This window comes from Hydrogenophaga sp. 5NK40-0174 (assembly GCF_040372165.1).
Lineage (GTDB): Bacteria > Pseudomonadota > Gammaproteobacteria > Burkholderiales > Burkholderiaceae_C > Hydrogenophaga.
The window spans coordinates 347,591-403,247 of the sequence record NZ_BAABWG010000002.1; the positions used below are offsets into that span (position 1 = coordinate 347,591).

At 60.9% G+C, this 55,657-nt stretch carries 57 protein-coding genes (2 of these 57 cut by a window edge); 39 read left to right on the forward strand and 18 right to left on the reverse strand.

The annotated features are described in order from the left end of the window. From ABWV89_RS07275 to ABWV89_RS07285, 3 genes are all read left to right on the forward strand, one after another. Positions 1-280, forward strand: partial view of a LytR/AlgR family response regulator transcription factor gene (locus ABWV89_RS07275; RefSeq protein ID WP_353395550.1) — the 3' end only. It extends 461 nt beyond the left edge of the window; only the last 280 of its 741 coding nucleotides appear in the window; its start codon lies off the left edge, out of view; the stop codon is at positions 278-280. Positions 281-284: 4 nt separating this feature from the next. Further along, complete coding sequence (locus tag ABWV89_RS07280) at positions 285-1,115, forward strand: AraC family transcriptional regulator (RefSeq protein WP_353395551.1); 831 nt, start codon at positions 285-287, stop codon at positions 1,113-1,115. Between the two features lie 92 nt (positions 1,116-1,207). Beyond that, a complete protein-coding gene (locus tag ABWV89_RS07285) occupies positions 1,208-1,834 on the forward strand; it encodes a YbhB/YbcL family Raf kinase inhibitor-like protein (RefSeq protein ID WP_353395552.1) in 627 nt (208 codons plus the stop codon). Positions 1,835-1,876: 42 nt separating this feature from the next. On the opposite strand, the gene recJ is transcribed toward ABWV89_RS07285, so the two are convergent. Then, positions 1,877-3,619 (reverse strand): single-stranded-DNA-specific exonuclease RecJ, encoded by a 1,743-nt coding sequence (gene recJ / locus ABWV89_RS07290; protein WP_353395553.1) that lies wholly within the window; start codon positions 3,617-3,619, stop codon positions 1,877-1,879. Continuing rightward, positions 3,616-4,644 carry a phosphoglycerate mutase gene (locus ABWV89_RS07295; RefSeq protein ID WP_353395554.1) on the reverse strand — a complete coding sequence of 343 codons (1,029 nt, stop codon included), beginning with the start codon at positions 4,642-4,644 and terminating at the stop codon, positions 3,616-3,618. The genes recJ and ABWV89_RS07295 overlap by 4 nt, the downstream gene beginning before the upstream one ends. A 46-nt stretch (positions 4,645-4,690) precedes the next feature. Between ABWV89_RS07295 and ABWV89_RS07300 the strand changes: the two genes are divergently transcribed. Together ABWV89_RS07300 and lolD are read left to right on the forward strand one after the other, a co-directional pair. Continuing rightward, positions 4,691-5,947, forward strand: a complete 1,257-nt coding sequence (locus tag ABWV89_RS07300) for a lipoprotein-releasing ABC transporter permease subunit (RefSeq protein WP_353395555.1) — start codon at positions 4,691-4,693, stop codon at positions 5,945-5,947. Then, positions 5,940-6,614, forward strand: a complete 675-nt coding sequence (gene lolD, locus ABWV89_RS07305; RefSeq protein ID WP_353395556.1) for a lipoprotein-releasing ABC transporter ATP-binding protein LolD — start codon at positions 5,940-5,942, stop codon at positions 6,612-6,614. The genes ABWV89_RS07300 and lolD overlap by 8 nt, the downstream gene beginning before the upstream one ends. A 15-nt stretch (positions 6,615-6,629) precedes the next feature. Here lolD and ABWV89_RS07310 read toward each other — a convergent pair whose 3' ends face one another. Continuing rightward, the gene (locus ABWV89_RS07310; RefSeq protein ID WP_353395557.1) at positions 6,630-7,124 is read right to left on the reverse strand and encodes a CZB domain-containing protein; all 495 of its coding nucleotides are present in this window, start codon (positions 7,122-7,124) and stop codon (positions 6,630-6,632) included. A gap of 54 nt (positions 7,125-7,178) precedes the next feature. Beyond that, the gene (locus ABWV89_RS07315) at positions 7,179-7,628 is read right to left on the reverse strand and encodes an META domain-containing protein (protein ID WP_353395558.1); all 450 of its coding nucleotides are present in this window, start codon (positions 7,626-7,628) and stop codon (positions 7,179-7,181) included. Between the two features lie 217 nt (positions 7,629-7,845). On the opposite strand from ABWV89_RS07315, the gene ABWV89_RS07320 reads away from it, so the two are divergent. The 9 genes from ABWV89_RS07320 to ABWV89_RS07360 all read left to right on the forward strand — a co-directional run bounded on the left by ABWV89_RS07320 (position 7,846) and on the right by ABWV89_RS07360 (position 16,725). Continuing rightward, complete coding sequence (locus ABWV89_RS07320; RefSeq protein WP_353395559.1) at positions 7,846-8,727, forward strand: TatD family hydrolase; 882 nt, start codon at positions 7,846-7,848, stop codon at positions 8,725-8,727. Further along, on the forward strand, positions 8,724-9,233 hold the full coding sequence (locus ABWV89_RS07325) for a DNA-deoxyinosine glycosylase (protein ID WP_353395560.1): 510 nt from the start codon (positions 8,724-8,726) through the stop codon (positions 9,231-9,233). Before ABWV89_RS07320 ends, ABWV89_RS07325 begins: the two co-directional genes overlap by 4 nt. A gap of 154 nt (positions 9,234-9,387) precedes the next feature. After that, positions 9,388-10,203 (forward strand): class I SAM-dependent methyltransferase, encoded by an 816-nt coding sequence (locus tag ABWV89_RS07330; protein WP_353395561.1) that lies wholly within the window; start codon positions 9,388-9,390, stop codon positions 10,201-10,203. After that, positions 10,200-12,017 (forward strand): type IV pilus assembly ATPase TfpB, encoded by a 1,818-nt coding sequence (gene tfpB / locus ABWV89_RS07335; protein ID WP_353395562.1) that lies wholly within the window; start codon positions 10,200-10,202, stop codon positions 12,015-12,017. The genes ABWV89_RS07330 and tfpB overlap by 4 nt, the downstream gene beginning before the upstream one ends. 122 nt (positions 12,018-12,139) lie before the next feature. Next, complete coding sequence (locus ABWV89_RS07340; protein ID WP_353395564.1) at positions 12,140-12,850, forward strand: Crp/Fnr family transcriptional regulator; 711 nt, start codon at positions 12,140-12,142, stop codon at positions 12,848-12,850. A gap of 116 nt (positions 12,851-12,966) precedes the next feature. Next, on the forward strand, positions 12,967-13,857 hold the full coding sequence (locus tag ABWV89_RS07345) for a DMT family transporter (RefSeq protein WP_502903168.1): 891 nt from the start codon (positions 12,967-12,969) through the stop codon (positions 13,855-13,857). Positions 13,858-14,266: 409 nt separating this feature from the next. Further along, a complete protein-coding gene (locus ABWV89_RS07350) occupies positions 14,267-15,229 on the forward strand; it encodes a hypothetical protein (RefSeq protein ID WP_353395566.1) in 963 nt (320 codons plus the stop codon). 74 nt (positions 15,230-15,303) lie between these two features. Continuing rightward, complete coding sequence (locus tag ABWV89_RS07355) at positions 15,304-16,104, forward strand: SDR family oxidoreductase (RefSeq protein WP_353395567.1); 801 nt, start codon at positions 15,304-15,306, stop codon at positions 16,102-16,104. A 78-nt stretch (positions 16,105-16,182) separates the two neighbouring features. Further along, positions 16,183-16,725, forward strand: coding sequence for a hypothetical protein (locus tag ABWV89_RS07360; protein ID WP_353395568.1), 543 nt, complete (start codon positions 16,183-16,185; stop codon positions 16,723-16,725). 68 nt (positions 16,726-16,793) lie between these two features. On the opposite strand, the gene ABWV89_RS07365 is transcribed toward ABWV89_RS07360, so the two are convergent. Continuing rightward, a complete protein-coding gene (locus tag ABWV89_RS07365; protein WP_353395569.1) occupies positions 16,794-17,480 on the reverse strand; it encodes a siderophore-interacting protein in 687 nt (228 codons plus the stop codon). A gap of 942 nt (positions 17,481-18,422) precedes the next feature. Between ABWV89_RS07365 and ABWV89_RS07370 the strand changes: the two genes are divergently transcribed. Continuing rightward, on the forward strand, positions 18,423-19,265 hold the full coding sequence (locus ABWV89_RS07370) for a S1 family peptidase (protein WP_353395570.1): 843 nt from the start codon (positions 18,423-18,425) through the stop codon (positions 19,263-19,265). A gap of 29 nt (positions 19,266-19,294) precedes the next feature. On the opposite strand, the gene ABWV89_RS07375 is transcribed toward ABWV89_RS07370, so the two are convergent. Then, on the reverse strand, positions 19,295-20,077 hold the full coding sequence (locus ABWV89_RS07375) for a siderophore-interacting protein (protein WP_353395571.1): 783 nt from the start codon (positions 20,075-20,077) through the stop codon (positions 19,295-19,297). Positions 20,078-20,147: 70 nt separating this feature from the next. Between ABWV89_RS07375 and ABWV89_RS07380 the strand changes: the two genes are divergently transcribed. Next, on the forward strand, positions 20,148-20,594 hold the full coding sequence (locus tag ABWV89_RS07380) for a MarR family winged helix-turn-helix transcriptional regulator (protein ID WP_353395572.1): 447 nt from the start codon (positions 20,148-20,150) through the stop codon (positions 20,592-20,594). Positions 20,595-20,629: 35 nt separating this feature from the next. Here ABWV89_RS07380 and ABWV89_RS07385 read toward each other — a convergent pair whose 3' ends face one another. Further along, positions 20,630-21,583, reverse strand: coding sequence for a DMT family transporter (locus ABWV89_RS07385; protein ID WP_353395573.1), 954 nt, complete (start codon positions 21,581-21,583; stop codon positions 20,630-20,632). 138 nt (positions 21,584-21,721) lie between these two features. On the opposite strand from ABWV89_RS07385, the gene ABWV89_RS07390 reads away from it, so the two are divergent. Continuing rightward, positions 21,722-22,723, forward strand: a complete 1,002-nt coding sequence (locus tag ABWV89_RS07390; RefSeq protein WP_353395574.1) for a quinone oxidoreductase family protein — start codon at positions 21,722-21,724, stop codon at positions 22,721-22,723. Between the two features lie 98 nt (positions 22,724-22,821). On the opposite strand, the gene ABWV89_RS07395 is transcribed toward ABWV89_RS07390, so the two are convergent. The 5 genes from ABWV89_RS07395 to ABWV89_RS07415 all read right to left on the reverse strand — a co-directional run bounded on the left by ABWV89_RS07395 (position 22,822) and on the right by ABWV89_RS07415 (position 29,414). Then, the gene (locus ABWV89_RS07395) at positions 22,822-23,214 is read right to left on the reverse strand and encodes a hypothetical protein (RefSeq protein WP_353395575.1); all 393 of its coding nucleotides are present in this window, start codon (positions 23,212-23,214) and stop codon (positions 22,822-22,824) included. Positions 23,215-23,399: 185 nt separating this feature from the next. Next, positions 23,400-24,551 (reverse strand): aminotransferase class V-fold PLP-dependent enzyme, encoded by a 1,152-nt coding sequence (locus ABWV89_RS07400; protein ID WP_353395576.1) that lies wholly within the window; start codon positions 24,549-24,551, stop codon positions 23,400-23,402. A gap of 182 nt (positions 24,552-24,733) precedes the next feature. Next, positions 24,734-25,249, reverse strand: coding sequence for a signal peptidase II (gene lspA / locus ABWV89_RS07405; RefSeq protein ID WP_353395577.1), 516 nt, complete (start codon positions 25,247-25,249; stop codon positions 24,734-24,736). Positions 25,250-25,277: 28 nt separating this feature from the next. After that, positions 25,278-28,100: an isoleucine--tRNA ligase gene (gene ileS, locus ABWV89_RS07410; protein ID WP_353396059.1), complete on the reverse strand. Its 2,823-nt coding sequence runs from the start codon at positions 28,098-28,100 to the stop codon at positions 25,278-25,280. A 237-nt stretch (positions 28,101-28,337) separates the two neighbouring features. Further along, positions 28,338-29,414, reverse strand: a complete 1,077-nt coding sequence (locus tag ABWV89_RS07415) for a bifunctional riboflavin kinase/FAD synthetase (RefSeq protein ID WP_353395578.1) — start codon at positions 29,412-29,414, stop codon at positions 28,338-28,340. A 212-nt stretch (positions 29,415-29,626) separates the two neighbouring features. On the opposite strand from ABWV89_RS07415, the gene ABWV89_RS07420 reads away from it, so the two are divergent. Both ABWV89_RS07420 and ABWV89_RS07425 read left to right on the forward strand, forming a co-directional pair. Next, entirely contained in the window at positions 29,627-30,184 is a 558-nt protein-coding gene (locus ABWV89_RS07420) for an HNH endonuclease (protein ID WP_353395579.1), read from the forward strand. Between the two features lie 3 nt (positions 30,185-30,187). Next, a complete protein-coding gene (locus tag ABWV89_RS07425; RefSeq protein WP_353395580.1) occupies positions 30,188-31,021 on the forward strand; it encodes a DUF6882 domain-containing protein in 834 nt (277 codons plus the stop codon). A gap of 95 nt (positions 31,022-31,116) precedes the next feature. On the opposite strand, the gene ABWV89_RS07430 is transcribed toward ABWV89_RS07425, so the two are convergent. From ABWV89_RS07430 to ABWV89_RS07440, 3 genes are all read right to left on the reverse strand, one after another. Beyond that, a complete protein-coding gene (locus ABWV89_RS07430; RefSeq protein ID WP_353395581.1) occupies positions 31,117-32,232 on the reverse strand; it encodes an acyl-CoA dehydrogenase family protein in 1,116 nt (371 codons plus the stop codon). Between the two features lie 24 nt (positions 32,233-32,256). Continuing rightward, the gene (locus ABWV89_RS07435) at positions 32,257-33,438 is read right to left on the reverse strand and encodes an acyl-CoA dehydrogenase family protein (protein ID WP_353395584.1); all 1,182 of its coding nucleotides are present in this window, start codon (positions 33,436-33,438) and stop codon (positions 32,257-32,259) included. 100 nt (positions 33,439-33,538) lie between these two features. Beyond that, entirely contained in the window at positions 33,539-34,225 is a 687-nt protein-coding gene (locus ABWV89_RS07440; RefSeq protein WP_353395585.1) for a YceH family protein, read from the reverse strand. 15 nt (positions 34,226-34,240) lie between these two features. On the opposite strand from ABWV89_RS07440, the gene purN reads away from it, so the two are divergent. Beyond that, positions 34,241-34,840, forward strand: a complete 600-nt coding sequence (gene purN, locus ABWV89_RS07445) for a phosphoribosylglycinamide formyltransferase (protein WP_353395586.1) — start codon at positions 34,241-34,243, stop codon at positions 34,838-34,840. Here purN and ABWV89_RS07450 read toward each other — a convergent pair whose 3' ends face one another. Both ABWV89_RS07450 and ABWV89_RS07455 read right to left on the reverse strand, forming a co-directional pair. Continuing rightward, a complete protein-coding gene (locus ABWV89_RS07450; protein WP_353395588.1) occupies positions 34,841-35,443 on the reverse strand; it encodes a YqaA family protein in 603 nt (200 codons plus the stop codon). 33 nt (positions 35,444-35,476) lie between these two features. Continuing rightward, positions 35,477-37,096: a peptide chain release factor 3 gene (locus ABWV89_RS07455; protein ID WP_353395589.1), complete on the reverse strand. Its 1,620-nt coding sequence runs from the start codon at positions 37,094-37,096 to the stop codon at positions 35,477-35,479. Between the two features lie 55 nt (positions 37,097-37,151). On the opposite strand from ABWV89_RS07455, the gene ABWV89_RS07460 reads away from it, so the two are divergent. The 10 genes from ABWV89_RS07460 (at position 37,152) to ABWV89_RS07505 (ending at position 45,565) form a co-directional block, all read left to right on the forward strand. Further along, positions 37,152-38,471, forward strand: a complete 1,320-nt coding sequence (locus ABWV89_RS07460; RefSeq protein WP_353395591.1) for an RsmB/NOP family class I SAM-dependent RNA methyltransferase — start codon at positions 37,152-37,154, stop codon at positions 38,469-38,471. Between the two features lie 247 nt (positions 38,472-38,718). Next, a complete protein-coding gene (locus tag ABWV89_RS07465) occupies positions 38,719-39,939 on the forward strand; it encodes a DesA family fatty acid desaturase (protein WP_353395592.1) in 1,221 nt (406 codons plus the stop codon). Positions 39,940-40,400: 461 nt separating this feature from the next. After that, a complete protein-coding gene (locus ABWV89_RS07470; protein WP_353395594.1) occupies positions 40,401-41,138 on the forward strand; it encodes a DUF4145 domain-containing protein in 738 nt (245 codons plus the stop codon). A 76-nt stretch (positions 41,139-41,214) separates the two neighbouring features. After that, positions 41,215-41,964 carry a hypothetical protein gene (locus tag ABWV89_RS07475; RefSeq protein WP_353395595.1) on the forward strand — a complete coding sequence of 250 codons (750 nt, stop codon included), beginning with the start codon at positions 41,215-41,217 and terminating at the stop codon, positions 41,962-41,964. 263 nt (positions 41,965-42,227) lie between these two features. Then, positions 42,228-42,911, forward strand: a complete 684-nt coding sequence (locus ABWV89_RS07480) for a nucleotidyltransferase domain-containing protein (protein WP_353395597.1) — start codon at positions 42,228-42,230, stop codon at positions 42,909-42,911. Then, positions 42,886-43,236: a hypothetical protein gene (locus ABWV89_RS07485; protein WP_353395598.1), complete on the forward strand. Its 351-nt coding sequence runs from the start codon at positions 42,886-42,888 to the stop codon at positions 43,234-43,236. The genes ABWV89_RS07480 and ABWV89_RS07485 overlap by 26 nt, the downstream gene beginning before the upstream one ends. Before the next feature lie 381 nt (positions 43,237-43,617). Beyond that, the gene (locus tag ABWV89_RS07490) at positions 43,618-43,848 is read left to right on the forward strand and encodes a hypothetical protein (protein WP_353395599.1); all 231 of its coding nucleotides are present in this window, start codon (positions 43,618-43,620) and stop codon (positions 43,846-43,848) included. A gap of 6 nt (positions 43,849-43,854) precedes the next feature. After that, positions 43,855-44,235 carry a type II toxin-antitoxin system death-on-curing family toxin gene (locus ABWV89_RS07495; RefSeq protein ID WP_353395600.1) on the forward strand — a complete coding sequence of 127 codons (381 nt, stop codon included), beginning with the start codon at positions 43,855-43,857 and terminating at the stop codon, positions 44,233-44,235. A gap of 82 nt (positions 44,236-44,317) precedes the next feature. Then, on the forward strand, positions 44,318-44,575 hold the full coding sequence (locus ABWV89_RS07500) for a hypothetical protein (RefSeq protein WP_353395601.1): 258 nt from the start codon (positions 44,318-44,320) through the stop codon (positions 44,573-44,575). A 474-nt stretch (positions 44,576-45,049) separates the two neighbouring features. Continuing rightward, positions 45,050-45,565 (forward strand): DUF4124 domain-containing protein, encoded by a 516-nt coding sequence (locus ABWV89_RS07505; RefSeq protein WP_353395602.1) that lies wholly within the window; start codon positions 45,050-45,052, stop codon positions 45,563-45,565. 51 nt (positions 45,566-45,616) lie between these two features. On the opposite strand, the gene ABWV89_RS07510 is transcribed toward ABWV89_RS07505, so the two are convergent. Then, positions 45,617-46,561, reverse strand: a complete 945-nt coding sequence (locus tag ABWV89_RS07510) for an AraC family transcriptional regulator (protein WP_353395604.1) — start codon at positions 46,559-46,561, stop codon at positions 45,617-45,619. Positions 46,562-46,683: 122 nt separating this feature from the next. Between ABWV89_RS07510 and ABWV89_RS07515 the strand changes: the two genes are divergently transcribed. From ABWV89_RS07515 to ABWV89_RS07555, 9 genes are all read left to right on the forward strand, one after another. Next, positions 46,684-47,349 (forward strand): protoglobin domain-containing protein, encoded by a 666-nt coding sequence (locus tag ABWV89_RS07515; protein ID WP_353395605.1) that lies wholly within the window; start codon positions 46,684-46,686, stop codon positions 47,347-47,349. Positions 47,350-47,564: 215 nt separating this feature from the next. Continuing rightward, positions 47,565-48,110, forward strand: a complete 546-nt coding sequence (locus ABWV89_RS07520; RefSeq protein ID WP_353395606.1) for a carboxymuconolactone decarboxylase family protein — start codon at positions 47,565-47,567, stop codon at positions 48,108-48,110. A gap of 1,504 nt (positions 48,111-49,614) precedes the next feature. Continuing rightward, entirely contained in the window at positions 49,615-51,231 is a 1,617-nt protein-coding gene (locus ABWV89_RS07525; RefSeq protein WP_353395608.1) for a GAF domain-containing sensor histidine kinase, read from the forward strand. Positions 51,232-51,249: 18 nt separating this feature from the next. Further along, positions 51,250-51,648 carry a response regulator gene (locus tag ABWV89_RS07530; protein ID WP_353395609.1) on the forward strand — a complete coding sequence of 133 codons (399 nt, stop codon included), beginning with the start codon at positions 51,250-51,252 and terminating at the stop codon, positions 51,646-51,648. A gap of 274 nt (positions 51,649-51,922) precedes the next feature. Then, positions 51,923-52,486, forward strand: a complete 564-nt coding sequence (locus tag ABWV89_RS07535) for a hypothetical protein (RefSeq protein WP_353395610.1) — start codon at positions 51,923-51,925, stop codon at positions 52,484-52,486. 104 nt (positions 52,487-52,590) lie between these two features. After that, entirely contained in the window at positions 52,591-54,258 is a 1,668-nt protein-coding gene (locus tag ABWV89_RS07540; protein WP_353395611.1) for a glycoside hydrolase family protein, read from the forward strand. Between the two features lie 95 nt (positions 54,259-54,353). Continuing rightward, positions 54,354-54,680, forward strand: a complete 327-nt coding sequence (locus tag ABWV89_RS07545) for an NIPSNAP family protein (RefSeq protein ID WP_353395613.1) — start codon at positions 54,354-54,356, stop codon at positions 54,678-54,680. Next, positions 54,677-55,360, forward strand: coding sequence for a GNAT family N-acetyltransferase (locus ABWV89_RS07550; RefSeq protein ID WP_353395614.1), 684 nt, complete (start codon positions 54,677-54,679; stop codon positions 55,358-55,360). Before ABWV89_RS07545 ends, ABWV89_RS07550 begins: the two co-directional genes overlap by 4 nt. A 124-nt stretch (positions 55,361-55,484) precedes the next feature. Then, positions 55,485-55,657, forward strand: the start of a protein-coding gene (locus tag ABWV89_RS07555) for a zinc ribbon domain-containing protein YjdM (protein ID WP_353395615.1). The gene runs 175 nt beyond the window's last position; only the first 173 of its 348 coding nucleotides appear in the window; the start codon lies at positions 55,485-55,487; its stop codon lies beyond the right edge, outside the window.

A 55,657-nucleotide genomic window follows, 5' to 3' on the forward strand; every position in this document is an offset into this window, starting at 1 on the left:
GCTCTATCTGAAAGCCGAACTCAAGTACATCACCGTTCGCACGGCGGAGAAAGAGTACATTTTCGATGGCGCGCTGAGCGATCTCGAGCAGCGTTTCGGCCATATGTTTGTTCGCGTCCATCGAAACGCACTTGTGGCGCGCAGGGCGGTCAGGGCCATTGAGAAAATCTCCGATCCTACCGAGGGGGAGGGCTGGACCGTCCGCCTGGAGGGCATCGATGAGCGTCTGGCCGTGTCTCGACGCCAGGTGGCGGCCGTTCGTGAGGCCCTGACGACCTGAGCGGATGCCCATCGCCCCGTCAGTGGGCCATTTCGCCCGTATCGTTGCCACCCGTAAACACAGGGTCTCTACTGTCTGTATCCATCAGGACTCACTGATCGTGGTGAGGCGTGGCCGCAAGACGCTTCTCAGAACGGAAGGGGCACTGGAGGCAGTGCCGGGTGAGGCACTGGCGGTGGCGCGTGGCACGGTATGGGATGTGATCAATGATCCCGCCACTCATGGATCCTATGAGGCCGACGTTCTGGTTTTTGGAGAAGATCTCATCGCATCTGGAGAGTCACTGCCCTTGGATGCGACGGAGGGGTCAACGCCGCTGTCAGGTGGCTCCCGGATAAAGGTCGATGGCACCTTTGGCGAGAGCATTGACAGAGTGGTCGGGCAACTCAGGCACCGAACCGTCAGTGACCAGGTGTTGGCGCACTGGTTGCAGGAGGTGCTAATCCATTTGCGAGAGGGCGGCATTCGCTTCACGCCTGTGGCTGATCTGAGCTGGACCGAGCAGGTGCGGCGCCGGGTTTCGCAGACACCTGACGGCCATTGGACGCTCGAAGCACTTGCAGAACGCTTTCACATGAGTGCATCCACTCTTCAGCGCCGCTTGGCCGAGGAGGGGCACACCGTGGCCGCGCTGGTGCGGCAGTTTCGTCTGGAGCTGGCTTTGGGCATGTTGCAGACCACGGATTTGCCCATCGGGGAGGTGGCGCAGCGTTGCGGCTGGCAATCCCATAGCCGGTTTTCTGCGGCGTTTCAGGATCGTTGGGGGTTTTCACCTTCGCAACTTCGACGGGAAGCGGTGAACGGTTCAGCACAAAACCTGACTGGCAAGGGCTAACCCACAGTCGTATCTGAAGGACATCATGGTCGGGTGCTGGCTGTTCCAGGTAGCACCTCGCTCTGTACAACACTTGATCAAGGAGTTTTGTGATGTCTGCTTTCCCTTCTTTCTTCCGCGCTCACTCTGGCAAGGAGGCCACCGGATTCGCTGTGTGGCCGGCATGGCCCAGCAAGTGGCTGGTGGCAGGCATCTTCGCCTTGGGTGCGTCGATGGGTGCGCAGGCGGAAGGCGCATTTTCGCTGTCGTCCACTGATGTGCAGCCAGGCAAGATGCTGACCATCAATCAGGTGTTCAAGGGCTTTGGCTGCGAAGGAGGAAACGTATCGCCTGCGCTGGCCTGGAAGAATGCGCCGCAAGGCACACAGAGCTTTGCCTTGACCGTCTACGATCCGGACGCGCCAACGGGGAGTGGCTGGTGGCACTGGATGGCGTACAACATCCCGGTGGCCGTTTCGTCCCTGCCAGCGGGTGCTGGAGGAGTGGACGCGGTCATGCCCGATGGCGTGGTCCAGGTGCGCAACGATTTTGGTGTCAAGGGCTTTGGCGGCGCATGCCCGCCGCCCGGGGACAAGCCGCACCGCTATCAGTTCACCATTCACGCACTCAAGGTCGACAAGCTCGAGTTGCCAGCCGATGCATCGGCCGCATTGGTGGGATACATGATCAATGCCAACAAGCTGGGCTCAGCCAGCATCGAAGCCTTGTATCAGAGGTGATGGTCAGGCGGATCTGCTCGCAGGGGCAGTTGCGCGCACTGTTCAGACCTCCGCGCCTTCGACAATGAATCGAACGCGTCGCTGGCCCTGCCATTCGTCCACCTCCAGCCGATAGGCCAGGCGGACTGTCGGCGGCAGTGGTTCGGTGTGACCGAACCAGATGCCGTCCACCGGGTCACCCTGGTGCTTGAGTTTGAGTGAAAGGTGTTTCTCGCCCACCAGCCGTTGCGAGACCACCTGGACCTCATCGCTGAAGGTGGGCGGTGCAAAGCCTTGTCCCCAAACTTCCTGGTGGAGGGTCTCCACCATGTCGGGCCTGCGGTAGTCGCGCGCCAAAGGCCCGTCGGTCTCCAGTTTGCGCTGCAAAGTGGCCTCATCCAGCCATTCGGCCGCGACCGCTTCGAAAGCTTCTTCAAAATCGGCAATGTGATCTTCGTGGACGGTGCAGCCTGCTGCCATGGCATGGCCGCCAAACTTGAGCAGCACGCCCGGGCGGCGCTTGGCCACGAGATCCAGCGCGTCGCGAAGGTGGAAGCCTGGAATGGACCGGCCCGAGCCTTTGAGCTCGTGCTCCTTGCCTTCGGCGCCACTGGCAGCAAAGACGAAAGTTGGGCGGTGGAGCTTGTCCTTCAGGCGAGAGGCCACGATGCCCACCACACCTTCATGAAAGTCGGGGTCGAAAACCGTGATGGCTGGTGGCGGGTCTTCTTCAGGGTCGAACATTTCCTCTGCCAGCATCATGGCTTGCTCGCGCATGTCGCCTTCAATGGCTTTGCGTTCGCGGTTGATGCCGTCGAGCGTGCGCGCCAGTTCGTCGGCACGGGCGGCATCATCGGTGATCAGGCACTCGATGCCCAGGGTCATGTCGGCCAGGCGGCCAGCGGCATTGAGGCGCGGGCCCAGAGCGAAGCCGAAGTCGAAACTGCTCGCTTTTCTCGGGTCTCGGCCAGCGACCTGGAACAGGGCCGACATGCCGGCGGGCATGGCGCCAGCGCGAATGCGCTTGAGCCCTTGCGAAACCAGCCGGCGGTTGTTGGCGTCGAGCCTGACCACGTCGGCCACGGTGCCCAGTGCCACGACGGGCAGCAAGGCATCGATGCGCGGTTGAGTCACGCCGGCCTTGTCAAAGACACCACGAGCGCGCAACTCGGCGCGCAGCGCCAGCAGCACGTAGAACATCACGCCCACCCCAGCCATGGCCTTGCTCTCGCAAGTGCAGTCGGGCTGGTTGGGGTTGACGATGATGCAGTCTTGCGGGAGCGTCACCTCCCCATCCATGGAGGCGGGCAGGTGGTGGTCGGTGATGAGGACATTCAGGCCGAGCGCTCGCGCTCGTGCCACGCCTGCCATGCTGGCGATACCGTTGTCGACCGTGACCAGCCAGTCCGCCCCCAGGGCCTTGACTCGCTCCGCGATGGTGGGCGTGAGGCCGTAGCCGTCGTTGACGCGGTCAGGCACCAGGTATTGCACCTTGTCGTAGCCGGTGGCGGCGCCCAGCAGCCGCAAGCCGCGGATGCCCACGGCACAGGCCGTGGCGCCATCGCAGTCGTAGTCGGCCACGATACAGATTCGCTCGCCTGCGGTCATGGCATTGGCCAATGCTGTGGCGGCCTCATCGGTGCCCTTGAGGGTGGATGGGGGGATCAGCCGGGCCAGGGCATCGTCGAGCTCGTCACGAGCGTGGATGCCTCTGGCTGCGAAAAGCCTGGCCAACAACGGGTGCAAGCCAGCCTGCTCCAGCGCCCAGGCGGCCCTGGGTGGTACATCTCGGTCAATGATCTTCATAGGGTTTGGAGCATGTGGGGCAAGTCCAGGCGCTTGTTGCCCGGGGTCAGCGCGGCCTTGATCCGGGCCAGCCGGCCTGGATTGGCCAGCTTGCTGCGCCAGGTGCGTGCATGGCGCTCACCACAGAGGGTGATGGCGACCGGCGTGCCACTTTTGTGAAGGGCCAGCAAGTCGGCAATGGGACCCGAGTCGAGCGACTCCCATGCGGACCGCCAGTCTGCCCAGTCGCCTCTCAGCGCCGTCTCGCGCAGCGACTCGTCCACCATGGGGGCGATCTCGGCCGCCTGCGGGGGCTGGTTGAGACAGCCGGCTCCGCTGACCCAGAAGCCGTTGATGGGGAGCAAGTCGTGCAGCTCCCGGTCGTCATTGATCGGGAGGGTGTGAAACAGCATCTGGGCTTCGTTTTGAAGCCGTTTGATCACGCGCGCGCCCGGCGCGTTGCCCGAACGTTCGAAATTCAGCATTTCGGGGCGCATGGGGCGGCCGCAGGCTCGGTCGAGGCTGACGGTGCCCAGCTGGCGCAACGCTTCTCCTGAGGCGCGCCAGTACAACGGCGACTCGTACGACAGAACTATGCCGTCCTCTTCACACAAGGGTGCGAGAGCTGCACAAAGTGTCCTGGATGATTCTTCGTCGAGCGCCAGCAGTCCGGTGGGCAGCAGCTGTACCCGGTCCATGCTGACCTTGAAATGGCAGGGTGTGAACCAGGCCTGTGGCGCTTCGGGCGTATCGCTCATCGCCGCCGCCCAGGGAATGCTCGCCAACACGTCCTGACTCATGGCCGCGTCGGGAAACAGGCCCAGTGCATTGGCCAGGACGCGCTCGTGCGGCATAGAGGCATCTTCTTCCTGGCCGATCTCCTCGTGGCTCAGCCGAAGGCTGGAAAGCAGCTCATTCAGGTGGGGTACCTGCATGACGTTCACCAGCTCGTGGCATTCGGGCGCGGCAGCGAAGGCGAACGGCACCAGAAGGTGCCGCGCCGGCGTGGGAAAGGTGGTGGATGAGTGGGTATGGTCGCTTGCCATAATTCCCTATTGTCAGGGATGAGACAATCCGGGACGAAAGGTCTTCATGCAATCCCCATACGAACTGGTTTTAGGTTGGCGCTACACCCGCGCTGGACGGGCCACGCGGCGCAACGGGTTTATTTCGTTCATCTCAGGCGTGTCCATGCTGGGCATCGCGCTGGGTGTCGCTGCGCTCATTATCGTTCTCTCGGTGATGAACGGCTTCCAGAAGGAAGTGCGCGACCGCATGCTCAGCGTGCTCTCCCATATTGAGGTTTTTGACCCCAGTGGTCAGGCCATCGCGCATCTGGAGGAGGACATGTCCATCATTCGCCGCCATCCGGAGGTGATCGGAGTGGCGCCTTTTGTCGGTGCACAGGCCCTGATCGCCCGTGGCGAGGACATGAAGGGCGCCATTGTGCGCGGGGTCGATCCGGCACTGGAGCCGCAAGTCACAGAGCTGGCGCAACACGGCGACCTGCTGCCGCTGAACAACCTGGTACCGGGGGAGTTCGGCATTGTCATTGGCGGCGAACTCTCGCGCAGCCTGGGCGTTTACGTGGGAGACCGCGTCACGCTGATCGCGCCGACCGGGCAAGTCACGCCAGCTGGCGTGGTGCCTCGCATCCGTCAGATGACGGTGGTCGGTACCTTTGACTCCGGCCACTACGAATACGACTCCACCCTGGTCATGCTTCATGTGCAGGACGCGGCGCGCATCTTCCGGGTGGAGGGGCCAACGGGCATCCGCATCCAGACCAATGACGTCCACGCGGCCCGCCGGATCGCCATGGAGGTGGCGGGCAGCCTGCCACCCGGGATGGTGGTGCGCGACTGGACGCGCCAGAACCGCACCTGGTTTGCGGCCGTTCAGCTGGAAAAGCGCATGATGTTCATCATCCTGACGCTGATCGTGGCGGTGGCGGCGTTCAACCTGGTGTCCACCCTGGTCATGACCGTGACCGACAAGCGGGCCGACATCGCCATCTTGAGGACGCTGGGCGCCAGCCCGCAGAGCATCATGGGCATCTTCATGGTCCAGGGTGCAGCGGTCGGCATCATCGGCACAGGGGTGGGCTTGCTGCTCGGCCTGGGCGTGGCATTCAATATCGACACCATCGTGCCCGCCATTGAAAATGCGCTCGGCGCGTCCTTCCTGCCCAAAGACATCTACCTCATCAGCCGCATGCCCAGCGATCCTCAGCAAGGGGACATCCTGCCGGTGACGATCCTGTCCCTGATTCTGTCCTTCGTTGCCACGATTTACCCGAGCTGGCGTGCCAGCCGCGTCAACCCCGCGGAGGCATTGCGCTATGAATAATCTGGTTCTGGACGCCACCGGCCTGTCCAAACGTTTCACCGAAGGGCCACTGGACGTGCAAGTGCTCTCGGGGGTGGACCTCAAGGTAGAGAGGGGCGAGACGTTGGCGATCGTGGGCGCATCGGGCTCGGGCAAGAGCACCTTGCTGCATTTGCTGGGTGGCCTGGATGCCCCCTCGCAGGGTTCGGTTGACCTCATGGGCAAGCGCATGGCCTCGCTCAGCCCTTCTGCCCAAGGGGCATGGCGCAATCAGCACCTGGGCTTTGTCTACCAGTTTCATCACTTGCTGCCCGAATTCAGTGCCCGTGACAACGTCGCCATGCCGCTGTGGATCCGTCGTCAGAGCCGCGCGCAAGCGGGGGAAGTTGCCGTGAAGATGCTTGATCGGGTGGGCCTGTCGCAGCGAGCGCTGCACCGGCCGGCAGAGCTCTCCGGTGGCGAGCGCCAACGTGTTGCCATTGCGCGCGCGCTCGTGACCCGCCCTGCCTGTGTGCTGGCAGATGAACCCACCGGCAACCTGGACCGCTCTACAGCGGATGGTGTGTTTGACCTGATGCTGGAGCTGGCCCGCGATCAGGGCACGGCGTTCGTGATGGTCACGCACGATGAGGCGCTGGCGGCGCGCTGTTCACGCGTTCTGCGCCTGAACATGGGATCACTGGCTTAAGGCGGGCCAGGCTCTTCAGCCTTCCTGGTGAAGCGCGTTGCGGATGGCCTTGAGCAGCAGCACGACCCGGTTGGATGCATGGCGGTACGCGGTGTCAAGTTCCCGCTCCGCTTCCTGCTTTCTGCCGGACTGTGAGAGCTCGATCACTCTGGCGGCCTGGCGGTGAAATGACTGATGGCTGGCGACCAGTGCCGTGAAAGCCACATGATGTCCAAGGCGTTCACGGCCTGTTCCGTGGAGCCAGCGGCCCAGGTCGCAGCGGTCGTCCCTGCACACGGCCTCCGGGTCCAGGATTTCCGGTGAACTGCCGTCCAGCGCCTGCCGCAAGCGATCTTTCCATTGCTCGTGCGAGGCAATGGCCTTGTCCACATTCAGGTCGTCCAGCGCAGTGCGGATCTGGTCGTCATCCAGCAAAGAGTCGCTGACATCGTCGCCAACGACCTCGTCGTCAAAGTCCGAGAGGGACTCCTGTGCCTGGCTGCGTTTGAAAAATCGACTGAACAATCCCATGCTGAGACTCCAGAGCCCGGTTTGCGGCCGGCCTCCCGTTTGGTGTTCTGTTGCCTATGGCTTGACCTGCCTGAACACCACTGTGGGGGCTTCTGACGCACCCGTCAACTCGAGCAAGCCATCTTTCACCTTCACTTGCTTCGCATTTCGTAGCGCAGACAAGAAGGCTGATTCGAGCCTGTCTTGAACCGGACCGCAGCTCATCTTGGTGGCCATGACCGGCCCGACGGTCAGTGCAGTGCCCTTGAGCGAAACCTGACCGGAGTATTCGTTGCAACCGCCATGTCCGCCGATGTCCATCGATGCAGAAAAGGCCAGCGTGGGGACTTTGCCACCACTGACAGCCTGGCCGCCTATGGACTGGACTTCCCACTGGGTGCCTGCCAGCTGGGGTGCTGCAGGAGAGGACGAAGCCCCGTTGCTTGTGCACGCCACCATGCTCAGTGACAATGCGCCGCCCAGACTGACCCAGAACTGGCGGTTTGGAGCCGAAAGAAAGCGCATGCAGGCATCTCCTTGAATGTGGTGAGGGCCAGACCGGACAAGGCGCGTCGGCAGCCCGTGGAAGAAAGCCTACCACCTTTGCATGTTCTCAACGCTGACACAGGACAAAGTGTGTGTGGCTCGGTGTGGCCGGATGACACAATGTGGCGTGAGGCTGAGCCGGGGCCGTCGCGGAACTTGCCAGTGCCCCCTGGCGCCATGCCTCACACAGGTCACCATGGAAACGAGCAACTTCTGGATCGATACCCACTGTCATCTGGACGCCGACGAGTTTGGCGGCCAGGCGCTCGCAGTGCGCGAGCAGGCCCGATCGGCGGGTGTGGGCCTGTGTGTCATTCCGTCGGTCGAGGTGCGGGCCATGGGCAAGGTGCGGGCCCTGGCGCATCAGACGGGCGATGCCTACGCACTGGGCATTCACCCCTTGTACGTCGGCCAGGCATCCGAGAACGATCTGGCTGAGCTCGACTCCCTTCTGTCCAGGTGGCATGACGACCCGCGTCTGGTGGCGGTCGGAGAAATAGGCCTGGACTATTTTGTTCCCGAGGTGTGCACGGAGCCCATGCGGGAGAAGCAATGGAAGTTCTACACGGCACAGCTGGCGATGGCTCTGCGCTACAAGTTGCCTGTCATTCTGCATGTCAGGCGCAGCGCGGACATGTTGCTCAAAGGACTGCGAACCCATGCCGTGGCAAGCGGCATTGCCCATGCGTTCAACGGCAGCTTCCAACAGGCACAGGCCTTTGTCGACATGGGGTATTGTCTGGGCTTCGGTGGCGCCTGCACGTATGACAGAGCCTTGCAGTTGCGGCGCCTGGCGGCCGAGATGGCGGCTGAAGCACTGGTGCTGGAAACGGACGCGCCTGACATGCCTCCTCACTGGTTGTATGTGACGGCCGAAGCGCGCGCTGCAGGAGTGCCGCCAGCCGTGAATGCGCCTGGCCAGTTGCCGCGGATCGCCCAGACCATCGCAGAGCTCAGAAACGTCGCGCCGCAAGAGCTGGCCAAGCGTACTTCTGCCAATGCGCAGCGCGTGTTGCCAAAGCTGGCAGCCTTGCTGAACCAGTCTGGACTGCATTCAAAGGGAGAAATTCGCTCGTGAACGAGAAGCTGCAAGGCCTGGCTCCTGTGGCCGATGCGGGCACCCGTGTGCTGGTACTCGGCAGCTTTCCCTCGGTGGCCTCACTCAAGGCGCAGCAGTATTACGGCCATCCACAAAACCATTTCTGGAAGATTCTTGGCGCGCTGTGGGGGGAGCCTCTTGACAAGAAGGACTATGTCGAGCGTAAGCAAGCCTTGCTGCGCCATGGCCTTGGTGTGTGGGATGTCTATGCGGCCTGCGAGAGGCAAGGCAGCCTGGATGCCAATATCCGGCATGCCGAACCCAATGACCTCGGCGCGCTGATCGCCAGCTGCCCGAAGCTTCAGGCCATTGCACACAATGGTGGAGAGAGCTTCCGCCATGCCAGAGTGACCGGGGCATTCGGGCTGCCGGTACACAAGCTGCCTTCGACAAGCCCTGCCAACGCGAGCTGGTCTTTTGAGAGGAAGCTGGCGGCCTGGCGCGACGTGCTGGGCAGGTATGGGCTGTGTGACGCATGCACGTGACTGTGGTCCATGGCTGACGCTTGTGGGGCGAGTGATGGCGATCCCGCTGATAATGATTGCAACGAACCTCATCAGCTGAACGTCCCATGCCCTTTTGCCTTTGTGTCAACCTGGAAACAATCGCCTGCGTGCACTTGTCCGAAAGAGGCGTTTTGTGAGCAGGCTCAGTCGCAGTCGCAAGGCGGGTGCCGGCAAGTCAGACGGCAACGAACTGCCGGATGTGAGCATTTCCGAAGTCGGAGAAGTGCGTTTCCTGCACTTGGGCACCGAGTGGATCCAGGGGTCGATGTTGCTCAAGCAGCCCTTTGAAATCGAACTCGACTATGTTCGGCGCATGATGGCCTGGCTGCTGTTTGTTTCGCCGGACTCCGTGTCCGAGCGAAAAGCCCTTCAGCTCGGTCTCGGGTCGGCCGCGCTGACCAAGTTCTGCTTCAAGAAGCTGCGCATGGATACGACAGCGATTGAAATCAATCCGCAGGTGCTGGCCGTTTGCCGGGCGTGGTTCAAGCTGCCACCAGATGGCGAACGCCTGCGTGTGGTGCTCGCCGATGCCGGGCTTGAAATCCTCAAATCCGAATATGCGGGGACGATCGACGCGCTGCAGGTGGACTTGTACGATCATGAAGCTGCTGCGCCTGTGCTGGATGACCCCGATTTCTACCGCTCGTGTCGCAACCTGTTGACCGATGAAGGCTGCCTCACGGTCAACCTCTTTGGTCGTGAGTCCAGCTATGAGCGCTCGCTGGCCAGCCTGGCCAGTGCATTTGGCGAAGATGCATTGTGGGCTTTCGCGCCAACCCATGAAGGCAACACGGTGGTGTTGGCGCAGCGGACACCATCCCGGCCATCGCGCGAGGAACTGACGCTGCGCGCAGAGGTCATAAAAGAGCGCTGGGGCCTGCCTGCACCGAAATGGCTGCGTGTCTTCGCTCCCATCGATTTCACCGCTTTGAGCTCGACATCCACATGAACGCTCCTCTTCAGGTCAAACTCTCATCGGCATCTTCATCACACCAGGGGCCCCTGACCTGGAAGCTGTTGCTCAAATGGCTGGAAGAAGACGGCGTGGTGTCCCATCAGGTCGCCAGGCAGACCAGTAGCCGCCTGGCAGCGGCGCACAGTGCGCAACTGCCCATGCAGCGCCTGGCGACGCTGGCCATGCCAAGACAGGGCGACGGCCATGTGCTGGATGCCGAGCTGCTGACCCAGTGGCTGGCCAAGCGTGTGGGCATGCCACATCTGCGAATCGACCCGCTGAAGGTCGATGTCGGCAATGTGTCCGACGCCATGAGTGCTGCCTATGCGCAGCGCCATGGGGTGTTGCCTGTTCAGGTCGGGCTCTCGGAGATCACTGTGGCGACCTCCGAGCCCTTCATGTCGGACTGGGTCGCGGAAGTGGAGCGGCAGACAGCGAAGCGGGTCAAGCTCGTTCTGGCCAACCCTATCGACATCAAACGCTACACAGGTGAGTTCTTTGCCTTGTCCGAATCGGTCAAGACCGCCTCGAAGAAGGGCAACCAAACGGGTCTGGATTCCTTTGAGCAACTGGTCGAACTGGGCAAGGCCAACAAGCAGCTGGACGCCAACGACCAGAGCGTTGTGCGTGTGGTGGACTGGTTGTGGCAGTACGCCTATGACCAGCGTGCCAGCGACATTCACCTCGAGCCCCGTCGTGACCAGGGCGTGATCCGTTTTCGGATTGATGGTGTGTTGCATCCCGTCTACCAGATGCCCATCACGGTCATGAACGCGATGACGGCGCGCATCAAACTGCTGGGCCGCATGGACGTGGTTGAGCGCCGCCGCCCACAGGACGGCCGCATCAAGACCATTCGTGCCACGGATGCCGGGCGGGATGAAGAGGTCGAGATGCGCCTGTCCACCTTGCCCACTGCCTTTGGCGAAAAGCTCGTGATGCGGATTTTTGATCCGGAGTCGACATCCAAGGACCTGGGGGCACTCGGGTTCAACGCCAAAGATGCCGAGCGCTGGGAAGCGCTCATGCGCAAGCCACATGGCATTGTGCTGGTGACCGGTCCGACGGGTTCTGGCAAGACGACCACCCTGTATGCCACGCTCAAACGCCTGGCAACCGAAGAGGTCAATGTGAGCACCGTCGAAGACCCGATCGAAATGATCGAGCCAGCGTTCAACCAGACCCAGGTTCAGCCCAATCTGGATCTCGATTTTGCCCACGGCTTGCGTGCACTGATGCGTCAGGATCCGGACATCATCATGGTGGGCGAGATCCGGGATCTGAAGACCGCGGAGATGGCGGTGCAGGCGGCGCTCACCGGTCACCTGGTGTTCTCCACGCTTCATACCAATGACGCTCCGTCAGCCATGATGCGCCTGCTTGAGCTGGGTGTGCCACCTTATCTGCTCAATGCCACCATTCTGGGCGTTCTGGCACAACGCCTGGTACGCACCTTGTGTCCGGCCTGCAGGCAACCCGTGGAGGCGGACAAGACCGAAGCAGAACGGGCTGCTGTGGCCGAGATGGTCAAGCCGTGGCAGGTCAATGGGCAGTACCAGCCGTACCGGCCTGTCGGGTGCGTGCAATGCCGCATGACCGGTTTCCGGGGGCGTTCTGGTTTATACGAGCTGATGACCCTGAGCCAGGGCATGCGAGAGCAGATCAGCAAGGAACCCAATCTCGATGCCTTGCGCAAACAGGCAGTCACTGAAGGCCTTCGTCCGCTTCGGCTGGCCGGTGCCGCCCGTGTAGCCGAAGGCGTCACAACCGTCGATGAGGTGCTTGCCGCTACCCCTTCCTGGTTCTGAGACGCGACACTGGGTTCGCGGCCAAAAAACCCGGCCAGTGAAGTGAGTATGAGGCTTGGCTTATATTTGGCCACGGGGGACAAGCCCGCGCATCCACAACCCTCAGAAAGAACGCCTGCACCATGATTCCCGTCAAGACCGAGTCCGCCTGGCGCGGAACTGCCGACTGCCGCAACTGCGGCATCCGCGACATGGTGTTGTTTGCCGACCTGCACGAGTCCGATTTCAATCTGATTCATGCACCGATTGACGATCTGGAGATTCCGGCAGGGCAGCCTGTGATCCGGATGGGCGAAACTGCCACCTCGCTGTTCACGCTTCGCTCGGGCATGGTCAAACTGGTGCGAAACTCCGTGGACGGGCGGCAGCGCATCGTGCGGGTACTTCGGCAGGGTGATGTCATCGGGCTGGAAGCCCTGATGGGTCCTACCTATGACGCTGACGCCATTGCCCTGACCAACGTCAAAGTCTGCCGCCTGCCATTGCAAGTCATTCAACGCCTGAACAATGAAACCCCTCGCCTGCACCAGCGCCTGCTGGAGAAATGGCATCGCAGCCTCAAGGAAGCAGATGACTGGCTGGCCGATCTGAACTTCGGCAATGCGCGTCAGCGCGTGGCCGGTCTGGTGCTGAAGATGCGGGCAGGCAATGACGCTGGTGTGGCCACCTTGTTCTCGCGCGAAGACATGGGTGCCATGCTTGACCTCAAGCTGGAGACCGTCAGCCGCACGCTCAACGCCTTTGTCCGCGAAGGCCTGCTCGAGCAGCTCGACAAGCAGGGGCGTGTCTACCAGGTTGTCGATCCGGAACAGCTGGCATCGCCAAAAGAGTAGGCTCCGTCAGCCTCGCAACAGCCAGAAAAGGCTATGCCGTCGCCATAATCGATGCGATGGCCTCTTCAACTGCACCCACTTCTTCAAATGCTCACCCTCAGCTCGCGTCCGGGCTGATGTTTGCTGCGGCCGGGGCCATTGCGTTTTCCGGCAAGGCCATCATCGTCAAGCTCGCCTATCGCTACGACGTGGATGCGGTCACCCTCATCATGTACCGCATGCTCTTTGCCTTGCCGCTGTTCATCGGCCTGGCCTGGTGGGCATCACGGCACCAGCGCAATGCAGCAGGCGAACTGGCTGCCCCCATCAGCTGGCCGGACAAGCTGGGCATCGTCGGGCTGGGGCTCACCGGCTACTACCTCGCCAGCTTTCTCGACTTTCTGGGCCTGCAGTACATCAGTGCCAGCCTGGAGCGCCTCATCCTTTACCTCAACCCCACGCTCGTGCTGCTGCTCGGCTGGGTGGTGTACCGCAAGCGGGTGACCGGCATGCAGCTGCTGGCCATGGCCGTGAGCTATGCGGGGGTCTTGCTCGTGTTCGGGCATGAGGTCGACTTCAATGGCAGCAACGTCTGGCTGGGTGCTGCGCTCGTCTTCGCCAGTGCGGTCAGCTATGCGATCTATCTCGTGTTCAGCGCCGAGATGCTCAAGCGCATCGGTTCCATGCGTCTGGTCGGGCTGGCCTCCTGCGTGGCCTGTGTGCTGTGCCTGGTGCAGTTTGCGATGCTGCGGCCCCTGTCGGCAGCGATGGTGGCGCCTGAAGTGATCTGGCTGTCCATTCTCAATGCCGTGGCCTGCACCTTTACGCCGGTCATCCTGGTGATGCTGGGTGTCGAGCGCCTGGGTGCCAGCCTGGCTTCCCAGACCGGCATGCTGGGCCCCATGTCGACCATTGCCATGGGCGTGATCATCCTGGACGAAACCTTCAACGCCTGGATTCTGGCTGGCACGGTGCTGGTCCTCTCGGGGGTGTTTCTGGTGACGCGCTTCGGGCGACCTTCGCGATAGGCCTGTGGGTGGGCTTGGTGTTGGGCCAGGCGCTGTTTACCCGAGGGCTTGCCCTAGGGCCTGTTCACACTATTTTTCAAAGATGCGTTGCAGACCAAAAAGGCCATGCGCAAGGCGCAAAACGCAGCCGGGGCCGCCCCCCCGGCAAGGCTTTGCAACGCAGCGCATGGCCTTTTTGGTTGCAACCCGCAGGGAAAGTGGCGGAGACAGCGCCACTTGTCGTTGCACTTCTAGGCCAGACACCCAGTCTGGCCGTCGTCGCGCGCCTAAATTGGCGCTGTCTCCACCACTTTCGCACTTGGAAAAATGGTGTGAACAGGCCCTAGCACTTTGCGTGCAGAATGCATGTTGCAGGCGAACATGCCCATGATCGCCACCCACGAAGCAGCGCACGGGAGGGTGCACCTACATGCTCGCTTACGACCTCACGATCGGCAATTCTCCAGTCAATTTCGACGAAGACGGTATTCAGGGATGGTGTTTTGGCCTGCCACCAGGCATCATGCCCGAGCAATGGCCACTTGACCGCGGCAATGGCTACCCGCTCATGCACGGGTTCACCTTGCTGCTGCCTCCCGACTACCGCGTTCACGGCCCTGACGTGGTGGCCCTCAGCTTCTTTGCCACACCGGCGGATTTCAACGACGGTGGGCCAGCCGAGATCGACGAGATCGTCGACATGGCCGAATCAGTCGACATACCGCCCGAGCGTACTGATCTGCTGTCGCTCTGGCACACCATGAGCGAGCAGGCCAGAGACGACAAGTTGTTTTTCATGGAAGACATTCTCGGCTGCCGCTATGCCGTTCGTCTGCTGAGCCAGGATGAGTTTGATGGCCCGCTGTGTTTGCCGCCGGACTGGCTTGGTCAGAACGGCGAAGGTCACCCGCTGAATGCCTCGCTGGCGCCGCCAGGCTGGCTGCGCGAACCAGGGTCGCTCCTGAGCTGGAAGGCCATTAACGCATCCTTGCCTTGGGCGACGGTAAAAGGCGCACCTGATCCAGACCAGGCCTGGCTCGAAGGCATGGGCGATGAACCCAACGCGGGTCTTTATCTGAACCGGTCTCTGCGGTGGACCCCTCGCCAGCAAGACCCCAATGCAGGTATTGCCGTGAATGATGCCGAAGGTCGCTACCAGGAGCACTACTACTGGCTCAATGACGTCATCGACACCGAAAACTATCGCCTCCACCCATGGTCAGAAGGGCATCAGCCCAATCACATCGGAGGGACCATGCGGCCGGTGCAGGCAGCGCCAGATTTTTCTCCGTTCTACGTCGAATTTGAAGAAGACATGGGCGGCTACAACTTCGGTGGCGGCAACGCCCAACTCGACTTCAAGACCATGGGTTTTGACTGGGCCTGCGGCTGATCGAGGTAAATCAGCACCATCGCAAATCGAATCAAATCAAAGCACAGCAAGCAAAGAAACAGGAGAGCAATCCAATGGATCTTGGTATCAAAGGCAAATGGGCGCTGGTCTGTGGCGCAAGCAAGGGGCTTGGCTACGGTTGTGCGCAGGCCTTGTCGGCAGAGGGCGTCAACCTCGTCATCGTCGCGCGTGGGCAGAGTGATTTGAACGACGCGGCCGAGCGCCTCAAAGCCCAGGCACCTTCGGGCACCGAGGTGCTCACCGTGGCTGCAGACATCACCAGCGAAAAAGGACGTTCGGCCGCGCTGTCGGTGGCAGGTGGCCCGGGTACTGCCTTCGATATTGTCGTCACCAACGCCGGCGGCCCACCACCGGGCGACTTCCGTGCCTGGGACCGCGACGCCTGGGTCAAGGCGCTGGACGCCAACATGCTCACCCCTATCGAGCTCATCAAAGCCACTGTCGACGGCATGGCGCAGCGCGGCTTTGGCCGCATCATCAACATCACCTCAGGCGCGGTGAAGTCGCCCATCGACATCCTCGGCCTGTCCAACGGCGCGCGCAGTGGCCTCACCGGTTTTATTGCGGGCGTGTCGCGCAGCAGCGTGGCCGCGCAAGGCGTCACCATCAACAACCTGCTGCCCGGTGCGTTCGACACCGACCGCCTCAAGGCCACCTTTGAAGGCGCGGCCCAGAAAACCGGCAAACCCATCGAAACCCTGATGGACGGCCGCCGGCAGGGCATTCCGGCCAAGCGCTTCGGCAACCCGCAAGAGTTCGGCGCCTTGTGCGCATTCCTGTGCAGTGCACACGCCGGTTACATCACCGGGCAGAACGTGCTGATTGATGGTGGGGCGTATCCGGGAACGTATTGACGTTGAGTGAAGGGCAGACACTTGACCTCTTTCGCTTGCCCATCTGAGGTGAGCAGCATCTTTTTGGGAGGACAAGAATTGATTAAGTGGCTGAAGAACTCAGCATCCAAAATGAGCGTGGTGGCGTTGGCCAGTCTCTCCGTCGTGTTTGCTGTCCATGCAGCAGACTCGTCCAACGCACTGGCTGCTGCCGTGTGCAAGCTGCGCACAGGCGGTGGCACCATTGTGGCTGGCGTGGGCTTTGGTTGCTCATGGGCTGAAGTCGACGGCTCAACCCTGAAGCGAGGCGAAGAGGTCATGCTCACCATCCTGCCCAAGGCAGACGCAGGCATGGCGAGCTACCTGGGCGAGACATTGAAAAAGATGCACAGAAACGGGCAGGCGCTGAAGTCGAGCCTGGACCCAGTGTCTGTCTGCTCGCAAGGCGAGCCGAGCGGAGAGGTCCTGACCTTCGAAGTCCCTGGCACCTCCGTCGCCACCTTGCAGGGCTACGCAATGTGTGACGGCGACTTGCTGCACATGAGAATCACCTTGGACCGAGGCGATAGCAGCCGTGCGAAGCTGTTGCCGATTTTTGAAGATGCAATGAAGAAGGCGGTACCGCTGACCAGCGTGTATTGAGGTCGGCACGTGAGCGTGTTCGGTTGGCCCAAGAAAGGGTGCCCACATTCGCGCGGTGATGATCCAGGTTACTCCAGTGACTCATGAAACCCTTCCGCGCCCGGCTTCCAGTAAGCCGATGCTTTCACTTGTGTTCGGGGCAGACCACGCTCGTTGATCAGCACGTGGCGCAGTTGTGCCATGGTGCTCGCTTCACCCGCGCACCAGGCAAACCCATTGCCTGAGGTTTCATCGGGAGGCAAGAGCAGTTCGCGCGCAGCTTGCAGCACGTCGCCGCTCGTGCCCACATGTTTTGCGACCATGTTGGGCCGTTGGGGCAAGGCCGCAAGGTCCCTGACGTCGTTACTTTGAACAATGACCACGGAGTGTGTGGCGTCGGCCAGCTCTTGCAGTCGACGCTCCACGGCGAGCCATGCGGTCAGGTCGTCGACAGGCGGGTACCAGCCCAGGTCACCCGAGATGATCATCGAGCCCCGCGGTCTACCGGCGGAGACTTTGACGCCCGTTTGAAGGTCTAGCGCCCAGTCTCTCGCGGAGCCGCCGTCGCGCACGACGAAGATCAGCGTCAATTCCTGCCAACGTTCGTCAAACCGAACGGGTGTGTAGTCGCGCCGCTGAGGCAGGTTCTTGGCGTTGTTAAAGAACAGCTTTGCATGGCAGTGAGAAGACAGCAGCCTAAACTCGGCGAGTTCCGGGCCGCGCACTTTGAAGGCGTACGGACGGTCGCCGACGCGGACGATGTCTGCGATTGGCAAGCACGAAATGCCAATCGGGGCTACAATGCTCTCTCGGCTCGCAACTTGCTCTCCATTGCGTGCGCCGGCGTCAGACATGCTAACAGGCGGCTAAGTCCGTCGTCTGACCTTGACCAACTGGCCTCCTTGCAGGCTTCTCTGGTCTTCCTTCCCAAAGGTGAGCTTTTTCTTTTGTAGCCCGGTTGTGCGGGCCATTGTTTTTGTTGGCGCTTGCGTTGCGTGCCTCTTCTTGATGGCGTGCGCGCTGGATTGACGCTCCACAACCTGCCTGAGTCTTGCAGCGCCGTTTGGTACAGGTGCTGGTGCTGCTGCTGTTTGGGCCGGGTCGGGGAACTGGCCAGAGTCAACTCGGCTTGACCCAGATCGGCTCACTTCTCCTCAGCTCACCTCAACCAACTCACCTCAACGCCATCCGAGACGCGACGAGGTGGGACGAGACGGGGAAGACGGGAAGGCGAGTCAATGCGGAAATGACTGCTCGTGCGTTGACCAGCAAAGGCCTCTTCTTTGTCGAGGACATGGTTAGTCTCCACGCCAAAAACAACAACATCAGTACCAACATCCGTATCCATATCAATTCAATATACATAACAACATCAAGATGAATATCCTTATGAGCTATATCCCCGAACCAACCAACCCGTCGTCAACGTCGGCATCATCATCAATTCGGCCAGCGCCGCTGAGTTTCGACATCGGACGCTACAAGGTTTCGCCGTTGAGCCGCCGCACAGACAATGGTGAGTACGTTGCCAGCATCTCACTTCGCAGCGGTTGCGGATCGACCTCGCATGATCGAGTGTTTCGTCTGTTGCCCTTGTTTCCCAACGAGCAAGCTGCTTTGGACTTTGCTGCCCACCAAGGGCGGCAGATGGCCATGCAGCAGACAGCCGTTTGCTGAGCAGGCGGCATTGCGACCTTCTACCCATGAGGACCCAAGCCATGCTTGACGCCAGCAGCCCTAATCCGTCTTTCACTGCAGATGGCGTTGTGCCTTCCGCGGAACCTGTGTTGTTTGCCACCACGAAGGTTCAGACCTTTCTGGGGCAAGCGCCCTTGACGGGGGCGAGCGGGTTTTTCTTTGCCAGAGATGACCGGCTGTATCTGGTCACCAACCGGCACGTGTTTCAAGACGAAGCGGTTGGCCATGCCCCAGACCGCGTCGAAATTGAGATCCACACCGATCCGCAGGATCTCACCCAGATTGCCGTGTTCTCGATCCCGTTGTATGCCGGGGGCCTGGCGCTCTGGAACGGCGCCCTGGATTCCGGCGGCGTGGTTGACATTGCCGTCGTCGAGATCGAACGCGGCAAGCTACCTGTCGGCAGTGTCATCCGTGCCTTCAGCCCCAGTCATTTGCAATCCCGTGGTGAGGATTTCGGTCTTGGATCTGCCCTGATTGTGGTGGGGTTCCCGCTGGGCTTTCATGACACCATCCATCATCTGGCCGTTGCCCGCAGTGCGACCATCGCATCTGCCTTTGGCGTCAGGTTCCAGCAGCGCGGCTGCTTCCTGACGGATGCACGCACGCACAGCGGCAGCAGTGGAGCGCCAGTCTTGCGCAGGCGCACACTTAAAGAAAGCAGTGACGCGAGTGATTGGGAAACGGACTGGCAACTGCTCGGTATCCATTCCACGCGCATGGACATGGGACCGAGAGACCACACTTCGGATGAGTCACTAGGGCTGAACTGTGTCTGGTATGCCGATGCACTCATGGCACTGACCCTTCCACACGACGCAGGTCCGGTTGCAGGGGATGAGGCACCGGAAGCCGCGGCGTAGCGTCGTTTGGCGAGAGCGTCCCTGCCACTCTACGACAAAGTCTCGTGAAACCCTTCGGCTCCTGGTTTCCAGTACGCAGAGGCCTTCACATGGGTGCGGGGCAATCCTCGCTCGTTGATCAGCACCTCGCGCAGTTTCGCCATGGTGCCTGCTTCACCCGCGCACCAGGCAAAGCCATTGCCTGACGCTTCATCGGAAGGCAAGGGCAGTTCACGTGCTGCCTGCAGCATGTCGCTGCCCGTTCGCACATGTCTGGCGACCATGTTGGGCCGTTGGGGCAGGGCCGCCAGGTCTGACGCATCCTTGCTTTGAAGAATGACCACCGTGGGCGTTCCCTCGGGCAGTTCTTGCAGGCGCCGCTCCATGGCCGGCCATGCAGTCAGGTCGCCGGCGAGCAGGTACCAGCCCAGATTTTCCGGGATGATCATCGACCCGCGCGGTCCACCAATCTTGACGGCATCTCCCGGTTGCAAACGAAGTGCCCAGTCGCTCGCGGCGCCACCGTCGTGCACAGCGAAGATCAGCGTCAGCTCATTGCGGTTCTCGTCAAAGCCAACCGGTGTGTAGTCGCGCCGCTGCGCTTGTCCCTTGGCGTCGTCAAAGAACAGCTTCACATGGTCGTCGAAAGACAGCGAGGTAAATCTGGCCAGTGCCGGGCCGCCCACTTTGATGGCATGCAAGCCGTCGCTGATGCGTTCGGTAGAGACAACGGCAAGGTCGCGCAAAACCAGTTCATGGCGAACCCTGCGGATCACTGAATGGCCGCTGGTCTCAGGATTGGCCCTGTCGGGCGCAGAAGTTGGAGTGCTCATGTTGATAGGGCGCTTGTATTGGTTGATAATGTCATCTATTGTGAAAATATTAGTTGATGCTGTCAACCATATGAGCACCAAAGCCCCTGAAGAGATCATGGATGCCATGCATGAATTGCTGCATCTGGCCCGCGCAGCACAGCGCCAACGCATGCCCGACGATGGCCTGCACCCGATGGAAGGGCGTGCGCTGGGATTCTTTGTTCGGCATCCCGGTGGCACCCAGCGCGAACTGGTGCAGCACAGCGGGCGCGACAAAGGCCAGGTGGCCCGGCTCATTGCGTCGCTGCGCGACAAAGGTCTGCTGGTGGCCGAGCCTGACGCAGAAGACCGTCGTGTGACGCGCCTCTACCCGAGCGAGTCAGCCCTGGCTTTGCATGGTCAGGTCATGGCCGAACGCAAGGCGGTGGCGGCCGATGCGTTGACCGGGCTGTCTGCGGAAGACAAGCGAAACCTGCTGCGCATGCTGGACCACATGCAGACGCGCCTGAGCGCTCAGGTGGTCAAGGAAGCTTGAAGCAGGGAAATGCAAGGAAGGGCACAGCGAACGCCTCACCCGCGCCTCGAACTCACCCAGATGCCCGCCACAATGAACAGAAAACCGGCGCCGTGATACCAATGCGGCAGTTCGCCCAGCAGCGTGGCCGAGAGAATGGCCGCGAACAGTGGCGTGAGGTTGGGGAAAAAGCCGGCGATGGCCGGGCCCACGCGTGCCACGCCAGCGCCCCAGCAGCGGTAGGCAATCAAGGATGGACCGATGGCCACATACACCAGGGCCACGATCAGCGGCCAGCCCCAGGCGATGTGCACGGCTGCGTCGCCGGGCTCGGCCGTGGCGCTGAGCACGCCCCACTCAATGCCGCTCATCGCGCCTGACCACATCAGGCCCAGCGCCATCTGGGCCATCAGGTAGGCCGCCCAGTGGCTTCGGATGGCGGGTGGCTCTGATCCTGCCGGTGGCTTGGCCAGCAGCCAGCTGTAGCCCGACCATGCGGCGGCGGCCATCAGCATCCAGGCGTCGCCGGGCACAAACTGCACGGCCAGCAGTTGCTGCAAGCTGCCGCGCGAGAGCACAAAGGCCACACCGGTGAGCGACAGGGCGGCGCCGATGGCGGCCTTTCGGGCCACCGGCACGCCATAGAACACCCGGCCGATCAGCAGCATCCACACGGGCATGCTCGAGGCCACCAGGGTCACGTTGATGGGCGTGGAGGTTTTGAGTGCCAGGTACTGCAGCGAGTTGTAGGTGCCCACGCCAAACAGCCCCAGCCAGGCAAAGCGCTTCCAGTTGGCCCAGAGGCCGGTGCCCGGCCTGAGCACCCAGCCGGCCATGGGCAGTAGCAGCACAAAGGCCAGCACCCAGCGCAGGAAGTTGAACGTGAAAGGCGGAATCGTGCCCTGCATCATCCGCCCCACCACGGCATTGCCCGCCCACATCAGCGGTGGGATGACCAGCAGCGCAACTGCGGCTGGCGTCAGGCGGTGGGAAGAATCGGCAGAAGACATATGCAGCAGCACTGTAGCGGCTTGGGCGCTGTCTTGGCTGACGCACAGGTTTCAACCCTGCCGCGCAGCACGTCTTCCCGTTTCGTGGCAGCATGCCGTCTGATTCAGTGTTTCAGATTTCCACAGGAGACAATCCCCATGTCCGAGGCATCCACTTCCAGCCGCGCTGTGCGCATCCATGCACCGGGCGGTGCAGACCAACTCGTTCTGGACACCGTTGATGTGGGTGCCCCGGGTCCGGGCCAGGTCAGAGTGCGTCACCACGCCATTGGCCTGAACTTCATCGACGTCTATCACCGCACAGGCCTCTACCCGCTGCCCATGCCGCATGGCATCGGTATGGAAGGTGCCGGCGTGATCGAAGCCGTTGGCGAGGGAGTGACGCACCTCAAAGCGGGAGATCGCGCCGCTTACGCCGCAGCGCCTCCGGGCAGCTATTGCGATGCACGGGTCATGCCGGCACAAAACGTCTGCCGACTGCCCGACGCCATCGATTTCGAAACCGGTGCTGCCATGATGCTCAAAGGCCTCACCGCGCAGTACCTGCTCAAGAAGTGCAAGCCGGTTGAAGGCCTGGAGGCGGGCGACTTTGTGCTCTTCCATGCCGCTGCCGGTGGCGTGGGCCTGATCGCCTGTCAGTGGGCCAAGGCCTTGGGTCTGCGCCTGATCGGTACGGCCGGCACGGATGAAAAGTGTGCGCTGGCTCACGAGCATGGTGCCGAATTCACCATCAACTACCGCACCGAGAATTTCACCGAGCGGGTCAAGGAGATCACGGGCGGCAAAGGCGTGAAAGTTGTCTATGACTCCGTGGGCAAGGACACTTGGGAAGGCTCACTGGATTGTCTGCGCCCGTTTGGTCTGATGGTCAGCTTCGGCAACGCCAGCGGCCCGGTCGACCCTTTCTCTCCCGGTATTCTGGGCCCCAAGGGTTCCATGTACGTCACCCGCCAGACCCTGTTCACCCACATCAGCAGCCGCGAAGCCACACAGGCCATGGCAGACGATCTGTTCGAGGTGGTGCAATCGGGCAAGGTGAAGATCCGCATCGACCAGCGCTTTGCCCTGGCCGATGTGCAGGATGCCCACCGCAGCCTGGAGGCCCGCCAGACCACGGGTTGCACCATCTTGTTGCCTTGATGGAGCCTACCGGGCCGGGGGTGACGATGGCCCACCCCAAATGAAAAAACGCAGGCCACCGGCCTGCGTTTTTTCTTCCTTGGAGAACTTGAATCTGGTCAATGCCAGGTAGCTTTCCTTCCATCGCGTTCGATGGTCAGTTGTCCGTCATTCTTGAAGTACTTTCCGGTGCCGTTGAAAGAAGTGCAACCCGGGTCGCCAGCACCAGATCCCGGAACGTAGCGGCAGGAGTTCACCACAAAAGTGCCTTCATGCTGCTCTCCGACAAAAGTCATATTGCAGTTGCACTGGCTTCCGTCAGTCGTGTAGAAGTACATCAGCAAGGGGGTGGAAAATTCGCCCCCGGTCAGGTCCAAAGGCACGTTGTCACTGTCGCGGTTCCACAAGCTGAACAAGTCCTTCGTTTTGTCTTCTCCGCCGCCGCCGCAGGCGACAAGACCCGCGACCATAAGTGCTGCCGCTGCAAATCTAAGTGCAGTCTTTCTTTTCATCTGATTTCCTCCGTTAATGTTGCTGCGTGTGACAATTGGCTAGTATTGCAACCCAGAATCCCCAAACTGATATCCTCAAAAAGAGGGATGGTACTGGCGGGTTTTATCTTGACGGTGGGCACAAAAAAACGCAGGCCAATGGCCTGCGTCTGTACCCTGCGGGCTGGCTGATCTGCCGGGGCAGGTCAGGCCGTGGCAGCCGCTGCCGGTGCCACGACCTTCAGCGCCTCTTCCAGGCGCTTCACCGAGCCCTGGCCGTCGTGCCACTTGTCCAGGCCAAACAGGCCGACGCGGAAAGTGCTGAAGCCCTCGGGCTCGTCGCACTGCAGCGGCACACCAGCAGCAGTCTGCAGGCCCTGGGCCAGGAATTTCTTGCCGTTCTGGATGTCCGGGTCGCTGGTGTAGCTCACCACCACGCCAGGGGCCTGGAAGCCTTCAGCGGCCACGCTCACAAAGCCGTGGCGAGCCAGCAAATCGCGCACACCCTGGCCCAGCGCCAGCTGCTCGTCCTTGACCTTTTGCAGACCGTAGGCTTCTGTCTCCAGCATGGTGTCGCGCAGCTTGGTCAGGCCGTCGGTCGGCATGGTGGCGTGGTAGGCGTGGGCGCCGCCTTCGTAAGCCGCCATGATCTGCAGCCACTTCTTGAGGTCCATCGCGAAGCTGCTGCTGTTGGTGTCTTCAATGGCCGTTCGGGCGCGCTCGCTGAGCATCACCATGGCGCAGCAAGGCGAGCTGCTCCAGCCTTTTTGTGGGGCGGACACCAGCACGTCCACGCCGGTGGCCTGCATGTCCACCCACATGGCGCCAGAGGCAATGCAGTCCAGCACGAACAAACCACCCACGGCATGCACGGCGTCAGCCACAGCCTTGAGGTAGTCATCCGGCAGGATCATGCCGGCAGCGGTTTCCACGTGAGGGGCAAACACCACCGCAGGCTTTTCCTTGGCGATGGCGGCTTTCACCTCCTCGATCGGGGCAGGCTGCCAGGGCGACTGCGCATCGCTCTCGTCCAGGCGGCGGGCTTTGAGCACAGTGTGACTCGCAGGGATCTTGCCCATGTCGAAAATCTGGCTCCAGCGGAAGCTGAAGAAGCCGTTGCGGATGACCATCACATGCTTGTCGGCCGCAAACTGGCGGGCCACGCTTTCCATGCCGAAGGTGCCGCTGCCAGGCACGATGACGGCGCTGTGGGCGTTGTAGACACGCTTGAGGTGGCTCGACAAGTCCTTCATCACGCCCTGGAAGCGCTTGGACATGTGGTTGAGCGAGCGGTCGGTGTAAACGACCGAAAACTCCAGCAATCCATCGGGATCAACGTCGGGCAGCAGTCCGGGCATGGGTGTCTCCTTGCAGTGTTCGTGAGATGTTCTGGGGTGTGGGCGTCCCTGGTGCCGGGGATCGCCTGCACACCACACGGGTCATGCAGCCAGGTGGCTGGCGACCTTGAGGTTCAGCCGCATTGTCGCATTCTGAGAGAGCCCCGGGGCGGTCAGGGGGCTCCGCCAGCGCGGACAGGCGCTCAGCCGCGGCTTTGACGCACCCGCCGCAGTTCGTCCCAGATCAGGGAGGCGGCACCGATGGTGATGGCCGCGTCGGCCACGTTGAAGGCCGGGAAATGCCCGCGCGGGAACATGCCCGAGAGGAAAGCCCAGTGGAAATCCAGGAAATCCACCACATAGCCGTGCAGCGGGCGGTCGATCAGGTTGTTGCCAATGGCGCCGGCCATGATGCTGGCCAGGGCAAAAGAAAACAGCTTCTGACTCGAATGGTTGCGCAGCATCACCAGAATGAAGATCACCACCGCCACGCTGATGCCGATGAAGAACCAGCGCTGCCATCCCCCGGCGCTGGCCAGGAAGGAAAACGCAGCGCCGGTGTTGTGGGCGCGGACAATGTTGAAGAAGCTGGTGATGACGGTCTGGTCACCCAGCTGGTAGTTCTGAAGAATCCACCACTTGGTGATCTGGTCGACGACGACCCAGACGGCCGTCACGGCCAGCCAGGTCCACATCGATGGGCGCGCGCTGCTGCTCATGTGTTTCCCTTGAAAAGGCGCAAACGCCTCAGGCAGCCAGGCGGCTCTCGCCTTCGCCGTCGAGGTTGGTCACGCAGCGGCCGCACAAGGTGGGGTGCGCCTCGCTATGGCCCACATCGTCGGTGTAGTGCCAGCAGCGCTCGCACTTGGTCGCCGTGCTGGGCGCAACCTTCACAGCCAGATGCTCGCCATCCACCACGCTCACTGCGGAGGTGATGGTGACGAACTTCAGGTCATCGCCCAGCGAACGCAGCAGCGCGGCGTCGTCGGCGCCGGCCGTGATCTCCAGCGTCGCCTGCAGCGATGCGCCCACCTGACCGGCTTCGCGAACCACCTCGATCTCCTTGTTGGCCATCTCGCGGATCTCGCTGATGCGCTTCCACTTGGCCAGCAAGGCTTCGTCAGGCGTGCCGAAAGACCAGAAGGTTTCAAAGAAGATGGAGCCTTGCGACTTCTCGCCCGCAAACACGGCCCAGGCTTCTTCTGCCGTGAAGGACAGGAAAGGCGCCATCCAGCGCAGCATGGCCTGGGTGATCTGCCACAAGGCGGTCTGGGCGCTGCGGCGGGCCAGACCATCTGCCTTGGTGGTGTAGAGGCGGTCCTTGAGCACGTCCAGATAGAAGGCGCCCAGGTCTTCCGAGCAGTACACCTGAAGCTTGCTCACCACCGGGTGGAATTCGTACACGTCGAAGTGCTTGAGGATCTCGGCCTGCAGCTCGGCCGCGCGGGCCAGTGCGTAGCGGTCGATCTCCAGCATCTGCTCTGGCGCCACAGCATCCGTCTCGGGGTTGAAGTCCACCGTGTTGGCCATCAGGAAACGCAAGGTGTTGCGGATCCGGCGGTAGGCGTCCACCACGCGGGCCAGGATGTTGTCGTCGATGTTCAGGTCGCCCGAGTAATCGGTCGCGGCCACCCACAGGCGCACGATTTCAGAGCCCAGCTTCTCGCTGATCTCTTGCGGCACCACCACGTTGCCCAGGCTCTTGCTCATCTTGCGGCCCTGGCCATCGGTGGCAAAGCCGTGGGTCAGCAGCCCCTTGTAGGGTGCGCGTCCATAGATCGCGCAGCCGAGCAGCAGCGAGCTGTGGAACCACCCGCGGTGCTGGTCGTGGCCTTCCAGGTACAGATCGGCCTCAGGGCCTTCGGCATGGAAAGCGCCGTTGGGGTAAGCGTCGGCATGGCTGCCGCGCAGCACGTGCCAGAAGGTCGAGCCGGAGTCGAACCACACCTCCAGGATGTCGGTGCTCTTGGTGTAGTGCTGGGCGTCTTCGGCACCCAGGATGTCTTCGGCGGTCACACGGCTCCAGGCCTCGATGCCGCCTTTTTCGACGATGTCGGCAGCCTGGTCCATGATCTCCATGGTGCGCGGGTGCAGCTCGCCCGAATCCTTGTGCAGGAAGAAGGGCACAGGCACACCCCAGCTGCGCTGGCGCGAGATGCACCAGTCAGGGCGGTTGGCAATCATGTCGCGCAGACGCGCCTTGCCGTTCTCGGGGTAGAAACCGGTGTGGTCGATGGCTTCCAGCGCCATCTGGCGCAGCGTCTTGGGCGCCTTGTCTTTGGTGAAAACGCCTTCGCCTTCGTCCATGCGAACAAACCACTGCGCAGCCGCGCGGTAGATCACCGGCGTCTTGTGGCGCCAGCAGTGTGGGTAGCTGTGGGTGATGCGCTGCGTGGCCATCAGGCGGCCGGCAGTGTTCAGTGTTTCCAGGATGACCGGCACGGCCTTCCAGATGTGCAGGCCACCAAACAGCGGGAAGTCGTCGGCGTAGCAGCCGTTGCCTTGCACCGGGTTGAGGATGTCGTCGTACGACATGCCGTTGGCCATGCAGGAGTTGAAGTCATCCACGCCATAGGCCGGCGAGGAGTGGACGATACCGGTACCGTCGGTGTCGCTCACGTAGTCGGCCAGGAACACCGGCGCCAGGCGCTTGTAACCTGCGTCGACGTCGTACAGCGGGTGGCGGAAAGCCAGGCCACCGAGCTTGTCGCCGCCTACCGTGGCCAGCACGGCACCTTCCAGGCCAAAGCGCTCCAGGCACTTCTCGACCAGGCTCTCGGCCAGGATCAGGCAGCCCTTGGGCGTGTCGACCAGGGCATAGGTCAGCTCGGGGTGGGCGTTGAGCGCCTGGTTGGCCGGGATGGTCCAGGCGGTGGTTGTCCAGATGACGATGTTCGCGTGTTTGCCTTCAGGCAGGTTGGCCAGGCCAAACGCCTGGGCCACGGCAGCATCGTCGTTGGCCTGGAAGGCCACATCCAGCGTGTCGCTTTGCTTGTCGGCGTACTCGATTTCGAACTCGGCCAGCGAGGAGCCGCAGTCAAAACACCAGTAAACCGGCTTGAGGCCACGGTAGACAAAGCCGCGTTCCATCACGCGCTTGAAGGCCCGGATCTCGCGTGCCTCGTTGCCGGTGTCCATGGTGCGGTAGGGACGCTCCCAGTCGCCCAGCACGCCCAGGCGCTTGAAGTCTTCGCGCTGCTGGTCGATCTGCTCGGTCGCGTAGGCGCGGCTCTTGGCCTGCATGTCGTCACGCGAGAGCTTGCGGCCATGGATTTTCTCGATGGCGTTCTCGATCGGCAGGCCGTGGCAGTCCCAGCCGGGGATGTATTGGGCGTCAAAGCCGGCGAGCTGGCGGCTTTTGACGATCATGTCCTTGAGGACCTTGTTCACCGCGTGGCCGATGTGCAGCTTGCCGTTGGCATACGGAGGGCCGTCATGCAGCACGAACAGCGGCTTGCCGGCGCGGGCTTCGCGCAGGCGGGCATAGAGGTGGCTCTCGTTCCAGTCGTTCACCCAGGCCGGCTCGCGCTTGGGCAGGTTGCCGCGCATGGGGAAGGGGGTATCGAGCATGTTCAGCGTGGCGCTGTACTTGCTGGTGGGTGCCTTTTCCTTTGGGTTGCCCTTGGCGGGTTTCTTGTTTTGGGCGTTGCTCTGTTCAGACATGTCTTTGGGGTGTTTTGCGCAGGCAAGACTCGATCAATGTGCTCGGCCAGTGGCCGGCATGGGAGGTGGCTAGGCAGTCGCCCCGAGTCTTGAACAGGGCGCGCGACCAGGGGCAGGGCAAAAAGCCTGCTCCGGTGGCGAGCGTCAAATTCGGTCGCGCGTGGTCTGGCGACGGGTTTGTGCGTGAAGCTGCTGGAAGAAGGCGCGCGCGTCCTGGCAGTCTTTGGCAATGCCTTGGGTCAAGGCGTCCAGACTGTCGTACTTCAGTTCGTCGTGCAGTTTGTGTAGCAGTTCCACCCGGATGATTTTACCGTAGGCCTCCCTATCCGGCAGATAGGGCCGAATTCGGTCCGGCCATTCCAGGCAATGCGTCTCCAGCAGCACGCGACCTCCATTGACATCGTTCGGGTCCAGCGATGGTCGGATGCCCAGGTTGGCCACGCCCGGCAGAGGCTCGGCGCCTTCCCTGGGGTCCAGTCCATGAACGTGCACGGCAAAGATGCCGCTGGCAGCCGGTTTCCAGTGGGAGAAGCGCAGGTTCAGGGTCCGAAAGCCGTCGCCCTTGCCCGGGCCGGTCTCGCCCAGTTCGCGGCCCAGCTTGCGGCCGTGGACCACATGGCCGCTGATGGCATAGGGGCGGCCCAGGAGTGCGGCGACGGCATCCATGTCTCCCTTGCCCAGGGCATCGCGCACGGCCGAGCTGGACACGCGAATGCCATGCACCTCGTAGCTTTGCATGCGCGCTACGTCAAAGCCCAGCCGGCTGCCGGCGGCGTCCAGCATGGCGTAGTCGCCGGCGCGCTGTGCGCCAAAGCGGAAATCGTCACCCACCAGCACGTAGCGCACGCCCAGAGCGCTCACCAGCGTGTCTTCAATGAAGGATTCCGCCGTTTGAGAAGCCAGCCGGGCATTGAACGGCAGCACCACGCAAATATCCACGCCACAGCGCTCCAGCTCTTCAAGCTTGTCGCGCAGCGTGGCAATCCGGGCCGGCGCCAGCTCGGGCTTGCGGTGCACCGCAGCAAAGTAATCCCGCGGGTGCGGCTCGAATGTCATGGCGCAGGTGGGCACGCCGCGGTGGCGGGCCTCGTTCTGCAGCAGGGCCAGCATGGCCTGGTGTCCGCGATGTACGCCGTCGAAGTTGCCAATGGTCAGGGCGCAACCGTCGGGCACCAGGGCGTGGCGTGCCTTGTCCTGTGGGATTCCGCGGATGACTTTCATGGCAAGAAATCGATGTGGCGATGGTGCGACTCAAGCCGTTGGGCGCAAGGCACAAGCGGCTTGGCGGTGGAAGCAGTATTTTGGAATGTGACGTTGCGTGTCACAAAACCTTGCTATATTGACATACAAGACCGTGACCGGGCGTCATGCAGGTTCAGCAGCCGCCCAGGCGATCGGACTGGAACATCTTTTCTGTTGGAAGGAGCCAGGTTTTGAAGGTCTTGAAGCTCTCAGCCCAAGGGTTGCCACAGTCGTGGATCAGCCTGGAAGAGGCTGTGCTGCATTATGCGGCGGAAGAGGTGCGCTGGGAGATGGGTGCCGACATCGCTGTTTTTCATGGTGGGCATAACGCCGTCACCGGAAAGCAGTCGATCATCACGGTCAACTCCATCATCGGCACACGCGGCGTTCCGCGCATCAATCCTTTTGACCTGCGTCCCTCGCTCTCCAACACCAAGCTCTTTGCCCGCGACCGCAACCTTTGCGCCTACTGCGGCCAGCACCATGTGGAGCACGAACTCACCCGCGAGCACATCGTGCCGGTGGCGCAAAAGGGCAAGGACCACTGGATGAACGTGGTCACCGCCTGCAAGAGCTGCAACCACCGCAAGGCCAACCGCACGCCCGAGCAGGCCAACATGCCCCTGCTCTACGCGCCCTACATTCCCAGCCTCTGGGAAGACTTCATCCTGCGCAACCGCCGCATCCTGGCCGACCAGATGGAGTTCCTGATGTCGCACCTGCCTAAGACTTCGCGCCTGCACGCCTGATCTTTGGGTTACGCTCGCCGGGTGATTTCCGAGACAGCACCTGACTCTTCCCGACCTGCCGACGCTTCGCACACGCCTGAAGAGGAGGCCAGTGCGGCGTCCATGGTGGCCTGCCGATCGCACGGACATGGCGTGGCTGCCTATCTCTGCACGCACCTGCATGACCAGCCGGCACAGCGCTGGCATGGCCACTGGCCCAGTGATCGCGAGCCACGCCCTGGCGCCTGGTGCGACCAGTGCCACGCGGCCTATCTGGAAGAAGGCGAGTGGAATGCTAGCAATGGCCAGCGGTTGCAGCTGCGCCGTGTGTGCCACCACTGCTACGACGAACTGCGCTCGGCCAGTGTGGGTCGTCTGCAGGGCGCCAAGGCGAAGGAATGGGCCGCCATGCTCGCCTCCTGCGAAGCCGACATGCGTCAGCGCCAGTCGGCCTTGCATGCTGCGCATGCCCTGGAAGCCTACCCTGACCGGCAATGGGATGCGCAAGCCGGCTCACTGGTTTTGTCTGGCGGCACCCGGGCGCCTGTGCGGGTGCGCATGGCCTACATCGGTTCGTACGCCAAGCGACAGAAAGCCTGGCGCTGGTCGTGGGCGGCCACAGGCCTCAACGACGAAGCCCGTGAGGCCATGGTGCCGGTGCGCGATCTGGGTGAGCGCATGGACTGGCCGCACCTGACCGTGGCGCAATGGCAGGCAGAACCTTTGGTGGGCTGGCAGATGAGTGCCGTGGCGCTGCGCGTGCAAGGTGGCACCGGCGTCTACCGGCTGGAAGGCGACAATGCCGATGCGTACTGGCTGGTCGAATCAGTGGCGCTGGCGAAGCCGGGCAAAGCCTGAAACCGGCACCTCCGTGACAAAGAAAAAGCCACCCTTGTGGGGTGGCTTGCAGTGCCTGGCGGTGGGTCCGCCCGCTTGCGTGCTGGATCAGGCCATCAGGCAAACACACCGGCCGAGTCACCCATCCGTTCCGACACTTCCTTGAGGTGGTGCAGGGTGTCGCCGTAGGTGAGCTCGATCTGGGTGAGCGATTTGAAGTAGTGGCTGACGATGTATTCGTCGGTCACGCCAATGCCGCCGTGCAGCTGAATGGCTTGCTGGCCCACATAGCGCATGGACTGGCCGAGCTGCACCTTGGCGCGAGCGATCGCCTGGCGGCGTTCTTCGGCAGGTGCGTTGAGCTTGAGCGCAGCGTAGTAGCTCATGGAGCGCGCCAGTTCCAGCTGCATCTTCATGTCGGCCATGCGGTGGCGCAGGGCCTGGAAGCTCGACAGCGGCACGCGGAACTGCTTGCGCGTGTTCAGGTACTCGGCCGTGGCGTCCATGGTCATGTCCATGATGCCCACAGCTTCGGCACACTGGCATGCCACACCCACATCCACCGCATGCTCCAGCGCGGTCAGGCCGTCTTCGGTCAGCAGCGTGGCAGCAGCCTTGTCCAGGCTCAGCTCACCGGCGCGGCCGCCTTCCTGGGTCAGGTAGCCGGTGGTGCTCACGCCCTTGGCCTTGGCGTCCACCAGGAACAGTGCCAGACCCTTGGGGCCCATGGCGGGCACGATGAAGGCGTCTGCCTGATCGGCCACCGGCACGATGCTCTTGCCGCCCGAGAGGGTCCACGCGCCGCCGCTTTCGCTGGCCGCGGTCTTGCAGTTGTCCAGGCGGTAGCGGTTGCTGCGCTCCACCTCGGCCAGAACGATCAAGGCTTCGCCGCCACCCAGCTTGGGCAGCCACTCGCCTTTGACGTCGGCATTGCCGTAGCCGGCAATCACGGCACCGGCGATCAGCGCCTGATCCACAGGCTCCAGCACCAGGCCACGGCCCAGCTCTTCCATCACCACCATGCCGTCGATGGGGCTCATGCCCATGCCACCGTCGTCTTCGGGGATGTACAGGCCCGCCAGGCCCAGTTCGGCCAGCTCGCCGTAGGCGTCGCGGTCAAAGCCGCCAGCGGCGACGATGCTGCGACGGCGCTCGAAGCCGTAGCCCTTTTCCACCCACTTGCGCACCGCGTCGCGCAGTTGTTCCTGGTCTTCAGAAAAATCGAAATCCATGTCGTGTCTCTCCTGTCGCGGGCATCAGCCCAGCAGTGTCTGGGCGATGATCTGGCGTTGCACTTCGCTGGAGCCGCCGTAGATGGTGGTCTTGCGCATGTTGAAGTACATCGGTGCCAGCGGGGCGTCATGCACCAGGCCGCCGGGGTAGTCGCCCTGGTAGCCGGCTTCCATGGCCTCTTCGATGAAGGGCACGGCAAACGGGCCGGCGGCCAGCATCATCAGCTCGGTGAAGCGTTGCTGGATTTCCGAGCCCTTGATCTTGAGCAGGCCGGCAATGTCCAGCGAGTTCTTGCCCGACTTCTCGGCCGAGAGCACGCGCAGCACCATCATCTCCAGCGCAATGATGTCCACCTCCAGCAGTGCGATCTGGTCGCGCAGGCGAACGTCGTCCCACATGCCTTCGGCTTTGGCAATCGCCTTCAGGCGGGCCAGCGCGCGCTTGGAGCGGTTCACCGCAGCAATGCTGGTGCGCTCGTGCGAGAGCAGCAGCTTGGCATAGGTCCAGCCCTGGTTCTCTTCACCGATCAGGTTCTCGGCCGGCACCTTCACGTTGTCAAAGAAGACTTCGTTGACTTCGCATTCGCCGTCGAGCAGCTTGATCGGGCGCACGGTCACGCCGGGCGATGTCATGTCGATCAGCAGGAAGGAAATGCCGGTTTGCGGCTTGCCTTCTGTGCTGGTGCGCACCAGGCAGAAAATCCAGTCGCCATATTGACCCAGCGTTGTCCAGGTCTTCTGGCCGTTGACGATGAAATGGTCGCCCTCGCGCTCGGCGCGGGTCTTGAGCGAGGCCAGGTCAGAGCCGGCGCCCGGCTCGCTGTAGCCCTGGCTCCACCACACTTCACCGCTGGCGATACCCGGCAGGAAGCGTTGCTGCTGCTCTGCATTGCCATAGGTCATGATCACCGGGGCCACCATCACGGGGCCGAACGGCACGATGGGTGGCGCACCGGCGGTAGCGCACTCTTCTTCAAAGATGTGCTTTTCCACGGCGTTCCAGCCCGGGCCGCCAAATTCCTTTGGCCAGCCGCTGGCCAGCCAGCCCTTCTTGCCCAGAATCCTGGCCCAGCCCTGCAGGTCGTCGCGGGTCAGGCGCAGCGCGCTCTTGACCTTGTTGGCGGTTTCCTGGGGGAGGTTTTCGCGCAGCCAGTTGCGCACTTCCTCGCGAAACGCCTGCTCTTCAGGCGTGAATGCCAAATCCATACGTTGCCTCCGTTATCGTCGGATGCCCGGTGGTGGCCGCCCCCTCAATGGCAGGCGGTCTCCAGGCGCGGAAACATCTAGTTTGGCACGATCGTTCGTTTTATGCCTGTCCGGGCTGCGACACGCCCAGTTGCTCGCGCAAATCGGCCAGCTGGGCCTGCAGTTCGGCCACGGTGGCTTCCAGTGTTTCCACCCGCTCGGCCAGCGCCGAATCCGCCGCAGAAGAAGCAGGGGCAGCCGCAGCGCCCGAAGCAAAGGCTGCCGTGTCCACCGGCCCGCAGAGCAAATGCATCCAGCGCTGCTCGCGGGCGCCGGGTGCGCGCGGCAGCTTCACCGCCAGCGGCCCGCCTTTCACTTCAGCACGTTCCTGCAGCTCTTCCAGAAATGCCTCCACCGAGCCGATATCCAGAAACTTGTACCAGCGGTCGGCGTTGAGCCGCAGCTCGGCCGCTGTTTGTGGGCCGCGCAGCATCAACAAACCCAGCAGCACGGCGGATTGCTCAGGCACACCAGCGGCACGCTGGAAGTTGTGTTCAAAGCGGGGCACGCGCGAGCCGCTGATCTCCACCACCAGGCTCAGCTCGCGCAGGCCTTCCAGTGCTTCGGTGATGTCCGCCTCACCCAGGTTCATCACCGGCTCGCGGCTGGACTTCTGGTTGCAGCCGCTTTGCAAGCTGTTGAGCGAAAGCGGGTAGCTGTCGGGTACAGTTCTGGCCTTTTCCATCAAGGTGCCCAGCACGCGGGCTTCGGCAGCAGAGAGAGGGCGCTGGTGGAAATCGTGGTTCATTACACTTCTGGGCTTATGCCAGCCGTTTCAAATTCTTCAAAAAACATCGTCATTCTGATCTCGGGCAGTGGCTCCAACATGGCCGCTATCGTCGAAGCGGCCGACAAAGGCCGCTGGGCCGAGCGCTACGGCGCCAGGGTGGCGGCGGTGCTGAGCAACAAACCCGAGGCCGCTGGACTTGATTTTGCCCGCGAACGCGGCCTGTCCGTCGCCGTGGTGGACCACCGGTCGCATGACAGCCGGGAATCGTTTGATGCCGCCCTGATGGCCGAGATCGACCAGCATTCGCCCGCCCTGGTGGTGCTGGCCGGCTTCATGCGCATCCTCACGCCGGGCTTTGTCAGCCATTACGAAGGCCGGCTGGTGAACATCCACCCCAGCCTGCTGCCCGCGTTCACCGGTTTGAAGACACACCAGCGCGCCATCGAAGCCGGCTGCAAGTTCGCCGGCTGCACCGTGCACAAGGTGACGGCCGAACTCGACCACGGCGAATACCTGGATCAGGCCGTGGTGCCCATCCTGCCGGGCGACACACCCGAGGCGCTGGCGGCGCGGGTGCTCACGCAAGAGCACCGCATTTACCCGCTGGCCGTGGAAAAACTGATCTCAGCCTGATCAGCCAGCGGCGGCTGGCGTGCGCAGGAAATACCAGGCCACGCCACCCACGGCCACAGCGGCCACCACCGCCCAGCCCAGCCAGTCCACATACTGCCGCAGCTTGGCTTCCATGCGCGGGCCACCCCATTTCAGCAGCCCGGCCACCAGATAGAAGCGGCCGCCACGGCCTACGATGGACGCCAGCACAAAGGGCAGAAACGGCATGCCCAGCGAGCCGGCCGCAATGGTGAACACCTTGTAGGGAATCGGCGAGAAGCCTGCGATCAATATCGCCAGTACGCCCCAGCTTTCAAACCAGGCCGAGGCCTTCTGAAATGCCGGCCAGTAGCTCGAGGTGGAGAGCCACGGCTGGATGGCCTCAAAGGCCAGCGCGCCAATCGCGTAGCCTGCCATGCCACCCAGCACCGACAGCGCGGTGGTGATGGTGGCAAAGTGCCAGGCCTTTTGCGGCTGCGCCAGACACATCGGTGCCAGCATCACGTCCGGCGGCACCGGAAAAAACGACGACTCCGCAAAGCTCAGCACGCCAAGGATGGTCGGTGCACGCCGGTGCATGGACCAGACCATCATGCGGTCATAAATGGCACTGAAGAGCTTCATGAAGAGCTGTCTTTCCTGACGGTTTTGTACGTCTTAAACGCCTTTGTGGAACACCAGGCCCGCGTGTTCCCGCATGGCGTGGAACTTGATCTTGGGCCAGTTCTCTTCCACCGCACGCAAGGTCGCCATGTGGTCGAGCAGCACCGTCGGCGCATCCACCGCATCCAGCGCCACGCGGTGGGCGTTGGCATCGATGAAGCGCTTGAGTTCCTGCTCGCCACCGTCCTTGGCATCGCACGTCACCCAGCGGGCCACATGGAAGGGGCTGCTGGTGATGCGCGCCTTCACACCGTATTCCACTTCCAGGCGCTGCGCCACCACTTCAAACTGAAGCTGGCCCACCGCGCCGAGCAACAGCACGGAGCCGGCCACGGGGCGGAACACCTGGATCGCGCCTTCTTCGCCCAGCTGGGTCAGGCCGGCACGCAATTGCTTGGAGCGCAGCGGGTCGGCCACTTCCACGCTGCGGATGATCTCCGGCGCAAAGAAGGGCAGGCCGGTGAACTGCAGGGATTCACCTTCGGTGAGGGTGTCGCCCAGCTGCAGCACGCCATGGTTGGGAATACCGATGATGTCGCCGGCAAAGGCCTCGTCCAGCAGCTCGCGCCGCTGCGAGAGAAAGCTCACCACGGTGTTGGGTTTGATGTCCTTGCCCGAGCGCACCACCTTGAGCTTCATGCCGCGCTCGAAGTGCCCGCTGGAGACGCGCACAAACGCAATGCGGTCGCGGTGAGCCGGGTCCATGTTGGCCTGGATCTTGAACACCACGCCAGTGAATTTCTTCTCGTCCGGCTTCACTTCGCGCTGCAGCGCTTCGCGGGCGCCCGGGGGTGGCGCCAGGTCCACCAGCGCGTCCAGCACTTCGCGCACGCCGAAGTTGTTCACCGCCGAGCCAAACAGCATCGGCGTCTGCCGGCCCGCCAGAAACTCTGCCTGATCAAACGGTTCGCAGGCGCCTTCCACCAGCTCCAGCTCGTCTTTGGCGTTCTCGAAATCGCTGCCAAAGCGCTTCACGCTCTCGGCATTGTCCAGGCCGACCAGCACTTCCTCGTCGCCACCGCGGCGGTCATCGCCGGCGGCGAACACGCGCATCTGGTCGGTGCGGCGGTCGAACACGCCACGGAAGGTCTTGCCCATGCCCACCGGCCAGGTGAATGGTGTCACCGTCATGCCCAGCTCGCGCTCGATCTCGTCGAGCAGGTCCAGCGGTGGCTGCACTTCGCGGTCGAGCTTGTTGATGAAGGTGATGATGGGCGTGTTGCGTGCACGGCAAACCTGCAGCAGGCGGCGGGTCTGCGGCTCCACACCGTTGGCCGCGTCGATCACCATCAGCGCGGCGTCCACCGCCGTGAGCACGCGGTAGGTGTCTTCCGAGAAGTCCTGGTGGCCCGGGGTGTCGAGCAGGTTGATCACGCAATCGCGGTATTCCATCTGCATCACCGACGACGCCACGGAAATGCCACGCTGCTTTTCAATCTCCATCCAGTCGGAGGTGGCGTGGCGGGCGGCCTTGCGGGCCTTGACGCTACCGGCGATATTGATCGCGCCCGAGAAAAGCAGCAGCTTCTCGGTCAGTGTGGTCTTACCGGCGTCAGGGTGGGAAATGATGGCAAACGTGCGGCGACGTTTGACCTGTTGTGCGATGTCGGACATAACCCACGATTATCGGCGATTTGGCCTGGGGCGATGGCAGGCGACAATACCCGCCATGCACCCCAAAGCCCTTCTCAAGGAAGCTGCGGCCCTGCTGGAGCAGGTGCTGCGCTTCGACCACCCGGCGGACGCCGTGGTGGCCCGCCATTTCCGCGACCAGAAATCGCTTGGCCCCCGCGAGCGCGGCGTGCTGGCCGACACCGTGTTTCGCGTGCTGCGCCAGCGCACCTTGCTGGAATGGCAAGCCAAAGCCGCCAAAAACCCCGAGGGCATGGACGGCAGCGACTGCCCCATGCCGCGCAAACTGGCTTTGCTCGCCTTTGCCGGCGACGACGCCACCTTGCAAGCCGGCGTGAGCGAAGCCGAATGGGCATGGCTGGCCAAAGCCCGCGCCCTGGCCCAGCCCGAGAGCCTGCCGGCCGACCGGCCCGAGCTCGTCCACAACCTGCCCGCCTGGCTGGCCGATGCCCTGACCGAACAGCTCGGCGCCGAAGGCTTCACCGCCCTGGCCAAGGCCTTGATGGACAACGCGCCGCTGGACCTTCGCGTCAACCTCATCAAGCAGAAAAAGCGCGAGCCGGTGCTCGCCGCGCTGGCCGACATGGGTTGGGAAGCATCCCCCACGCCCTATGCGCCACTGGGCATTCGCCTGAGCAAAAAGCGCAACGTCAACCGCTTTCCAGTCTTCACCGAAGGCGGCGTGGAAGTGCAGGACGAAGGCTCCCAACTGCTGTGCCTGCTGCTCGACGCCCGCCGCCAGCACATGGTGGTGGACTTTTGCGCTGGCGCCGGCGGCAAGACGCTGGCCATTGGCGGCGCCATGCGCGACGGCGGCCGGCTCTATGCGTTTGACACCTCCGCCCACCGCCTGGACGCGCTCAAGCCGCGGCTGGCCCGCAGCGGCCTGAGCAACGTGCACACCATGGTGCTCAACAACGAGCACGACCAGCGCCTTCGCAAGCTCGAAGGCAAGATGGACCGCGTGCTGGTGGACGCTCCGTGCTCCGGCTTGGGCACCCTGCGCCGCAACCCGGATTTGAAATGGCGCCAGACGCCCGAGACCGTGGCCGCCCAGGCGCAACTGCAAACCTCCATTTTGGAAAGCGCCGCCCGCCTGCTCAAACCGGGCGGTCGGCTGGTCTATGCCACCTGCAGCCTGCTGCGCACTGAAAACGAAGACGTGGCAGAAGCCTTCTCGGCCGCTCACGCCAAAGACTTTTCCGCCATGCCCGCCCTCGAGGCCTTGAGGGCCGCCAAAGTGCCCACACCTGAGGTGCTCTGTACGGGTGGAAACGCTGGCCATCTCTACCTGCGCCTGTGGCCCCATCAGCACAGTACCGACGGCTTTTTTGCCGCCGTTTGGCAGAAGAAGTAGTGTCAAAAGGCCCTAAAACCCTGATCTGAATCAGAAAGTTCTTGTTTTTCAAGGCCTTTTCACGAAATTAGCATTCGGCGATATTGGCATGCTTCGCTAAAATGGAGGATGCTCCGAGCCTTGTCAGCCAGGCAATGAGGTTGACACTTGCTGGCGCAACCCTGCCGCACACACGCGCAAGTTCGCTGCCTGATCAACGGCAGCTGCCTGCGTGGCGGGTAAAGCCTTGCCAGCCCATAGGAACTGAATGAACGAATCCGCTTACTCCTTTGCTTCCATGTTCGACAGCGTTGTTGCGTTTGTTTCGCAAGGCCTGCTGAACCTCACCTGGTGGCAAACCCTGCTGGTGGCGCTGGTGCTCACGCACATCACCATCGCCAGCGTCACGATCTACCTGCACCGTCACTCGGCCCACCGCGCCCTGGACCTGCACCCCATCGTCTCCCACTTCTTCCGCTTCTGGCTGTGGATGACCACCGGCATGGTCACCAAGCAGTGGACGGCCATCCACCGCAAGCACCACGCCAAATGCGAGCGCGAAGGCGACCCGCACAGCCCGGTCATCTTCGGCATCAAGAAAGTCTTCTGGGAAGGCGCCGAGCTGTACCGCGCCGAAGCCAAAAACCAGGAAACCATGGACCGCTTCGGCCACAACACGCCGGACGACTGGATCGAGAACAACGTCTACTCGCGCTTCCCCATCCTGGGCGTGAGCCTGATGCTCATCATCGACGTGGCCTTGTTCGGTGCCCTGGGCGGTACCGTGTGGGCCATTCAAATGGCCTGGATCCCGATCACCGCCGCCGGCATCATCAACGGCATTGGCCACTACTGGGGCTACCGCAACTTTGAAGCCACCGACGCCAGCACCAACATCTCCCCCTGGGGCATCATCATTGGTGGCGAAGAGCTGCACAACAACCACCACACCTACCCCACGTCCGCCAAGCTGTCCGTCAAGCCTTACGAGTTCGACATCGGCTGGATGTACATCTCCATCCTGCAAGCCGTGGGCCTGGCCAAGGTCAAGAAGACCCCGCCCAAGCTCGCTTACGGCGAAGTGCGGGCCGTGCCCACCGAAGAAACGCTGGAAGCCATCATTGCCAACCGCTATGAAGTGATGGCCGGCTACGCCACCCAGCTGCGCGCCGCCTGCCAGCGCGAACTGCAAGGCATGAAAGAAGGCGCCAGCGCGTCACAAGCCAAACTGGCCCGCCGCTGGCTGCACCGCGACGACGACAAAGTGCCCGCCGACGTCAAGCCCCAGCTGGCCCAGGTCCGCGCCGAGCACCCCGTGCTCGACAAAATGGTCACCATGCGCGAAGAACTGCGTGCGCTGTGGAGCAGCACCAACGCCACGCGCGAGCAACTGGCGGCTGATCTGGCCGCCTGGTGCAAGCGGGCGGAAGACAGCGGCATTGCCGGGTTGAGGGATTTCTCGATTCAGCTAAGGGCTGCGCATGCTTGAGTGAGTTCGATTTCTCTCATCCGCTAGGAAAAGGAAAAGCCACCTTCGGGTGGCTTTTTTGTTGTCTGCTCGCTTCTCGTTTCTCTTTCTGCTCGCGCTCTTTTGTTGGGTACTTGTTGGTATTGGTGGGGAATCTCGGTTGGGGTGGGAAGGCAACCTCAAATTGGGTAAGCGTTTTGGGGAGGGGAGGGGTAAGCTGTATTTGCTTACAAGCTTGTTTCTGTTTGAGGGGCTGACTTGCTGATTGACTGGGCCGGGGAGGTGTTTGGTTGGCGCGAGTTGTGGGATTGCCAGATCTGTTAAGCCAGCACATGCTTACGTACAGCATTGTGCTCTATAGACTTGATTTCAGAAATTCAATTGAGGTGAAATGAAACTCTACTTCATGGCAAGCATTGTGGGTATCCAGCGTCTTTCCGTTAGATTAAAGTTGCTTGCTTTCCCTGTATGTGGAGTAATTAATGATACCTGAGTATGGAAATAAGAAGTTTCAGTGTCCACACTGTAATACGGTTGCTATCCAAGAGTGGTTTACAGCAGATAAAGCTGGAAATACAGCTAAGGATATAGTTCGCCACCTGTATTTGAATTACAGACCAAGTATTACAGACTATGCCCAAGAATGTGTAGTTAAATTTTTAAATGAAATAGATGCAAGATTTCAGAGAGGATTTTATAGTTTTGTCCCTAAGGGCTTTTCAGTAGCAACTTGTTCTTCATGTGAGGATTTCACGCTGTGGGTAAACAATAAAATTGTTTACCCTAAAAAAACCATACTCCCACCACCTAATGAAGACTTGAATGAGGATATCAAAGCATTGTATCTTGAAGCTTCGTTGATTCTGGTTGATTCGCCAAAGGGTGCGACTGCTCTCTTGCGCTTGGCTCTTCAAAAACTATTAGAGCAAGTAGGTAAAAGCGGAAAGAATATCAATAGTGATATAAAGTCGCTGGTGGCTGAAGGCTTGAGTCCAAAAATTCAACAGGCTTTAGATTTGTTAAGGGTAATAGGAAACAATGCTGTTCATCCTGGGCAAATAAACTTGGATGACAATACCGAAATTGCCCGCAAGCTATTTGGCATCTTGAATTTTATTGCGGAAGAACTCATTACAAAACCAAAAGATCTTGAAGGTCTGTACGCTGATTTGATACCACCTGACACGCAAGATCATATTAAACAACGAGATGGCACATAACGAAGTGCTGCTAGGGATAAATCTGCGCTGCGCTTCGGTTTTTCCTAGAGGGCGGTATTGTGTGTAAGGAATGGATATGTTAAAGCATTTTCGCAGTTCACCGCTGTGGCTGATTGGGCTGTTCATAATTTTCGCTCAGGCTACCGCTGGGGTTGCTGCCGTAAAGATCGAAGGATGGCCGCAAGCTGCTCTAGTGGTTTTTGTGATCAGCTATTCAACAGTCGTTACGGCGATTTTCTTTGCTTTTTTGTGGTTTAAACCAGAGAACTTTTACGGGCCTTCTGAGTACGGAGAGATTTCTCCAGAATCTTTTGCTAATGCCATGCGAGGCATTCCTAATGAAACGGTAGAAGCAGTAGCGAAATTTGAAAGCAACCCTCGAGACGTTGATGCGCTGTTTCTATTGATGGATAACTTATTGGCAGAGGATGCGAAGCAACATCTAATATTAATGCGTAAGTACGGAAACTATTTGGATGTTTCTAATATAAATGAAAAGGGATACACCCATCGATATGAAATAATTACAAGAGATAAAGGGATTTCTATGGGTGTCTTTTCGCCCGGTAGTTTTATCGCAAAGCTCAATGGAACAGAGTTGATTTCAGTGTCCGGCGGGCGAGATAAGATTTTTCTAACAGAAAGAGGAAAAGATTTTTCGGATTGGCTACTCGATCACGAAAAGGATGCAGCGACATTTTCTTCAGAGAAAGGGCGATGGGGGAAGGTACAGTCTGTTTCCGATGTGATGAAGGAGCGCTTTGGAGAAAGCGCACATAACAAAGCCATCCAGGCGACGTCGGAAGGTGGCGAAGCTGATGGTTGACGGATGAGCATGGAATCGGGAATTGAGGGTCAGATGAAAGTCAAGCTTCCCACCCAGGAATCGGGCAGCAAGTGCTTGACCGGCCTGACTTGAGCACTCCATAGATCAATCGCACCAGCTTGTGCATGTGTGCACGCAGGCCATAGCCAGGATCACGGCTTTGGGCCTGAGGCCTTCCCGGTCAGTCCGCCAATTGTCCAGTCGACCGTCGTTTGCCGGCCTTAAATCGTCATCAAGCCTACTCAGAAAAATCATTTTTGGGTATGATCAAACCTGATATGGGTATTATCTCGTCGTCGACACCGTCTGGCGCGTCTCCTACTGCTGCTGCTGCGTCTACTTCGTCCATCGCTGACGCGCTCTTTACCAAAGTGCGCCAACGCGTGCTGGCTGTGCTTTTCGGTGCGCCAGACCGCAGCTTCTACACAAATGAAGTCATTGGCCTGGCACAGTCGGGCGCGGGTGCGGTGCAGCGCGAGCTGGGCAGCCTGGCGGACGCAGGCTTGCTGACCGTGCGCAAGCAGGGCAACCAGAAACACTTTCAGGCCAACACGGCCTCGCCTGTTTTTGCGGAGTTGCGTGGCCTGGTGCTCAAGACCATGGGGCTGGCCGACGTTCTCCGTGCGGCGCTCGCTCCGCTGGCGTCGCAGATTGACCAGGCCTTTGTGTTCGGCTCCATGGCCAAACAGCAGGACACGGCAGCCAGCGATGTGGATCTGCTGGTGGTGAGCGATACGCTGGGTTATGGCGAGTTGTTTGGTGCGCTGGAAAGTGCGAGCCAAACCTTGGGGCGACCTGTCAACCCTGCGCTCTACACCCTCAGCGACTTCCAAAGCCGGCTGGAAGGCGACAATGCGTTCATCCATCGTGTGATGCAACAGCCAAAGATATGGCTGATCGGTCAGGAGGAATCACCCACACATGAACCCGGCGACAAACCCGCTTGAAAACCTGAGCCGTCCCGGCGGCTCACTCAAACCGGAGCCACCCGATGCAGCCGAAATCAGTGGATTGCTGCGCACAGGACGCGCTCGTTTGATCGACGCAGGCAATGCGTCCTTGGCACTGGAAAGCCGCTTCGATTTGGCCTACAACGCAGCGCACGCGCTGTGCCTTGCAGCATTGCGCGCCAAGGGCTACCGCGCAGCCAACCGCTACGTCGTTTTCCAGGTGCTTCCCCCACGCTGGGCCTGGGGCCAGACGTTTGGCGCGTGCTGGACCTCTGCCACAACAAGCGCAACCTGGGGGAATACGAAGGCTTGCTCGAAATAGACGAACGCCTGGTCAAAGATCTCATCGCCGCCGGGCAGAAGGTGTCAGACGCGCTTGGTGCTAGGTAAATGGGAATGGGGTTAAAGGTAAGACCTTGCCTTTGTCCTCTTGCCGCAGCCGCCAGACAATAAGCACATCCGTTTAGGGGTCAGATACCGTCTTGAACGTCAAGCATGCATCCAGCAATCGAGCCTCAACTGCCTGACGTGATTTAAGGCGCTAAGGGCCAGGCTATGCTTGCTCAGTTCAGCCAACGAGCGATAGTCGAGACCTGCCTTTGAAGGAGGCGATCCTCAACCCTCAACCCTCCGGATCGAAGGTGGCGATCAGGTCAGTCTTGCTCTATCATGAAGCATCAAGATGAATCATGATGGGACCGCCATGACAACGCCTGTTCGAGAAAAGTTCTCCTCCCAGGCCGCGCCTGATGTGCTGGCTGCGTTGCGTCAAATCGCAGAAAGCCAGGGGCGCCAGTTCCAGGCCGTGCTGGATGAAGCGCTGCGCGACTACATCGACCGGCAGCAAAACGAGCGCCCCCGCCGCCATGTGATGGCGTCGTTCGCCTCGAGTCTGGAAGAGTTCGATGGCCTTTACCGCGAACTGGCCAAGTAAGCGCCCGTGCCACACGACTACCTGACCGTGGCCGATGTGCTGGGCATGCACACGATACTGATGCAACGCTATGGCGGGGCTACCGGTGTGCGCGATCCCGGCGCGCTGGAGGTCGCTCTGTTCCGCCCGCAGACCGGCTACTACGAGGACATCGTGGCCGAGGCGGCTGCGCTGCTGGAAAGCCTGGCGATCAATCATCCCTTTGTGGACGGAAACAAGCGCATCGCCTTTGCGGCAGCCGACGTGTTTCTGCGCATCAATGGTTGGCGCTTGCAGCGCGCGCCGATGCAGATCCATGCAGAGATGATGCAGATGTTTGAATCGGGCACGCTTGACATCGCTCACCTCGACCCCTGGCTGCGGTCTTTCGCTGTTGCAGCAGAGTGAGCTTTGAGTGTGAAACGCATGGGTCAGGCCAATCTTTTTGCACTTCAGGTCGATCGAGTCGCATAGAAGCGAGAGAACCGATATGACCAAGTGGCTAGACAGATTCTCTGCCAGGCATGAATTCGATCGACAGCAATTCAGGAATCCAAGTGTCGGGGCTTTGCTCTTCGTCGCAGTGATCGTGGTGCTTCAAATGCTCGTCGGGATATTTGTCCGCTGGGATGCGTTTGCGCCATCCTGGTGGCTGGAGGGCGTTTACGACTTCCTGCTTCACCGCAACCTGCAGCTCATCTGCCTGTCCGAAAAGACGTGGGCATTCAATGGCGTAGAGTATTTGTAGTGCTTTTGATCCGGTTCCGGCATCTGCTGCGGGATTGAAGAGCAGGGGTATGCGCTTCAAGCAACCAAGGTCGGATCTCAGCCCTTCGGATTGTCGCGATGTCCTTGGAGTCCTTGAGGTTTGGTTTTTCCTACCCAGGTGCCAGCGCACCCATCACCTGCAAGGCGAATGACGTTTTCTCTCCACAGGCCGCGCGGAATGCACGATGGCTGCTTGTCAAGGTCACTGGTAATTCATCACATTGAATGGCCTGTCATGAAAACTGAGTTCTTTCGGGCTCAATGTGGTTTGCGTCTGCTTCTATATGCCTCGGGAGGAAGGTTGAAGGTCAGGTCTTGCCTTTTGCCCTCTCAGTTCAGCAAGCAGGCAACAGACAAGACCTGACCCTGAAATTCAATTCTCTCTCCCGCGATTGCTCAGCTTCGGTTGGGCTATCCTCTCGCGCACACAGCAATTACAGGGAGGTGAGAAAAGATGAAAGGCCATGCCTGTTTGATAGCGCTTGCATTGATGGCAAGCGCCAACGCCCACGCAATCAACAAGTGCAAAGATGCGTCGGGCAAGATCAGCTACCAGGACGCACCCTGTGCCGGCACAAGCAAGACGCAGGTGTTGAGGGTTCCCCAGAAAGCAGCTTCTGAAACCGCCAGTTCAACGGGCGGTAGCCCGGCTGCTCCGGCCGGCACGGATCACAGCGGGACTCCAGCTTCCCTTACAAAGTCCATGAACAGGGATGCGCTGTTGTTGGCGGCCGTGCACGCCACGCTGGAGATCTGCGCGAAGCTCGATGCATCGGGTGGCGGGAATTACTCGGCCGCCATGAAGAAATGGCGAACTGAAAACGCCGAAGCCCTGAAGCAGCACGAAAATTCGGAGCAGTACCAGCAAGTTCTGCAACGTGTCCGCCAGGAGAACAGCGGGAATCAGAGTGAAGCTGCACGTAACAGCCTCAGAGCGATGTGTGAACAGCAGATATTGCCGCTGTTCTAGAGCAGGGGTTCAAAGGTCGTGGTGAGTCAGGTACGAGCGAGCTGCGCTTAGTCACTTCGGGACTTTGACGAGCGGTGTGGTCGGGGCAATTGATCTGACCCATTGCATGGGCGAAACCCCCGCCACTTTGGTGAATGCTCTTGAGAATGCTGCGGGGCTGGCGTAGCCCAGTTCGTCGCTCACGGCTTTGACCGGAAAGCCCGATCGTAGCTGGGTCTGGGCGACGGAGACGCGCCACCGAACCAGATATTCGCCCGGCGTCACGCCGACTGCGTCTTTGAACTCTGCAGCGAAGGCGCTGCGTGACATGCCGGCGACGGCGGCCAGGCGTTCTAGTGGCCAGGCGTCACCTGGCCGATCGTGCAATGCCGTCAGTGCGCGTGCCAGCTTCGGGCTGGACAACCCTGCGAGCAGCCCACTGTCTACACCTACTTCTGGTCCGTGGTCGAGCATCCAGCGAAGCATCTGTAGCAAGAGCACTTCAAACAAACGATCTGCCAGCAGGCGCTGGCCGCACCGAACCTTGTCGGTTTCGGCGAACAGGAGGTCCAGCGTCTTCCCGATGCTTTCCACCGCATCCACCGGCACAACCACCACCGGGGGAAGTGCGAGTACCAGAGGGTGCTGTGCCCCGCCGTCGAAGCTCAGAGTAGCGCAGACCAGATCGCTGCCTTCCTCGGGTGCATTGTGGAAAGCATGGTACAGGGGGCGCGGATAGAACAGCAAGCTCGGTTGGCTCACCTGAAGCTTTCGGGGGGCGCCCGACCGAGTTCGGTGGCTCACCAGCATCTCTCCGCGGCGTAGCACATGAAGAAAGGCTCTTCCCGGTTCCGCCGCGAAAGTCGTCACGCCACACAAAGGGCCGTGGTGAAACAGATGCGCATGGACCCTGAACCTTTCGAGCAAGGAAGAAAGGCGGTCGACAGCATTGGCGGTTGAACTCGCGTCCGCATGTTTGCTTAGGGCGATCTTGGAACTATCGGCAACTATCGGCATTTCGGATCAATCTGGACGATCTGCAAAACATGGTGGACGAATGAATGCCAATCGTACTTCAATTCAGCGCAAACTCCTGTTCATCGTTTCTCCCTTTCATCTCATCCAAGACTGGAGCCCTCATGTCCATTGCTCGAATCACCTCCGCAGCCATCCTGGCATCTGCAAGCCTGGCCTCTTCCATTGCTGCCGCCGAAACCGTGCCTTCCATTCCGGGCTACACCTATGGCCATGCCTCACTGGCCAAAGCACCGTACGTTGTTGCAGACCTGGAAGCGCTGAAGAAGACCATGCTGTTCACAGAAGAGGACGTCCGCTACTTGCGCATGAGCAAGGCCATCCTTGCAGATCAGACGGACGCCATTCTGGATGTCTGGTATGGGTTCGTGGCATCAACGCCAGAGCTGGTCGTGTTCTTCAAGAACCAGCAATCAGGCAAGCCTGATGCGGCCTACCTCGCCGCTGTGCGCAAGCGGTTTGGCCAGTGGATCCTGGACACAGCAGAAGCCAACTACGACCAGGCTTGGCTGGACTATCAGTATGAAATCGGACGCCGCCATACCTCGCCCCACAAGAACAAGACGGATGGCGTCGACAGCATGCCTTTCGTCAACTTCCGGTATGTGCCGGCATTGACGATTCCGGTGACCACGACACTCAAACCCTTTCTGGCCAAGAAAGGCGCGTCCGCACAAGAGGTGGACAAGATGCACGCCGCGTGGGTCAAGTCAGTGCTGTTGCAAACCATTCTCTGGAGCCATCCCTACGTTCGGGACGGCCGGTTCTGAGGGCGTTCTAAAGCGGCATCGAAGCGTCTTGAAATGGCCCAGAGCGGAGGCCCTTGAGGCGTCGCTCTGACGCCCATTGTTTTCGTCTCCAATTTCCCGTCTTTTCCTCTCCGACAACTTCGCCTGTTTTCCTCTTCTTCTTCTTCTTCTTTCTCTCTCTCTTTTTCCTCTTTTTCTTTTGCACTTGATTTCACCGATCTTGAAAGGTACACACCATGAACCGCGTCCCACTTATTGAACATTCCGAAGCTTCTGGCGAGGCGCAGCACTTGCTTGAACAGATCAACTCCGCCTTTGGTGCCACACCCAACATGTTTCGGGCGGTGGCCAATTCGTCAGCCTCGTTGAAGAGCATGTGGGGGTCGTTCGTTGCCCTTGGCCAAGGCGGTATTCCCGCAAAGCTGGGCGAGCAGATCGCAGTAGCCATTGCAGACCGCAACCGCTGCGACTATTGCTTGGCGGCTCACACGGTGCTGGGCAAGAAGGCTGGCGCCACCGAACAGGAAATGGCTGCGGCGCAGGCAGGCCAGTCGGAGGACGGCCCCACCCAGGCAGCCTTGCGTTTTGCGACCAAGATCGTCGACAACCGCGCTCAAGTAAGTGGCGAAGACGTGCAGAGCCTTCGCGATGCCGGCTTCAGCGACGAGGCAGTAGTCGAGATACTGGCCCATGTTGCCTTGAATCTCTTCACCAACTACGTCAATGTGGCGCTGGATGTTCCGTTGGACTTTCCGAAGGTGAGGCTGCAGCCCGCCGCGTGACGGGCATGTGAATGCTTTGATGCACCGTCTGGCTTACATTGACTCGGATGCGAGCGATCAAAGAAAGGGGGGGCTGTTGCAGACCTGCTGCAGCTCTCTTCGTTTGCTTGTGGAAAGGTCCGAGCGTCGGGTCTCGAACAATCGCGAGATCACTCGAGCCATAGAGGTTCTTTCGACCTGCCTCTGATGCCGGCGATTCTCAACGCCAGACGCAGATTTCAGTGAGAAGCATGCTGAGGGTTGACGCCAAACCACTTCAGGAGGCCAAGAGTTGGGGCATCGCTCCTCGTCGCAGGGTTCGTATTGCTTCCAATGCTCGTTGGGACGTTGGGATATTGGTTCGCCGGGATGTGCTTTCATTACCCATCTGGTTGGATAGTGGTGACGACTTCCTGCGTCACTGCAACCTGCAGTTCATTTGCTTGTCCAAGAAGACGTGGGCATTCAATGGCGTAGAGTATTTGTAGTGCTTTTGATCCGGTTCCGGCATCTGCTGCGGGATTGAAGAGCAGGGGTATGTGCTTCAAGCACCGAAGGTCGGGTCTCAGGCCTTCGGATTTCCGAGATACGTTTCGAGTCCTTGAGGTTTGGTTTTTCCGACCCAGGTGCCAGCGCACCCATCACCTGCAAGGCGAATGACGTTTTCTCTCCACAGTGCGCGCGCTATGCACGATGGCTGCCTGTCAAGGGCACTGGTAATTCATCACATTGAATTGCCTGTCATGAAAACTGAGTTCTTTCGGGCTCAATGTGGTTTGCGTCTGCTTCTATATGCCTCGTGGTCCGCTCACTTTGTGCAGCTGAGTGAGTGCGTTTGAATGCGTGAGAGGTTTCACGCTTCGGCGGTGGGTCCGTGACAACTCTCAGTCACTGCGTACGGCGGGTGATCGGTCGGTAGCGTCTTCAGACCGTTGATTCACTGGGGGTTTTTCGCATTTTCTCCCCGGATTGGGATGCTCGGCAGTGGGTGGCGCGCATCAGACGCAATGTCCATGTATGCGCAAGGGCCAATGCAGTTCTTCGTTTAAATGGCGCAGATGTGATTTGATAATTTGTGCCAACCCAGCGAAGAGTCAAAGCGCTTCAGCAGTCACGATGTCGATCGAGTCCTGCTGTTTTGATGGTTTCTTGCTGGCGGTGGCAATGGTGCCTCGAAGAGCATCGAGTCCAGCTTCAATGGCGAGGCCGGGCACCACCAACCAAGCAGTCGCTGCTTCCCGGCTCGGCACTGGGAACACTACGCGACGCGCTGGTGGACCGCGCTGGTTTGTGCTTCTTGAGACGGCCTGCGTTTGCCACTGAAGAGCATAAGAACACAGGTGCCGTCGCACCATTCCTTTTTTTGATCCTGACCACTTTGCGGCGTCGATGAATGCCTGCAAGGGTTTGTTGTACCGGTGGTCTTTTATGGACTATCCGGTACGTTTTGTTGTCGAAGACACGATGTCCTGCGTGCGTGGCGCGGGGATGAAGAGGAGGATGGAATGATCCGGGAGATGTTCAGATGCTGATAGCCAGACTGCCAGCCCAAGAGGCGGAACGGTTGGCCCGCTTGCGACGCTTTGGCGTGCTCGACACCTTGCCTCAGGAGTCGTTCGACCACATCACCACGCTTGCGTCAGCCATCTGCGGCACACCCATGGCGCTGGTGTCGCTGGTGGATGAAGACCGCCAGTGGTTCAAGTCCAAGATCGGCCTCAGTGCATCGGAGACGCCGCGCGAAATGGCATTCTGTGCTCACGCCATCCTTGACCCGGACCACGTCATGGTCGTGGAGAACGCTCACCAGGATGAGCGCTTTCGCGACAACCCGCTGGTCACCGGCGACCCACGTGTGTGCTTCTACGCCGGTGCGCCGATCGTAACCCGTGATGGTCTGCCCATGGGCACGGTCTGTGTGATCGATCACCAGCCCCGAAAGCTCGACGCGCAGCAGGAACAGTCGCTGCGCTCTCTGGCGAGCCTGGTGCTGAGCCTGATGGAGCGTGAAGAAGCCCACCAGTTCAATCTGCACACACAGCAGCAAGAGTCGGTGCGACAAGCCGAGATGCAGGCCAGCCTGGCCGCGGCGGGGCTCGATCTGCTGTCATACGTCGACAGCGACTACACCTATCGATACGTCAACAACTGCTACCTGCAATACTGGGGCCGGCAGCTTGAGGACATTGTCGGCCAACGCATTCCCGAACTCATGGGCGAGGACACCTTCAGCCGCCTTGTTAAACCGCATTTCGACACGGCGCTGAGCGGGCAGGAAGTGTCTTACGAAGCTGTCATTGCCTTTCCCGGGGTGGGCGAGCGTGCGGTCGAAGTCACCTACCTCCCGGCATTCAGGCCAGATGGCAGCGTGAAAGGCGTGGTGGTCCGTTCCCACGATGTGCAGGGTATCCACACACGCGAGTTGGACCTGAAAGCCACGGTCGAGCAGCTCGAGCATAAGACACTGGAGCAGCAGCGCTTCATTCACATCATCTCGCACGACCTGCGCGAACCCATCAACACCATCTGCAACTTCTCGGGCCTGCTGGCCGAAGACGAGACTCTTAACCTGCCTCCCCATGCGAGCAAATACCTGGGCTATGTTCAAAGCGGTGGCAATCGAATCAAGTGTCTGCTCGACGATTTGCTCGAGTTCCTTCACCTGGACCGCCACGACCTGGACCTGGCGCCCGTGAACATGAACACCGTGGCCGCCAATGTGTGCGAAGACCTTTCCAGCCGCATCGCAGAGCGCAAGGCACAAGTTGATGTGGCGGCATTGCCCGCCGTCATGGGAGACGCCACCTTGCTGCGCATATTGGTGCAAAACCTGGTGGCCAATGCCCTGAAGTTCTGCCCCTCGGACCGCACGCCGATGATCTCCATCGAAGGCTGCGAGGAAGATGGATGGCACCTGATCCGGGTGCAGGACAACGGCATCGGCATTCCACCAGAGCACAGGAAAAAAATCTTCGAGATGTTCACGCGCCTGCACAACAAGAAAGATGTCCCCGGTACAGGCCTGGGTCTGTCCATCTGCCGGCGCATCGCCGACTTGCATCGAGGGCAGATTCAGGTAGGCTCGGATCAGATGCAAGGCAGCTGTTTCGAGCTGAAGCTGCCGGTGGCCCATGCCAGCTGAGGACACAGGAGAGAGCGCATGAACAGCTACGACCGCTTTGTACTGATAGACGACAATGAAGCGGACAACGTCTACCACGAGATCATGATCCGTCGCGCGGGGTTCACCGGCGAGATCCTGATCTTTTACAGTGGTATCGAGGCGCTCGAGTTTTTTCGCACCGATGCGCTCACCACCAGGATGTGCATTTTTCTCGACATCAACATGCCCCTCATGAGCGGCTTCGAAATGGTCGAGGAAGCCACGCCACTCCTGACGGACAAGCCCAGCCTGCTGCTGGTCATGCTCACATCGTCAGACAACCAGGCCGACAAACAGCGCGCCAAGGCACTCAGCCTCATCAAGGGCTATGTGACCAAACCACTGTCTGTGCCAGTCATCCAGCGACTGCTGGGCGGTGGCATGCCGGACGCGTAACGGAGAGTAGGGCGGGTCGGGCTTGTTGGGTCATGCTCGTCCGGCCCACCAGGGCTCTGCCATTGAACCCTGGATAGCTTTGGTAGTTGCTTCAGGAGTTGCTTCAGGAGTGGCTTCCGATGTGGCGGCAGTTCTCATGGCAATGGCAATGGCAATGAGGCTGAGCTCCGGCCGTGTTTCATCAAAGCAGGGAAGCATGGCCGAAGCCGGTGTCTTTGAAGCGGGCTATCATGGGCGTGTTTCATTTTTGTAGGTCGAAATAATGACTCAATTGATGCACGCGCGCGAAAACAACAATCGTCGCTGGGGATGGGCGTCTTCCTTGCTGGTGGTCGGGGCGATGGCTCTGGCCCAGGCAGCCTGTGCCAATGCCGGTACCGCCGGTGGCCACGGGGCTGCTGGCCCGAGCAACACTTTTGCCGGGTCCTGGTCGGTGAAGGTGTGTGACAAGGCGATGCCTGCCGGCGAGTGTGGCGGCTTCACGGTCGATCTGTTGCAGAAAGGCAGCCGCATCTGCGGCGCGCACCATGCCGCGACGCCACGCCTCTCGCGCATCGATGAAGGGCAGGGCCGATCGGTGGTGGGCACTGTGGTGGGCAACACCGCCGTGCTGACCATTCGCAGCGGGCGCAATGGTGCCATTGCCATGGCCACGCTTGAGAAGCAGGCCGATGGCGTGCATTGGGTGCGTACCGAGAAGGTGCTGGACGGCGAGGGCGGTGATGACCTCATTGCGGTGGACACTGTGCTCGAGCGCAGCAAGCCGGAAGACCTGAATCCGGCAAGTCACGATGCGTTGGCCAGCCTGTGCAAGGCCTATTGGGGCGAGGCACGCTGAAGCCAGACCTGTCGCCTGCCCAGTGGAAGGTCTGAACGCTCAATGCGGCCGGCCACTGGGCGCCACAACAAAGAGCCTGCAGGGCAGAGGGAGGATCAAGAATCATGGATTACCAATCGCTGGATGCCGCCACTTACGCAGCCCGCTTGCGTCAGGTCATCGCGGAAACCGAATCGCTTCATGGGCATGCGCAGGACGTGGGAGATGGCAAGGCCACCATCGGCTGGGGCTATACCTTCAACCGCAACAACAACGCAGCCATCTGGCAGGCGTCCGGCATTGCGCTGACTGACGACCAATGGCGGCAGATTCGGGCCATCGATGCGGCCGGCACGGATGCCGAGAAAACGCGTCTTGGTCTGGCGTTCAGCCGCGAGCTCAGCGAGGCTGAGGCTGACCAGTTGCTGGTGGCCTCGGCTGCCGAATATGCGGTGCACGCGGACAGGCTGGGCATGCCTGACTCCCACGAACGCCTGGCCCTCACTTCCGTGACCTACAACCGGGGTGTCACGGCCATGAGAGGCCACCCCTTGCTCGACGCCATCGAAACGGGCAACCGTGCGGAGGCCTGGTATCAGCTGCGCTACAACTGCTGGGGCTCGAATGCGCCCTATGAAGCTGGCTTGCGCAAGCGGCGCCTGGTGGAGGCCGAGGTGTTCGGCCTTTACGACGACGAGCAGAACGTGACACCCGAAGAAGCCAAATCGGTCATGCAGATGCTCACGCTGCACCGCGACCACATCCAGGACGTGGAGGGTCGGTGGGGCGAGACGCTGACCGGACAGGCCGGCGCCCGCGACCTGCTGGCCCTGGCCAATCGCGACTACCCCGGCGTGACGGGCACCTTTGGCGAAGCGCCCACCATTCGTGACGCGCTTGAACCGGCGCGCCTGGCCTGGATGGCGCATTTGCGTGAGACCTATCCCGAAGTGGCCGACGCACTGGGCGATGACCGTTTTGATGTGGCAGGCATCTATGTCGATCCCGGTCGCGATCTGGCTGCCGGACAGAACCACACGACAGCAGACCAGCCGGACCCGAACCATGCGGCCACGTTGGACACGCCCGTGCGGCGAGAAGAGCCTGCGCGCGAAGACCTGATGGTCGGGCTGGGCGGCGATGATGTGCTCAAGAGCGGCAATGCCAATGACGTGCTCATTGGCGGCGGCGGTCGCGACCGCCTTGAGGGCGGCGCAGGCATGGATCTGTATGTCGTAGAGGCCAACGCCACGATCGCCGACAGAGACGGTCAGGGGATGGTGTTCTGGGGAGGGAAGGCCCTCAACGGTTCGCCTGAACAGGGGTTCACCTATCGCAAGGAAAGTGGCCACCTGGTGGTGACCAATGCGCAGGGTGAACACATCACCATTGAAAACTACCAGGGCGGCCTCGGCATCACGCTGCCGCCAGACGAGCCGGAAAAGGAGGCCTCGCTCGACCCGGCGGACGCGCCTCACAGTCTCGACCCGCTGCGCGAAGCCATGGACGAGGCGGGCTACTCCGCGCAAGACCAGCAACGAATCGCGCAGGCCTGGGAGCAACACCTGGCCGCAAAAGGCCTGGGCGAGCCCGAGCGCCTGATGCTCAGCCAGGACGGTTCACGCATTGCAGCCTTGCACAACGGCATCCTGACCGAGTTGAACGTGGCAGACGCGCTGAGCGCATCGCCCACCGCACAGGAGGCGGCGCAGCCCCAGAGCGTCACCGGGCAGGCCCTGGCGCAGACCGAACCCACAGAGCAGATGGAACTAGAGGCGTCTCGCAGCATTTGATGTCAGGCTGAACAGAGGGGATACTCGGCGCAGCGCCGTCTGCTTTCAGAAGAGGGCCAATGACGCACGCGCCAGCCATCAGGAGACAACACCCCATGCCCGTCATCTACGAAAAGCGAACCTACTCCGTCATCGTCGGCCAGATGCCGGAGGTGATGCGTCTCTACACCACGCAGGGTTGGCCCGCGATGGAGGCCGGTGGGTTTGGCGAGAAGTGTGTGGGCTATTTCACCAGTGATACCGGCGAGCTGCATCAGCTGGTGCACCTGTGGCGTTTTGAAAGCGACGACGACCGGCGCGACTTCTGGAAGCGGCTGATGCAGGATGATGACTTCATGGCATTTGCCCGGCAGTTGCGGCCGCTGCTCAAGACGCAGGATAACCAGCTGCTGCTGGCGGCGCCCTGGGGGACGCATCCTTGAGCGGACAGCTGCCTGGCAAGCTGAGCATTCGCCTCGAAACCGAAGCGGACCACCGGTCCGTGGAAATGCTCACCCGTGAAGCGTTCTGGAATCTCTACCGGCCTGGCTGTGATGAGCACTACACCACGCACCTGATCCATGGTCACGACGATTATCTGCCAGACCTCACATTTGTTGCCGAGGTCGACGGCGAACTGGTGGGCAGCATTGTCTACACCCGCTCATTCCTGGTGAACGAACAGACGGGCCAGCGAGCAGAGACGGCTACCTTCGGGCCACTGTGCGTGCACCCGGCCTGGCAGCGCAAAGGTGTGGGCGCGGCGCTGATCCAGCACACGAAAGCCCTGGCGACGCAAAAAGGCTATGCGGCCATTGCCATCCTGGGCGATCCACACAACTACTGCAAGCACGGCTTTCAGACCGGACGTGACCTCAACGTGTGCATGTCCGGTGGGCGCTACCCTCTGGGTTTGCTTGTGCTGCCATTGCGTCAGGGCTTCTTCGATGCCAGCGCTAGTGCGTCGGAGGCGCCCGCTCGCTGGACACTGCACATCAGCCCGGTGTTCGAGTTCGACCCCGCCGCCGCGGAGGCGTACGACGCGCGGTTTCCACCCAGGGAGAAGCGTCACCAGTGGTCGCAAGACCTGTTTTCCATGCTGGTGCGTTCGGTGGTGGAGTAGCAGCGCCCCATACAATGGTCGCCTCTCCCGGTGTGCGTGCCAGGAGATTTCATTTCTCGTCGTTAGTCTTTCGTCTTTCGTCTTTCGTTCTTCATCGTTTACCCGTCTCCAGACATCAACCCCCATGAGTGCCTTGCCTCCTTGCCCTGCCTGCAATTCCACCTACACCTATGAGGATGGCGACATGCTGATGTGCCCCGAGTGCGCGCATGAGTGGAAAGCGGGAGAAGAAGCGGTGGCCGGGCAGGACGACGATGTGATTGACGCCAAGGATGCCAACGGCAACGCGCTGGCCGA

Bases quoted from the DNA above. Each gene is read 5' to 3' on its own strand.
- ABWV89_RS07435 (WP_353395584.1), bottom strand. From the start codon at position 33,438: ATGGATTTGGCATTCACGCCTGAAGAGCAGGCGTTTCGCGAGGAAGTG.
- ABWV89_RS07470 (WP_353395594.1), top strand. From the start codon at position 40,401: ATGATACCTGAGTATGGAAATAAGAAGTTTCAGTGTCCACACTGTAAT.
- ABWV89_RS07380 (WP_353395572.1), top strand. From the start codon at position 20,148: ATGAGCACCAAAGCCCCTGAAGAGATCATGGATGCCATGCATGAATTG.
- ABWV89_RS07280 (WP_353395551.1), top strand. From the start codon at position 285: ATGCCCATCGCCCCGTCAGTGGGCCATTTCGCCCGTATCGTTGCCACC.
- ABWV89_RS07310 (WP_353395557.1), bottom strand. From the start codon at position 7,124: ATGGGATTGTTCAGTCGATTTTTCAAACGCAGCCAGGCACAGGAGTCC.
- ABWV89_RS07430 (WP_353395581.1), bottom strand. From the start codon at position 32,232: ATGGATTTCGATTTTTCTGAAGACCAGGAACAACTGCGCGACGCGGTG.
- ABWV89_RS07320 (WP_353395559.1), top strand. From the start codon at position 7,846: ATGGAAACGAGCAACTTCTGGATCGATACCCACTGTCATCTGGACGCC.
- tfpB (WP_353395562.1), top strand. From the start codon at position 10,200: ATGAACGCTCCTCTTCAGGTCAAACTCTCATCGGCATCTTCATCACAC.
- ABWV89_RS07540 (WP_353395611.1), top strand. From the start codon at position 52,591: ATGGATTACCAATCGCTGGATGCCGCCACTTACGCAGCCCGCTTGCGT.
- ABWV89_RS07465 (WP_353395592.1), top strand. From the start codon at position 38,719: ATGAACGAATCCGCTTACTCCTTTGCTTCCATGTTCGACAGCGTTGTT.
- ABWV89_RS07535 (WP_353395610.1), top strand. From the start codon at position 51,923: ATGCACGCGCGCGAAAACAACAATCGTCGCTGGGGATGGGCGTCTTCC.
- lspA (WP_353395577.1), bottom strand. From the start codon at position 25,249: ATGAGCAGCAGCGCGCGCCCATCGATGTGGACCTGGCTGGCCGTGACG.
- ABWV89_RS07490 (WP_353395599.1), top strand. From the start codon at position 43,618: ATGACAACGCCTGTTCGAGAAAAGTTCTCCTCCCAGGCCGCGCCTGAT.
- ABWV89_RS07375 (WP_353395571.1), bottom strand. From the start codon at position 20,077: ATGAGCACTCCAACTTCTGCGCCCGACAGGGCCAATCCTGAGACCAGC.
- ABWV89_RS07440 (WP_353395585.1), bottom strand. From the start codon at position 34,225: ATGAACCACGATTTCCACCAGCGCCCTCTCTCTGCTGCCGAAGCCCGC.
- ABWV89_RS07485 (WP_353395598.1), top strand. From the start codon at position 42,886: ATGAACCCGGCGACAAACCCGCTTGAAAACCTGAGCCGTCCCGGCGGC.
- ABWV89_RS07460 (WP_353395591.1), top strand. From the start codon at position 37,152: ATGCACCCCAAAGCCCTTCTCAAGGAAGCTGCGGCCCTGCTGGAGCAG.
- ABWV89_RS07525 (WP_353395608.1), top strand. From the start codon at position 49,615: ATGCTGATAGCCAGACTGCCAGCCCAAGAGGCGGAACGGTTGGCCCGC.
- ABWV89_RS07510 (WP_353395604.1), bottom strand. From the start codon at position 46,561: ATGCCGATAGTTGCCGATAGTTCCAAGATCGCCCTAAGCAAACATGCG.
- lolD (WP_353395556.1), top strand. From the start codon at position 5,940: ATGAATAATCTGGTTCTGGACGCCACCGGCCTGTCCAAACGTTTCACC.
- ABWV89_RS07295 (WP_353395554.1), bottom strand. From the start codon at position 4,644: ATGGCAAGCGACCATACCCACTCATCCACCACCTTTCCCACGCCGGCG.
- ileS (WP_353396059.1), bottom strand. From the start codon at position 28,100: ATGCTCGATACCCCCTTCCCCATGCGCGGCAACCTGCCCAAGCGCGAG.
- ABWV89_RS07515 (WP_353395605.1), top strand. From the start codon at position 46,684: ATGTCCATTGCTCGAATCACCTCCGCAGCCATCCTGGCATCTGCAAGC.
- recJ (WP_353395553.1), bottom strand. From the start codon at position 3,619: ATGAAGATCATTGACCGAGATGTACCACCCAGGGCCGCCTGGGCGCTG.
- ABWV89_RS07340 (WP_353395564.1), top strand. From the start codon at position 12,140: ATGATTCCCGTCAAGACCGAGTCCGCCTGGCGCGGAACTGCCGACTGC.
- ABWV89_RS07300 (WP_353395555.1), top strand. From the start codon at position 4,691: ATGCAATCCCCATACGAACTGGTTTTAGGTTGGCGCTACACCCGCGCT.
- ABWV89_RS07545 (WP_353395613.1), top strand. From the start codon at position 54,354: ATGCCCGTCATCTACGAAAAGCGAACCTACTCCGTCATCGTCGGCCAG.
- ABWV89_RS07455 (WP_353395589.1), bottom strand. From the start codon at position 37,096: ATGTCCGACATCGCACAACAGGTCAAACGTCGCCGCACGTTTGCCATC.
- ABWV89_RS07475 (WP_353395595.1), top strand. From the start codon at position 41,215: ATGTTAAAGCATTTTCGCAGTTCACCGCTGTGGCTGATTGGGCTGTTC.
- ABWV89_RS07415 (WP_353395578.1), bottom strand. From the start codon at position 29,414: ATGAAAGTCATCCGCGGAATCCCACAGGACAAGGCACGCCACGCCCTG.
- ABWV89_RS07350 (WP_353395566.1), top strand. From the start codon at position 14,267: ATGCTCGCTTACGACCTCACGATCGGCAATTCTCCAGTCAATTTCGAC.
- ABWV89_RS07345 (WP_502903168.1), top strand. From the start codon at position 12,967: ATGTTTGCTGCGGCCGGGGCCATTGCGTTTTCCGGCAAGGCCATCATC.
- ABWV89_RS07395 (WP_353395575.1), bottom strand. From the start codon at position 23,214: ATGAAAAGAAAGACTGCACTTAGATTTGCAGCGGCAGCACTTATGGTC.
- ABWV89_RS07450 (WP_353395588.1), bottom strand. From the start codon at position 35,443: ATGAAGCTCTTCAGTGCCATTTATGACCGCATGATGGTCTGGTCCATG.
- ABWV89_RS07315 (WP_353395558.1), bottom strand. From the start codon at position 7,628: ATGCGCTTTCTTTCGGCTCCAAACCGCCAGTTCTGGGTCAGTCTGGGC.
- ABWV89_RS07285 (WP_353395552.1), top strand. From the start codon at position 1,208: ATGTCTGCTTTCCCTTCTTTCTTCCGCGCTCACTCTGGCAAGGAGGCC.
- ABWV89_RS07480 (WP_353395597.1), top strand. From the start codon at position 42,228: ATGATCAAACCTGATATGGGTATTATCTCGTCGTCGACACCGTCTGGC.
- ABWV89_RS07500 (WP_353395601.1), top strand. From the start codon at position 44,318: ATGACCAAGTGGCTAGACAGATTCTCTGCCAGGCATGAATTCGATCGA.
- ABWV89_RS07505 (WP_353395602.1), top strand. From the start codon at position 45,050: ATGAAAGGCCATGCCTGTTTGATAGCGCTTGCATTGATGGCAAGCGCC.
- ABWV89_RS07390 (WP_353395574.1), top strand. From the start codon at position 21,722: ATGTCCGAGGCATCCACTTCCAGCCGCGCTGTGCGCATCCATGCACCG.
- purN (WP_353395586.1), top strand. From the start codon at position 34,241: ATGCCAGCCGTTTCAAATTCTTCAAAAAACATCGTCATTCTGATCTCG.
- ABWV89_RS07385 (WP_353395573.1), bottom strand. From the start codon at position 21,583: ATGTCTTCTGCCGATTCTTCCCACCGCCTGACGCCAGCCGCAGTTGCG.
- ABWV89_RS07530 (WP_353395609.1), top strand. From the start codon at position 51,250: ATGAACAGCTACGACCGCTTTGTACTGATAGACGACAATGAAGCGGAC.
- ABWV89_RS07400 (WP_353395576.1), bottom strand. From the start codon at position 24,551: ATGCCCGGACTGCTGCCCGACGTTGATCCCGATGGATTGCTGGAGTTT.
- ABWV89_RS07520 (WP_353395606.1), top strand. From the start codon at position 47,565: ATGAACCGCGTCCCACTTATTGAACATTCCGAAGCTTCTGGCGAGGCG.
- ABWV89_RS07370 (WP_353395570.1), top strand. From the start codon at position 18,423: ATGCTTGACGCCAGCAGCCCTAATCCGTCTTTCACTGCAGATGGCGTT.
- ABWV89_RS07355 (WP_353395567.1), top strand. From the start codon at position 15,304: ATGGATCTTGGTATCAAAGGCAAATGGGCGCTGGTCTGTGGCGCAAGC.